Here is a 56,392-nt window from a genome sequence, read left to right as displayed (position 1 = left end):
GCCGTGGCTGATCCGTGTCCTGAAACTGCCCGGCCGTGACGCGCAGGCGCAGACGCTCGCCGAGGCGCAGGCGCAGAACGCCGCCTCCCAGGCCGCGGAGGCCCGGGTGGAGGAACTCATGCGGGACGAGCGCAATGGCCTGCCACAGCCCCTCCAGGACCGTCTGCGCACCGTTCTGGAGCGGCGGCGCAACTCCGTGTGGGAGCGTCTTGGCCAGCCCAACCCGGTGACGGGGGAGTCCGCGGACGACACCTACCGCCGGCTGGCGCGCGAGGCGATCGCCGCGGAGCGCGAGGTGTTCGTGAAGATGCGGGACGAGCGGCGCATCGACGACGAGATGATGCGGACGCTGCTGCGCAAGCTGGACCTGGAGGAGGCGGCCGCCCACCGGGAGATCGAGGACTGAGGCGCCTACTGGGGCCTCAGCCCTGGAGGGCGTCGCGCGTGCCGGTGATCACCGCGGTGAGGCGGGTGCCGGGCCGGAAGGCGCCCTCTTCGGAGAGGACGGTCAGGGCGTACAGGAGCTTGGCGACGTAGAGGTGTTCCACGGAGAGGCCGGTTTCGGGGCCGTGGCGGTCCTCGAAGTCCTCGGCGAAGGCGATGAGCTCGGGCGGGGTGCGGGCGTAGCCGCCCCAGTGGAAGCGCTCGTCCAGGGCCCAGTTGGCGGTCGGTTCGCCGAACGTTCCTCGTTGCAGGGCCGCTATGTCGTCGCCCAGAAAGCCGCCTTTGAGGACCGGTATGCCGAGGGCCTGCCGGTCCGGACCGAGTCCGGCGGCCAGCCCCGCGAGGGTGCCGCCGGTGCCGCACGCCACGGCCGCCACGTCGGTGTGCCCGCGCAGCTCCTCGCCGAGCGCCGTGCAGCCCCGCACGGCAAGGGTGTTGCTGCCGCCCTCGGGGACCACGTACGCGGCCGGGGCGTCCGTCGCACGAAGGATCGCCGTCAGGGTCTCCGGTTCGGTCTTCCGCCGGTACGTCGCCCGGTCGACGAAGTGCAGGCGCATGCCGTCGGACACGCAGCGCCGCAGAGACGGGTTCAGGGGGCGGTCCGCGAGTTCGTCGCCGCGGACGACGCCGATCGTGGCGAAGCCCAGGAGGCGGCCCGCCGCGGCGGTGGCGCGCAGATGGTTGGAGTAGGCGCCGCCGAAGGTGAGGAGAGTGTCGTGGCCCGCGTCGGCGGCGGCCCGCAGATTCAGGACGAGCTTGCGGTACTTGTTGCCCGGCAGGTCCCGGTGGATCAGATCGTCCCGCTTGAGCAGCAGCTCGACGCCGCGGCGCGCGAAGCGCTCGTCCTCGATGCGCTGCAGCGGGGACGGCAGCCGGGGGCGCAGACCGTCGGGCGGGGTGGGACACACCCCGCCATTGTCTCCCCTGGCACGGGGTCCGACAGGGGGAGCCCTTCGCCGTGGGCTCCCCGGGCGTTGCTCGGCGCCTGTGGCGCCTACTTGAGGCGTTCCTCGATGCGGGCGCGCATCGAGTCCATCGTGAAGCCGCGCGGGTCGACCTTGCCCGGCTGCCACTCCAGGTGGCCGATCACCGAGCGTTCCGTCCAGCCGTGCACACGGCAGACCGCCGCCGAGACTCTCTCGATGGCGTCCAGCTGAGCCTCGGGCCACGGGTCCTCGCCGTCGCCGAGGTTCTCGCACTCGAAGCCGTAGAAGTGGCGGTTGCCGTCGGTGTTCGACTCATTGTCCGGAGGCAGGCGCTTCTCGGCGATGACCGCGCGGAGCACGTCGTCGTCGCCGAGCCCCGCGTGGTTGGCGCGGCCGTACCCGACGAGGTGGACACAGCCGTCCTTGGTGATGACGCCGTGGCAGAGCGGCCCGGGGAGCGAGGCGAAGCCGTCGCGGCAGATCTCCACCGTGCGCTCGCTGCCCGATGTCACGGTGTGGTGGATCACCACTCCGTGCACGGGCCCCCAGGGGCCCTTGTGGTTTCGGTTGTGGTGCTTCCAGTCGCCGACCTCGACGACGGTCACGCCTTCGTCCCGCAGGGCCTCGAGGAACGTGCCCGCGGACATGGGTGGGGCCATGACCGCCTCCTTTGCAAGGCGCGACGGCCGCCGGTCGCGGACCGCCTCGTACGCCCTGCTTGTACCGGAACTCCGGTGCCCGGACCAGTTGTTCGGAACTGAACCGTGTCCTGTTCGGGCACCGTGCGAGCCGATCCGGTCAGTTGCCGTGCAGGAAGGCGTCGCCGTGTGTCGCGATGTGGGACTCCACGGCCTGCAGCGCCTGCTGGGTGGCCTGGGAGGAGCCGGTGCCCCGGCGCTCCGCGTAGTACGCGGCGCCGAGCTTCTTCAGGAGGGCGTCGCCGGCCCGCTTCTCCTGCACCTCGTCGATCTTCTGCTTGCCCTGCGTGAGGCCCCGCTGGGCCTGCTCTCTGGCGCGATCCAGGAAGCCTGCCATTGCTGTCTCCTGCCGATGGGTGCGAAAGGTCCGGGAGCCGCGCGGGTGCGCGTTTTCCCGTGTGGGGGTCCAACGGTGACGCGGATCTTGGAGTTCCCCGTGTGACTCCGAGCCCATCAGGCTGCCCGGCGCGACACCTCCCGAGTTGCCCCGAACGGGTGGAAACGCCCCTCCTGCCCCGCTGGAGCGTGATCCATTCCCGCTCTTTTGTGTAATGGCGCGGCCACGATCCGTGCTGGAAGGGTGGGGCGGGCAGATCCACCGAAGGCAAACAGATCCACCGAAGGCAAGTAGATCCACCGCAGGCAGCAGAGCACCGCAGGTATTCGGGAGGGCAAAGCCAATGTCGGTAGGCGAAGAGATCCGTACTGAGTCGGAGAAGCCGCAGCAGAGTCTCGGCACATCCGCCGCGCGGAATCTGGCCACCACCACCAAATCCGCCCCGCAGATGCAGGAGATCAGCTCCCGCTGGCTGCTGCGGATGCTGCCCTGGGTCCAGGTGCAGGGTGGTACGTACAGGGTGAACCGAAGGCTGAGCTACTCGGTCGGTGACGGCCGGGTGACCTTCGTGAAGACCGGCGACCGGGTGCAGGTCATCCCGGCGGAGCTCGGCGAGCTGCCGGTGCTGCGCGACTTCGACGACCAGGAGGTGCTCGCGGAGCTTGCGCAGCGCTGCCAGCAGCGGGAGTTCGCCGCGGGCGAGGTCCTGACGTCCTTCGGCAGCCCGTCGGACGAGGTGTTCCTGCTCGCGCACGGCCGCGTCGAGAAGGTCGGCACGGGTCCCTACGGGGACGACACGGTGCTCGAGACACTCGCCGACGGCTCCTACTTCGGCGAACAGGCGCTCATCGACCCCGAGACCATCTGGGAGTACACGGCGCGTGCGGTGACCGCGTGCACGGTCCTCGCGCTGCCCCGCCAGGACCTCGAGCAGGTCGCCGAGCGCAGCGAGTCACTCCGAAACCACCTCCAGCGCCTCCGGTCCATCCCGGCACAGCGCACCAACAGGTTCGGCGAGGCGCCCATCGACCTGTCGGCGGGCCACGTCGGCGAGGCCGTGCTGCCGGGCACCTTCGTGGACTACGAATCGGCCCCGCGTGAGTACGAGCTGAGCGTCGCCCAGACCGTGCTGCGCATCCACACGCGCGTGGCCGACCTCTACAACCAGCCGATGAACCAGACCGAACAGCAGTTGCGGCTGACCGTCGAGGCGCTCAAGGAGCGCCAGGAGCACGAACTCATCAACAACCGCGAGTTCGGCCTCCTGAACAACTGCGAGTACGACCAGCGGATCCAGCCGCACGACGGCGTCCCCAGCCCGGACGACCTGGACGAGCTGCTCAGCCGCAGGCGCGGTTCCAAGCTCTTCCTCGCGCACCCGCGCGCGATTTCCGCGTTCGGCCGCGAGCTCAACAAGCGCGGACTCGTCCCCGAGACCATCGACATGGGCGGGAACAGGATCCCGACCTGGCGCGGGGTGCCGATCTTCCCGTGCAACAAGATCCCGGTGACCGAGGCGAGCACGACGTCCATCATCTGCATGCGTACGGGCGAGGAGGAGCAGGGCGTCGTCGGCCTGCGCCAGACCGGCATCCCGGACGAGATCGAGCCGAGCCTGTCCGTACGGTTCATGGGCATCAGCGAGCAGGCGATCATCTCGTACCTGGTGTCGACCTACTACTCCGCGGCCGTGCTCGTTCCCGATGCGCTCGGCGTCCTGGAGAACGTCGAGATCGGCCGCTGGAGGTGACTCCGCGGCCGTGTCCACGGGCGCGGCACGGGGTACACCCCCTCCGTACGCGCCCACAGGCCGAGGAACCGCCACCGTCCGCATCCTTCGCGGGGTGAGTCCATGACGGACACGACGACGGACACGGCAGGCACGGTGGACGTGAGGGGGCGCATCCCGGAGCAGGGCGACGGGTGCGAGGCCGCGGACATCCTGGCGGCGGTGCGGACGCACGTGGACCCGGAGCTGCGCAGGGCGATCGACACGCTGCCCGGCTCGCTGCGCGGGGTCGCGCTCTACCACTTCGGGTGGGAGCACGCGGACGGCACACCGGCCCGCGGGAACGCGGGCAAGGCCATCAGGCCCGCGCTCGTGCTCACCGCGGTGCGGGCGCTCGGTGGGGACCCCGCGCCGGCCGTGCGGGCGGCGGCCGCCGTGGAGCTGGTCCACAACTTCACGCTCCTGCACGACGACGTGATGGACCGCGACACCACGCGCAGGCACCGGCCCACCGCCTGGACCGTGTTCGGCGACGCCGACGCGATCCTCGCCGGTGACGCCATGCAGGCACTGGCGCAACGGCTGCTCGCCGAGGACCCCCACCCGGGGGCCCCGGCGGCCGCCGCCCGCCTCGCCACCTGTGTCATGGAGCTCTGCGCGGGCCAGCACGCGGACTGCGCGCTGGAGCGCCGCAGCCCGGACGAGGTCACGTTGGACGAGTGCCTCGCCATGGCCGAGGCCAAGACGGGGGCGCTGCTCGGCTGCGCGTGCGCGCTCGGGGCGGTGTACGCGGGGGCGGGGCCGGAGGAGGTCGAGGCGCTCGACGGGTTCGGCCGGGAGGCGGGCCTCGCCTTCCAGCTGATCGACGACGTCATCGGGATCTGGGGGGATCCCGGGCGCACCGGCAAGCCCGCGGGCGCCGACCTCGCGGTCCGCAAGAAGTCGCTGCCGGTCGTCGCGGCGCTAGCCTCGGGCACGCCGGCCGCGGCCGAACTGGCCGAGCTGTACGGGGGGCGGCCGGGCGGGACGGAGGCCGATCCGGGGGACGCGGCGCGTGTGGCCCGGGCCGTGGAGAGCGCGGGGGGCCGCGACTGGGCGCAGGTGCACGCGGCCGACCGGATGTCCCGCGCGATGGGGCAGCTCGCCAGGGCGGTTCCGGACCCGGCAGCGGCGGACGGCCTGCTGACGCTCGCGGAGTTCGTGACGCGGCGTACGTACTGAAAGGCGTACGTACTGAAAGGGGTGTGACCGAAGAGGAGGCCGCAGGGCCCTTCCGCGCGTACGGGGGTGATCACTTACGCTGCGACCGGCGGCCCGCGCCGCGGAGTCGGTGCGGGGGCGGGGGCGCCGCCGGTAGCGGGCGAGTCGTAAGGGGCGGGCTGTGGGTGTGGCGATCCGGAGGGCCGGGGAGGGCGACCGTGAGGAGGTGGTCCGGCTGCTCGACGCGGCGTTCATGCGGGACCCGGTGAGCAGTTGGGTCTTTCCCGGCGAGGAGCACCGCCTGCGCACGCACGCCGCGCTGATGAGTGCCTTCTTCGACCTCGCGCTGAGTGAGGGGTACGTCGACGTCACCGAGGACGGCGCCGCCGCGGCCCTGTGGTGGTCCGTGCCCGCGAGCGAAGGCGGCGAGGGTGATGAGAGTGATGGGGGCGATGGGGGTGATGGGGGGAACGAGGAGGACGGGCCGGCGTTGCTGCGTCAGGCGGTCGACCCCGGCAACGAACGCGTCGAGATGATCGGCCGGCTGACCGACGCGATCCACCCGACCGACCGTGCGCACGAATACCTGCACCTCATAGCCGTGCATCCCGACCGGCAGGGCGAGGGGCTCGGCACGGCACTCGTCACCGCCGTGCTGGAGCGGTGCGACCGCGAGGGCCTGCACGCCTACCTGGAGGCGAGCAACGTGCGCAGCCGCGACCTGTACGCCCGCCTCGGGTTCGACTTCATGGGGACGGCGCTCGATCTGCCGGACGGCCCGCGGATGTGGCCGATGTGGCGCGAGCCGCGCGCGGCCAGGCAGCCCGTCGCCTCCTGAAACGCTGACCGCGGGCGACCTTGTGCACGGGCGCCCTTCGCACGGGCGGCCGTGAGCGTGCGGTCGCAGGACTGCCCTGCGGGGCCGAACCGGAATACCCTGGGGACATGGGCAGCGAAGGGCCACGGCCCGGCCCCGCCCCGCAGGAAGAGCCGGTGTGCGAGACCTGCGGAGGGCCGGTGGGTACGGCGATCCGGCGGCGCAAGGTGCTCGGGGTGTTCGTCCCCGTATGGGGCCCCGGGCCGTGCCGCAACGCGCAGTGCGAGGCGTGCGTCGTCGAGACGGACGAGGACGCGGACCGGTCGGGCGGCCGGAAGGCGGGCCGCGGAAGCGGACGGGTGAGCGCCAGACGTTCCCGGTCGCGGCACGTCAGAAGGCCCTCCGCGCCGGGTGACAGCGAGAGCCGGTGACGCACCCGGCCTGCCGGTCGCGTGATCGGCTGTGCCGGTAGTGTCCCCGACGGACCGGTGGTGATGCCGTCCGCCCGGGGAGGGGCACGATGAAGGTGCGGTGGGGCGTACTCGCCCTGGCTGGTGTGTTGTTGGCGGGCTGCGGTGCCGGCTCCGGAGCGGGGTCGGGCGACGACGCGCTGTCCGGATACGGACGGGAACCAGGCGTCCCACGCGTGAAGACTGAGGGCGACATGCCAGAACTCCCGCTTGCGCACTACGAGTTCAGCGCAAAGGACGACAAGCGTCTCGGGCAGGCGCGCCAAAGGTTGCAGCGGCAGTGCATGCGCACCCTGGGGTTCCGCGACTTCCCGCTCGACCCCGGCCCGTGGCGCGGGGTGCGCATGGCGTCCACCTTCACCTCGACGCTGACCTACGTGTCCCCGTACGGCCTGCTCGACCTCGATCGGGCCCGTCGCTGGGGGTACGGCATCGACCCCGACCAAGCCAAGGCTCTGGAGGCGGAGCTGCGGCCGAAGGGGCGGGAGCTGACCCGGCGGGAGTACGAGGCGCTGTACGGGCCCGATACGGGGGCCGGCGCGGGCGGCTCCTCGGTGGTGAACGGCCGCAAGGTCCCGAAGGACGGCTGTGCCGGGGAGGCGAGGCGGCGGACGGCGGAGGGCGTCGCCGATGAGGGGCGCCTCTGGAGCTACGTCCCCGAGCGCGCCGCGAAGATCGACAAGGCCGTCGCCGAGGACGAGCGGGTGCGCGGGGCCTTCGGTGACTGGTCGCGCTGCGTCGAGGACAAGGGCTTCAAGCGGTACAAGAACCCGGCGCGGGCTTTCAGTGACAAGGCATGGCAGAAGGGGCGTGAGGGCGGAAACACCTCACGTACGAAGGAGGAGTTGGGAACCGCCGTCGCCGATGTCGAGTGCAACCGGGAGCTGAACACCGCCGGCGTGTGGTGGGCCGTCACCAACGAGAAGCAGCGCGAGGACCTGCGCCGCAACAAGTCCTCGTACGAGGCCGTGCGCAAGGACCAGGGCCGGGTGCGGGCCGTGGTCCGCGAGACGCTCGGGAGGTCCGGCACGGCGTGATGGACACACGAGATGACGAACCCCGGCCGCGCGTTCGACGCCGTACTGAGTGACCTCGACGGCGTGAGCTGGAGCGCACGTTCGGGCTGCCGCCGGGCAGCACGGCGGAGATCGCCTTCCGGCCCGGGGTGGATATGCCGCTGATGCGTGGCGAGATCACCAAGGAGCAGTGGATCGGGGCGATCGCCGACTGCCTCGCCGACCGGGTGCCGTGGGAGCGCGGGCACGGGCTCGGCACGACGCCGGCCGAGGCGAAGTTCTGGGCCGAGGCGACCGTGGTGGGACTGCCGCGGCAGCTCCGCGCGGCCGGGCTGCCCGTCCTGCTCGTCACGAACGCGACACCGTGGCTCGCCGACGACCTCGCCCTGCTCGGCCTCACCGGGCCCGCCGGGTTCCTCGACGACGTGGTGAGCAGCGCCGACCTCGGCATCGCCAAGCCGGACCGCCGCATCGACGAGACGGCGGCACAGCGGGCCGGGGTCGCCCCCGGCCGCTGCCTGTTCGTGGGCGACCGCGCGGAGAACGTGGACGCCGCGGTCGCGCTCGGGATGACCGGCCTGCTGTACGGCGAACCAGCCGATCCGCGGGCGGCGTTGGCCCAGCTCGTCTGACCCTTCACGCCTCCGCCGGGGCCGGTCTTCACGCCTCCGCCGGGGCCGGTCTGCACGCCTGCGCAGGGCCCCGGCGTCACGTCCCCTCGGTCACGCCCCTCCGTGTGCCGCGAAGTCGTCGAGCACAGCGTCCAGGTGCCGCAGCGCCGCCGTGACCCGTTCCGGCACGTCGAAGAACGGGTCGTCGGGCACCGGAAGCGACCCGGCGAGCGCCAGGCCGCGGGCCCTGGCCCACGTCGCGTCGTCCAGGCCGACCGCGGTGCGGAAGGTGTCCCGCGCCTCGGCGGGCAGGAACATCCAGGTCGGGATGAGATCGCAGGCGGGGTCGCCCACGGCCAGCGTGCCGAAGTCGATGACGGCGCTGAGATGACCGTCCACGGCGAGGAGGTTGCCGGTCGCCAGGTCCCCGTGCAGCCACACGGGGTCCCGGTCCCACGCGGGCGCCGCGAGTGCCGCTTCCCAGACCGCCGTCACGGCGTCCGTGTCGACGATGCCGTCCAGCTTCGCGATCTTGGCGCGGACGAGCGAGTCGGCGGCCAGCGAGTCGCATTCGGTGCCCATGCGCTCGCCCCTGAAGGCGTTGCTCAGGTCCGGGGCGGGCCCGCCGGTCGCGTCGATCCGCTGCAACGCGCCGACGAACACGGCCAGTTCACGGGCCGTGCGCACCGGGTCGGCGAGTCCGTCGGTGGTCGCGGCCTCGCCGTCCAGCCAGCGGTAGACCGACCAGGGGAAGGGGTAGCCCTGCCCGGGCCGCCCAGCGGCGATCGGAGTCGAGATGGTGAGCGGCAGCTGCGGGGCGAGCCACGGCAGCCATCTCTGCTCGCGTTCGACCTGCCCGATCCACCGGGGATACCGCGGCAGCCGTACGGACATGTCGTCGCCGAGCCGGAACGTCGCGTTGTCCATGCCGGGCAGCGGCACCGACGCGACGGGCAGCTCCGCCCACTGCGGGAACTGCTCGGCGAGCAGTCGGCGGACGAGGTCGGCATCTGTCTGCACGTACAACTCCTCTGATCATTACTGTTCTTCTCGGTTGTCACGTATGGGTGGGGTCGGTGCGTCATCGCTGTGACGGACCACGACGGGAGAAAGTGACGGATGGACGAGAACGGATCGGCGCAGGCCGCGCTCGCGGCCAGGTTCGAGGAGCACAGGCCCCGTCTGAACGCGGTCGCGTACCGGATGCTCGGCTCGCTGAGCGAGTCCGAGGACGCGGTGCAGGAGGCGTGGTTCCGGCTGAGCCGTACGGGGACGGAGACGGGGACGAGCGCGAGCGCGGGCGCGGGGGAGGGCGCCGGGGCGGACCCCGGTGAGGTGCGGAACCTGGGCGGCTGGCTGACCACCGTCGTCGGCCGCATCTGCCTGGACCTGCTGCGTTCGCGGCAGTCCCGGCGCGAGGACTCCCTGGACGCGTCCCTGCAGACCTTCGGCGAGACGCACGTCCCCGACCCGGTCGTGACGCGCGTCGACGCGGTCGACCCCGAGCAGGAGGTGCTGCTCGCCGACTCGGTGGGCCTCGCGCTCCTCGTCGTACTGGAGACGCTGGCGCCCGCCGAGCGGCTGGCGTTCGTGCTGCACGACATGTTCGCCGTGCCCTTCGACGAGATCGCGCCCGTCGTGGAGCGGTCGGCCGCCGCCACCCGGCAGTTGGCGAGCCGGGCGCGGCGCCGCGTGCAGGGCTCGGCGCCGGCCGCGGAGACCGACGCCGCCAAGCAGCGCGAGGTCGTCGAGGCATGGATGGCCGCCACGCGCGCCGGTGACTTCGACGCGCTCCTCGAACTCCTCGATCCGGACGTCGTGTTGCGCGCCGACAGCGGCGAACTGGCCTCCGGCCTCTCGAAGGTGGTGCGCGGCGCCTCCGCGGTCGCCGGACAGGCGGCGATGTTCGCGCGGGCCGCCGCGCACCAGCACATGGTGCTCGTCAACGGTCTGCCCGGCCTGGTCGCGCTCCCCGGCGGCGAGCCGGCCTCGCTCGGCTCGTTCACGGTCGTGGACGGCAGGATCGTGGAGATCAACATCATCGCGGACCGTGAGCGGCTGCGGCACCTGCACATTCCGGGGGTGGACGCCTGATGCCCGCGGACAGCTCGCGAGGGCCTCACCGTGCGGCCTCCCTGGCGCCGCCGCTCGTCCGGCGCACCACCCGCAGCAGGTAGTCCTTGCGGTGGAGCGGATCGTGGTCTGTCCGCGCGCGGGTCGGGACGCTGCCGCCGCGCACCGGCTCGTAGTGGTCGAAGGCGGACTCCAACTCGCCCTCGCCGCGCGTGAGTCCGGGCAGCATCTGTTCCAGGGCGTGCACCTGCTGCGCGGGGATGTCTCCTTCCAGGTGGTACGACGCTCCGTTCGTCGTCGGTGTGTGGGGCACGGCCCGCAGCCGGGTGAGGGCGGGCAGTACCGCTCCGAACGTGTCGGCGGGCACGTCGAGCCGGAAGCGGTGCATCGGCTCGTGCACCACCGTGCCCGCCCGGCGCAGCGCGTCCATCAGGACCAGCGGTGTCAGGTTCCGGAAGTCCCCCGCGGTGCTCGACATGCTCTTGTCGAACGTGCCGTGGGCGTGGCTCTGCCGGGGCCAGTAGCCGCAGTGCGTCATCGTGACCGTGCAGTCGGGGACGCGCCAGCCGTGGACGCCCTGGTGGAGCGTCTCCCTGACGGTCTCCTCGACGGCCCTGAAGAACGCGTACGGCATCGAGCCGAGCTCGACCCCGAGGCGGAACTCCACCCCGGCGCCGACCGGCGCGGGCTCCACCCGCAGCCCGACCGTGGCGAGGAACGGATTGGGCTCCTTGTCGATGATCTCGAACGCGGAGCCGGTGCCCGCGAGCCGCTCCACACAGATCGTCGTGGTCTCCCGGAAGGAGACGTCGAGCCCGAAGTCCGCGGCGAGCGTCGCCTGGATGACCTCCTTCTGCACCTCGCCGTAGAGCGAGACGGACACCTCCTGACGGATGTCGTCCTGCCGCAGGTCGATCAGCGGATCCTGCTCGGCGAGCCGGGTGAGCGCCAGGTGCAGGGCGCCGCGGTCGGCGGGGCGCAGCGGGGTGACGACCGTCTCCAGGGTGGGCGGGGCGAAGAAGTGGCCGGTGTGCTCGGTCCCCGGACGCGGTACGCCGATGACGTCCCCGATCCGTACGTCCGCGAGTCCCCAGAGCTTGCCGATCTGTCCCGCGCGGACCTCCTGGCGCCGCACGTCCGTCCCCTGTTCGAAGACGCTGACAGCGGTGACCTTGGCCTCGGTGCCGGTGCCGGTGCCGGTGTCCATGCGGTCGCGGGTGCGGACGGTACCGGAGAACATGCGTACGTACGCGATCTTCTCCCCGGCCGTGCCGCGTTCGACCTTGAACACGCTGCCGGACACCTGGCCTTCGGGATCTCCGGCCGACGCGGGCAGGAACTCCCTGATGCCGTCCGTCAGTTCACGGACGCCCACGCCCGTCGCCGCCGACCCGAAGAACACCGGGTGCACGAGCGCGCGCCGGGTCTGCCGGGCCAGTTCGGTGCGGAGACGGTCGTACGAGAGAGACGCCGCGTCGTCGACGTACGCGGAGAGGAGCGCGTCGTCGTGCCCGGCGAGCAGCTCGGTCAGACGGGCGGTGAAGCCGCGGGACTCGGCGTCGCCGGCATGGAACGCGGCGAAGCGGGCCTCGCGCGTGCCGAGTCCGCAGACCGTGCCCATCGGGACGATGTCCGGCGTCAGCCGGTCGGCGATGTGCTTCAGGACGCCTTCCTGGCGGGCGCCCCTGCGGTCCGTCTTGTTCACGAAGATCAGCGTGGGGATGCGCAGCCGGCGCAGCGTGCGCATCAGGACGCGGGTCTGCGCCTGGACGCCCTCCACGGCGGAGATCACGAGCACGGCGCCGTCGAGCACGCTCAGGACCCGCTCCACCTCGGCGATGAAGTCCGGGTGGCCGGGGGTGTCGATCAGGTTGACGGTCGTGCCGTCGACGGCGAAGGAGACGACCGCGGACTTGATGGTGATGCCGCGCTGCCGTTCCAGGGCGAGGGAGTCGGTCTGTGTGTTTCCGTCGTCGACGCGGCCGACCTCGTCGATGACACCGGCGGCGTGCAGGAGCCGCTCGGTCAGGCTGGTCTTACCGGCGTCGATGTGGGCCAGGACGCCCAGGTTCAGAATGTGCGGGGCAGATGAATGCACGTACCGTCATGTCCTTTGGGGAAGTGGCAGTTCCTTTCGCGTGGGACATGCACGAACGCCGCATTTCCTTCTCCTTCGCAGACTCCGCCGGGCTCTCGCCGACTCCCGCCAGTGCAGCAGGCGGCGATCGCGCGCGGCAAGTGATTTAGGCCGGTGGCGTGCCGGGGGAGAGCGTCGCGACGCGGTGCCTTCCGGCCAGCCACAGCACGAGCGCCGCGTACCCGCAGAGCATCGCCACATCGACGCCGACCTGCGTCCAGACCATGTCCGCGGCCGTCTCGTCGGAGGCGAGAGCACCGGCGATCGCGGCCGAGACACCCATCGCCAGCAGGTTGTTGAGCACGTGCAGGCCGATCGCCGCCTCCAGTCCGCCCGTACGGACCGTCAGGACGCCCGCGACCACTCCGAACACCACGAGGTCCGCGAACCCCCACGGCGTGCCCCACCCGTGGGCCGCTGCGAACAGGAACGCCTGCGGCACGACGGCCACCCACGGCGAACGGCACCAGGAGCCGACCGCCTGGGTGAGCCAGCCCCGGAACGCGTACTCCTCGGCCGAGGCCTGGAACGGCACGAGCACGCACACCATCGCGAGGCCGAGCAGGAAGTCCGGCAGCCCGGCCCACTCCACACGCTCCGAACCGTCCGCGCCGCCGCCCGACCCGTCGGGCAGCAGCAGCATGACCCCGAGCGACGCGGTGACCAACGGCAGCCCGACGACCAGGCACCGCCCCAGCCAGCGCCACCGCAGCCGCCCGGCCACCGACGACAGGGTGCCCGCCGGACGCCGCTGCGCCCAGCGTGCCGCGAGGAACACCACGGGGGTGAGCAGGGCGAGCGACAGCAGGGCTTGTCCCGTCTCCCCGATGCCGCCCCAGACGTGGAACCCCTCATCGTCGACGGGCCGGTTCAGGACCGCTCCCGCCGTCTCCGCGACGAGCAGGACCCCCAGCATCGCGACGATCGAGCCGACAAGCACCAGGCCGGTTCCGGCCAGGGGACGCCACCAGCGGTGCACGCCGGAGGAGAGCGCGAGGCGGTGGTAGGGGAGGGGCGGCGAGGGGGCGGGCGCGGGCGGCCCGTACGGGGTGCGGGGCCGGTGTCCGGCGTACGCGGGGTGGTCCGGCCAGGGCGTCGTCGTCATGCCCACCAGCATTCCCGCCGCCGCGGGCCCGGACGTCGGCCGCCCGCACGATCCCGCTCTCCAACCAGGGATAGACACGGCCGCGCGGAAACGGTCCCGCCGACCGGCGTCGCCGGGCCGCGCGCACCCCTCCGTATCATCGTGTCCGATATGGACCGGATACGTAACTGGCTGCTGCCCGTCCTGCTGGCGATCCAGCAGCTGGCCTACTGGCCGGGCCGCACACTGCGCGAGGACGCTCCGGTCGGCGCGGCACAGCTCGTGGCGGCGCTCGCCGCCGCGGTCGTGATCACCGCGGCGCTCGGGGTGCGCCGCCACCGCCCGGTCGCCTCCGCGGTCGCCGTCGAGGCCGCCCTCGTCGCCTGCCTGTTCCTGCCGGAGGACGCGACGCTCCTGCACGCGCTGAGCCTGCTCGTCGCCCTCTACTCGGTCGCGGTGCGCTGCCCGGGACGGACGACAGCCGTCGTCGGCACCGCCCTTGCCGTCTGCGAGGCGGGCCGCTCGGCGCTGCTGCTCGACTCGGTCTCCGAGGCGGCCGGCGAGAGCGCCGTCAACGGTGTGCTGTTCCTGACCGTCGCGGGTCTCGGCCGCAGCCGGCGCCGCTGGCTCGCCGGACGCCGGGCCGCCGCGCGGGACCTGGCGCGGGCCGAGTCCGAACGCGCCCGCGCCGCCCTCACCGAACGCGAACGCCTCGCGCGCGAACTGCACGACGTCAGCGCCCACCACCTCACCTCGGTCGTCGTCACCGCCGACGCCGCGCTGCGGCTCGGCGACCGCAAGCCCGAACTGGCGGCGCAGGCGCTGCAGTTCGCGGCGGACTCCGGTCGCGAGACCCTGGCGGCGCTGCACCGCCTGGTGGCGATGATGCGGACCTCCGCGGCGGACGAGGAGAGCGCCCTGGAGGAACGCGTCGGCGAACTGGCCGCCGGATTCGCCCGTCTGGGCCTGCGCCCCGCCGTGGACGTGGCACCGGATCTGGCCGCGCTGACGGGGCCGGTGGCCGACGCGGCGTTCGGCATCGTCCGCGAGGCCCTCACGAACGCGCTGCGGTACGCCCCCGGGGCGGCGGTACGCGTCAGGCTCCGGGCCGACGACCCCGACGGCACCGTGGACCTCACCGTCGAGGACGACGGGGCGGGAGCCGGGGACGGCCAAGGCGCGGCGGCCCGGCAGCGGCTCGGGTCGGGGCGCGGGACGGCGGGCATGCGGGAGCGGGCGACGGCACTCGACGGCACGCTGGAGGCCGGGCCGCGCCCGGACGGCCCCGGCTGGTCGGTGCGGGCCCGGCTGCCCCGCACCACGGGAACCCTGCGCCGCCGTGCCGCGCGCCACCGTGCCCTGCGGGGCCTGGACCTCTCCGATGTGGCGATCGCCCTCGCCGTCGCCACGTTGTCGCCCTTCGTGGTCCTCGTCGAGGAACCCGCCGCGGTCGCCCCGGCCTGCGTTCCCGCCGTCGCGCACGCGCTCCCGCTGCTGTGGCGGCGCCGGGCGCCCTGGGCGGTGCTGTGCGCGGTCCTCGCCACAGCCTGGCTCGCGCCGCTCGGCCTCGCGTCCGGGCTGCTGTCACCGGCCGTGGCCCTGTGCGTGGTGATGGCGGGCGGTGTCGCCGAGTGCGTGGCGGTGTACGCGGTGGGGGCTTTCGGGGGCAGGCCGCGGGTCACGTGGCCCGTGACGGTGGCGGCGGCCGCCGGACTGGCGCTGGCCTCGATCGCCCTGGCGGCGGCCGACGGCATCGCGGACATCGAGAAGGACGGCGGCTTCGGCCTCCTGCTCTTCCTGTGCGCCGTGCTCGGGACGGCGTTCCTGGTGCCGATGGTGCCCCTCTGGGGCCTCGGCGCGGTCGTGTGGACGCGGCGCGAACGCGTCACCGCTTGGGAGGACCACGCCCTCACGGCGACGGTGTGGTCGGCGGTCGCCGAGGCCCACGAGGAGCGCCGCCGCATCGCCGCGGAACTGCGCGGCCAAGTCCTGCGGCACGCCGACGCGGTGGTCGCGCGGGCCGAGGCAGGGGACCTGGACGGCGTCGCGGACGAGGCGCGGGCGGGCCTGTCGGCGATGCGCGACCTGCTGGCCGCGCTGCGAGAGGTGACGGCCCCCGCCGACGTACACGAGCAGCGGCCGCTCCCGGAGCCGGCACCGGCGCAGTCCTGACCTCCGACCCTGACCCCGACCCTGCCTTGACTCCCGAACCCTGACCCCGACGCCCTTGAGGAGGCACCCCATCACCACCGAGTCCGTACGTACGCCCACCCGGGTGATGGTCGTCGACGATCAGGCCGTCGTCCGGGCCGGGTTCGCGGCGATCGTCGACGCGGAGCCGGATCTGCGCGTGGTGGCCGAGGCACAGGACGGGGCGCAGGCGGTGCGGCTGGCGGCCGAACTCGTCCCGGACGTCGTCCTGATGGACATCCGCATGCCGGGCATGGACGGCCTGACGGCGACCCGGCTGCTCACGGCGGCGTCCGGCACCGACGCCCCCGCCCCGCGCGTACTCGTCCTGACCACGTTCGACCAGGACGCCTACGTCCACGACGCCCTGCGCGCCGGCGCCTCCGGCTTCCTCCTCAAGGACGCACAGCCCGAGGAACTCCTCGCCGGCATCCGTGTGGTGGCCTCCGGAGAGGCGATGCTCGCCCCGACCGTCACGCGCCGCCTGATCGACGCCTTCGCCGGTACGGCCCCCGCCACCCCCGCCCCGGACCCCGGGCTCCTGGAGACCCTCACGCCCCGCGAGCGCGAGGTCCTGGCCCTGGTGGCCGCGGGACACACGAACGCGGAGATCGCCGAAGCGCTCGGCGTGACGACCGGCACGGTGAAGTCGCACGTCAACGCCCTGCTCGGCAAGCTGGGCCTGCGCGACCGGGTCCAGGCGACGATCCTCGCGTACGACCTGGGTCTGGCCAGGCCCAGGACCGCGCCCCGGCCCTGAACGCCGACAGCACCCGGCTCCGCGCGGATGCCGGGTGCTGTCGTGAAGCGCGCGATGAGGCGCGGAAGAGCCGACGCGGTGCGTCAGGCCTTCTTGGTCTCCCAGAAGATCTTGTCGATCTGGGCGATGTAGTCCAGCGCCTTCTGGCCCGTGGCCGGGTCCGTCGAGCCCTTCGCGGCCGAGAGGGCCTTGAGGGTGTCGTTGACCAGCTGGTGCAGCTCCGGGTACTTCTCGAAGTGCGGGGGCTTGAAGTAGTCGCTCCAGAGCACCGAGACGTGGTGCTTCGCGAGCTCGGCGCGCTGCTCCTTGATGACCACGGCGCGCGCCTGGAAGTGCGCGTCGTCGTTGGCGGCCATCTTCTCCTGGACGGCCTTGACCGACTCCGCCTCGATACGGGCCTGGGCCGGGTCGTACACGCCGCAGGGCAGGTCGCAGTGGGCGCTGACCTTCACCTTGGGGGCAAACAGGCGGGAAAGCATGTTGCTGTCCTCCTCGTGATCGTCTTCTCAGGTGGGACATTACTCCGTGGAAGACGTGTTTTCGCGAGTGCCCCCTAGGGCTTAGGACAAAAGTCCAGGGTCAGACTGGGACTGGTGGAGGATAGGACCGGGGAGGTGCCGGTGATGCCGGAGCTGTCGCAGGAGACCGAGCGCGGGAGGGCTCTCGTGCCGTGGGGTGCCGCTGAGGTGACGGGCCCTTCGATGGTGCCGACGCTGCACCACGGGGACCGGCTGCTCGTGCAGTGGGGGGCACGGGTGCGTCCGGGTGACGTGGTGATCCTGTGCCACCCCTTCCAGCAGGACCTGTTGGTGGTCAAGCGGGCCAAGGAGCGGCGCGGCGGCGGCTGGTGGGTGCTCGGGGACAACGCGTTCGCGGGCGGGGACAGCACGGACTACGGCGTCGTCCCCGAGGAGCTCGTCCTCGGGAGGGTGAGGTTTCGCTACCGGCCGCCGGCGCCGGGCCGCCGTTCGCCGTTCGCGCTGGTGCGCTGGGCGCTGGGCGCGGTGCGGCCGGTCCCGGCGGAACGCTCCGTCTCCAGACGCTTCCGGGCGCGGTAGGCGGCGACGTTGGCGCGGGTCGCGCAGCGGTCGGAGCAGTAGCGCCGGGAGCGGTTCGTCGACGTGTCGAGGTAGGCGTTGCGGCACGGTGCCGCCTCGCACAGGCCGAGGCGGTCCACGCCGTGCTCGGTGAGGTGGAAGGCGAGGCCCATCGCGGCGATCGCGGCGTACCCCGCCGTCGCGTTGGAGGGGTGGTCCGCCAGGTGCATGTGCCACAGCGGGCGGCCGTCGTCGTCCCGGTGGTCGTGGCCCGAGATCTGCGGGCTGACGGGGAACTCCAGGAGCAGTGAGTTCAGCAGGTCGACCGCCAGGGTCTCGTCGCCGCCGTCCGCCGCCTCGAAGACCGCCCGGAGCCTGCCCCGCACGGACCGGAAGCGCGTGACGTCGGAATCCGTCGCGCGGCGCGCCATCTGCGTGCTCGTGCCGAACAGCTCCCTGATCGCCTCGACGGACGTCAGCGTGTCCTTGTTGCGGCCCGGCTCCTCGCTGTTGACCAGGCGTACGGCGTAGTCCGAGTAATAGGCCAGTTCCACTTGTAGTCCTTACGGGGGCGGGCTATGGTCACTCTCGTCGGCCGGTAATGGCCGATTGCGGTACCAGGGTATTACGTGTCTTACGTAGTGGAGGGGTTCTGATGACGGAGACGGGGACCGGACCCGAGGCCGGCGCCGCGCTCGGCACCGACTGGCGCGCCTGGCAGGACAGCTGGGACCGGCAGCAGCAGTGGTACCTGCCCGACCGCGAGGAGCGATTCCGGATCATGCTCGACATGGTCGAGGCCGTGGTCGGCACCGCGCCGCGCGTCCTCGACCTGGCGTGCGGTACGGGAAGTATTACGGACCGGCTGCTCCAGAGGTTCCCGGACGCGACGAGCGTCGGCGTCGACCTCGACCCCGCGCTGCTCACCATCGCCGAGGGCACCTTCGCCGGTGACGAGCGGGTCACCTTCGTCACCGCCGACCTGAAGGACCCCGACTGGACGGCCGCGCTGCCGCACGACTCGTACGACGCCGTGCTCACCGCCACCGCGCTGCACTGGCTCTACAGCGAACCGCTCGCCACGCTCTACGGCCAGGTCGCCGGGCTCGTCCGCGAGGGCGGCGTCTTCATGAACGCCGACCACATGCCCGACCCCGCGACGCCGCGCCTGAACGCCGCCGAGAGCGCGTACCGCCACCGGCAGATGGACCGCGCCAAGGCCGAGGGCGTCCTGGACTGGAAGGAGTGGTGGCAGCTGGCCGCGCAGGACCCGGTCCTGGCCGCCCCCACCGCCAAGCGGTTCGAGATCTACGGCGAGCACGCGGACGGTGACATGCCCTCCGCGGAGTGGCATGCCCGCACTCTTCGCGAGGCGGGGTTCGCGGAGGCGCGTTCCGTCTGGGCCTCGCCCTCCGACGCGGTGGTCCTTGGCCTGAAGTAGCCGTCAACGGAAGGGGCGGTACGGATCACTGATCCGTACCGCCCCTTCCGCGCGTTCTCACGTGCGAGTCCGCTGTGGTTGCTCGCGCAGTTCCCCGCGCCCCTTACGGGGCGCGGTTACAACACCTTCGACAGGAACGACTGCGTGCGCTCCTGCTGCGGGTTCGTCAGGACGTCGCGCGGGTTGCCCGACTCGACCACCACGCCCTCGTCCATGAAGACGAGGCTGTCGCCGACCTCGCGGGCGAAGCCCATCTCGTGCGTGACGACGACCATCGTCATGCCGGTCTCGGCGAGGTCGCGCATCACGTCGAGCACGTCGCCGACCAGCTCGGGGTCGAGCGCCGACGTCGGCTCGTCGAACAGCATCAGCTTCGGTTCCATCGCGAGCGCGCGGGCGATCGCCACGCGCTGCTGCTGGCCGCCGGAGAGCTGCGACGGGTAGTTGCCCGCCTTGTCGGCGAGGCCGACACGCTCCAGGAGCCGGCCCGCGCGCTCCCGCGCCTCGGCCTTCGCGATGCCCTTGACCTGGACCGGCGCCTCCATGACGTTCTCCAGCGCCGTCATGTGCGGGAAGAGGTTGAAGCGCTGGAAGACCATGCCGATGTCCCGGCGCTTCAGGGCGACCTCGCTGTCCTTCAGCTCGTACAGCTTGTCTCCCTTCTGGCGATAGCCGACCAGCTCCCCGTCGACGTACAGCCGACCGGCGTTGATCTTCTCCAGGTGGTTGATGCAGCGCAGGAACGTCGACTTGCCGGAACCGGACGGACCGATGAGGCAGAAGACCTCACCCGACTTGACCTCCAGGTCGATGCCCTTGAGGACCTCTACGTTGCCGAAGGACTTGTGGACGCCTTCGGACTTCACCATGGCGGTCATGGATTCACCTCACCCCCGGCGAGCGCAGGGACAGCATGTTGGCCTTGATCTTCTGGAAGGGGGTGGCGGGCAGCGAGCGCGACGAACCGCGCGCGTAGTAACGCTCCAGGTAGAACTGTCCGACGCTGAGGATCGACGTCATGATCAGGTACCAGCAGGCGGCCAGCAGCAGTGTCTCCACCGTCGCGCCGGACGACGTGCCGATGTCCTGCGCGTACTTGAGGAGTTCGTAGTACTGGACGGCGGCGACCAGCGACGTCGTCTTCAGCATGTTGATGAACTCGTTGCCCGTCGGCGGCACGACGACGCGCATCGCCTGCGGCAGCACCACGCGGCGCAGCGTCTTGCCGTGGCTCATGCCGAGGGCGTGCGACGCCTCGGTCTGGCCCTCGTCGACCGAGAGCAGACCGGCGCGGCAGATCTCCGCCATGTACGCGGCCTCGTTGAGGCCGAGGCCGAGCAGCGCCGTCAGGAACGGCGTCATGAAGTCCGACCACTCGTCCTTGTAGACCGGGCCGAGGTTGATGTAGTCGAAGACGAAGCCGAGGTTGAACCAGACGAAGAGCTGGACCAGGACCGGCGTGCCGCGGAAGAACCAGATGTAGAACCAGGCGATCGACGAGGTCACCGGGTTCTTCGACAGGCGCATGACCGAGAGCAGCACACCGCCGACGACGCCGATGAGCATCGAGAGGAAGGTGAGGATCAGCGTCTCGCGGACACCCTTGAGGATGCGCTCGTCGAAGAAGTTGTCGGGGATCGCGTCCCACTTGATGTCGCCCTGCGAGAAGGCGTAGACGATCGAGGCGAGCACGCCGATCGCCAGGACCGCGGAGACGTAGCGGCCGAAGTGCCGGACCGGGATGGCCCTGATGGCCTCCGCCGGGCGGGCCGCGGGAACGTCGTCCGCCGGGCCCTTCTTGGAAATGTCGGGGGTCACGTGAGTGGCCTTTCAGCGACTGGGAGGGAAGGGGAGGGGGTCACTTGCCGCCGTTGATCACGGCTTCCTCGACCGCGCCGTCCTCGACGCCCCACTTCTTGATGATCTTTTCGTAGTCGCCGTTCTTGATGATCGCTTCGAGGGCCGCCTGGATCGCGTCGCGCAGCTCCGGGTTCTTCTTGGAGACGGCGATGCCGTACGGAGCCGCCTCGACCTGCTCGCCGACCAGCTCGAAGTGCTTGCCGCCGCCCGAGGTCTTCACCGCGTACGCGGCCACGGGGAAGTCGGACGAACCCGCGTCGGCGCCGCCGGAGCGCAGTCGGGTCTGGGCCTGCTGGTCGTTGTCGAACTGCTCGATCGTGATCTTCTTGCCGCCCTTGCACTTCTTCGACTCGGCCTTGGCCAGGTCGTGCGAGACGGTGCCGCGCTGGACGACGATCTTCTTGCCGCAGAGGTCCGCCCAGGTCTTGATCCCCTGGTCGTCGCCCTTCTTGGTGTAGATCGAGACGCCCGCCGTGAAGTAGTCGACGAAGTCGACGCCGTCGCCGATCTTCTTGCCGGTCTCCTCGTCGATGCCCTCCTGGCGGTTCTTGGTGTCGGTCATCGCCGACATGGCCACCTGGTAGCGCTTGGAGCGCAGACCGCCGAGGAGGGTGTCGAAGGTGCCGTTCTCGAACTCGAACTTCACGCCGAGCTGCTTGCCCAGCGCCTCGCCCAGATCCGGGTCGATGCCGACGGTGTTGCCGGACTTGTCCTTGAACTCGACCGGGGGGTAGGCGATGTCGGACCCGACCTTGATGACGCCCTTGTCGCGGATGTCCTTGGGCAGCTTGTCGGCGAGCGGGGCATTGCTGACCGAGTCGCTCTCCTTGTCGTTGGTCTGGTCGCCGCAGCCGGAAAGCAGCAGCGAACCGACGACCGCGATCGTGCCGACCACCGCAATCCGGGACTTCGCGGACTTCGCTGCGGTCTTACGACAAATGGAGCTTGCGGTCATGGTGGGTCCTCCGGCGGATGAGGGAGTTGCCGATGGGTCGGGCACACACCTTCGGGTGTCGCGACCTCGTGTGATGACGGCATCTTGCCATTCGGACCGTCCGATTCTGGGTGCCGGAGATGTCAAAATCGGATAACGGGAGAGCCTCGAAAGCCAACATCCCGGTACGGCAAGGGCGTATCGGGGTGGGAGCGAATCGCCGTTAACCGATCGATATCCGTTGAATCTCGGAATGTGGACTCTCCGACTCCCTGGGCGCCCTATGGTGCGCACTATTCGGAGAATTCGGACATGGGGTGTTTGTGAGTGCCGGGTGATCCCTTTTTCCCAGTGCCACTCGTCCCCGCCTCGAGGGACGTCTGCGGAGCATGCTGCAACCAATGTCACTCGCCCGCCCCCACTGCCTTCGGGTACAAAGGTTGGCTACACCCCTCATCCGGGGCCCAGGGCGCGTGTGCGGCGCGCCCGCGTGTCCGTACCTCCCTCCGCCGACAGGCGGGGAACGGACGCGGTGCCCGCCCACTTCTCAACCGGGAGTGGACACCCTCAACTGATGAATAAGACTTAAGGGGTCAGACAAGTGGCAGCGGAGATCGTCAATCCTCGCAGCGACAGCAGTACGGATCACGAGGGCTCTGCGGGTGCAGCTGAGCCCTTCGATCCGGCGTTTGCGCTGCACCGCGGCGGCAAGATGGCCGTGCAGGCCACCGTGCCGGTCCGCGACAAGGACGACCTGTCCCTGGCGTACACGCCCGGCGTCGCGAAAGTGTGCAGCGCGATCGCCGAGCAGCCGGAGCTCGTCCACGACTACACGTGGAAATCGAATGTCGTCGCCGTGGTGACCGACGGGACCGCCGTGCTCGGTCTCGGGGACATCGGCGCCGAAGCCTCCCTCCCCGTGATGGAGGGCAAGGCCATCCTCTTCAAGCAGTTCGGCGGCGTGGACGCGGTGCCGCTCGCGCTCGCGACCACGGATGCCGACGAGATCGTCGAGACGGTGGTGCGGCTCGCCCCCTCCTTCGGCGGCGTCAACCTGGAGGACATCTCGGCACCGCGGTGCTTCGAGATCGAGCGCAAGCTCCAGGAGCGGCTCGACATCCCCGTCTTCCATGACGACCAGCACGGCACGGCCGTCGTGACGCTGGCCGCGCTGCGCAACGCCGCCAAGCTGACCGGGCGCACGCTCGGTGACCTGCGCGCCGTGATCTCCGGCGCCGGTGCGGCCGGTGTCGCCATCGCCAAGTTCCTGCTGGAGGCGGGGCTCGGCGACGTGGCGGTCGCCGACCGCAAGGGCATCGTGAGCCGGGACCGGGACGACCTCACCCCGGTCAAGCGGGAGCTCGCCGAGCTCACGAACAAGGCCGGGATCAGCGGCTCGCTGGAGGCGGCCCTCGACGGCGCCGACGTGTTCATCGGCGTCTCCGGCGGCACCGTCCCGGAGCCGGCCGTCGCCTCCATGGCGCCGAACGCGTTCGTGTTCGCCATGGCCAACCCGAACCCCGAGGTGCACCCGGACGTCGCGCACAAGTACGCGGCCGTCGTGGCGACCGGGCGTTCGGACTACCCGAACCAGATCAACAACGTGCTCGCCTTCCCGGGCATCTTCGCGGGCGCGCTCCAGGTGCGGGCCTCCCGCATCACCGAGGGCATGAAGATCGCCGCGGCCGACGCCCTCGCGGACGTCGTCGGCGACGAGCTCTCCGCGGACTACGTGATCCCCTCGCCGTTCGACGAGCGGGTCGCCCCGGCCGTGACGGCCGCGGTCGCCGCCGCCGCCCGGGCGGAGGGCGTGGCCCGCAGCTGACGCCTCCCCTGCGCCGTCGCACTTTTCCGCGCCCCCTGCCGTGCACGTCGTGCGGCAGGGGGCGCGGTGCGTGGCTCTCAGGGGTGTGCGAGGGGCGGCGCGCGGCAGCGGCGCGTGTCACAGGCGTACGTGGTTCCGCTGGGCCGCCCGGCCTGCCTATCGTCGCCTCATGTTCGCTGCCTACGCTGCTCGTATCGACCGTGACCAGCCCCTCGACGGCCTCGAGTTGGGGGAGCGGCCGGCCCCCGAGGCCCGCCCCGGCTGGTCGACCGTGAACGTCAGGGCCGCCTCCCTCAACCACCACGACCTCTGGTCGCTGCGCGGGGTGGGGCTGGCCGAGGACAAGCTGCCGATGATCCTCGGCTGTGACGCCGCCGGGATCGACGAGGACGGCAACGAGGTCGTCCTGCACTCCGTCATCGGACAGACGGGGCACGGCGTCGGGCCCCGCGAGGGCCGCTCCATCCTCACGGAGAAGTACCAGGGGACCTTCGCCGAGCGCGTGGCCGTCCCCACCTGGAACGTGCTGCCCAAGCCGAAGGAGCTCTCCTTCGCGGAGGCCGCCTGCCTGCCGACCGCGTGGCTGACCGCCTACCGCATGCTGTTCACCAACGCCGGTGTACGCCCCGGGGACTCGGTCCTCGTGCAGGGTGCGGGCGGCGGTGTCGCCACGGCCGCGATCGTGCTCGGCAAGGCGGCCGGCCTGCGGGTCTTCGCGACGAGCCGGGACGAGTCCAAGCGGAAACGGGCGCTGGAGCTCGGCGCCGTGGAGGCGGTCGAGGCGGGGGCGCGGCTCCCGGAGCGGGTCGACGCCGTCATCGAGACGGTGGGCGCGGCGACCTGGTCCCACTCGGTCAAGTCGCTGAAGCCGGGCGGCACGCTGGTCATCTCCGGTGCGACCAGCGGCGACCGGCCCTCGCACGCCGAGCTCACCCGCATCTTCTTCCTGGAGCTGAAGGTCGTCGGCTCGACCATGGGCACCAAGGACGAGCTGGAGGACCTGCTGGCCTTCTGCGCGGCCACGGGGGTGCGGCCTGTGGTCGACGAGGTGCTGCCCCTGGACCGGGCCCGCGAGGGCTTCGAGCGTCTGGAGTCCGGCGACCTGTTCGGAAAGATCGTGCTGGAGGTCTGACGACGCCCGCAGGTCTGTCCGCCGCCCCCCCGGCACACATTCACATCTCCGCGCACCTTCACGCGTCAACTTTGGTTGACGTGCCCTCCCTGTCAACGTAAGTTGACATGCATGACCGAAGCAACGGATCTCGCCGAGCGCGCGGGCGATCGCGACCCACGGATCGGGCTGCGGGCCGTCTCCGCGCTGCGGAGGCTGGTGGAGCAGTTGGAGGCCGTGCAGGTGCGCAGTGCGCGCCTGCACGGCTGGTCGTGGCAGGAGATCGCAGCCGAGCTCGGTGTGAGCAGGCAGGCCGTGCACAAGAAGTACGGGAGGCAGTGATGTTCGAGCGGTTCACCGAGGACGCCCGCGCCGTGGTCCTGGGCGCGGTCGAGCAGGCGGAACGGGCGGGCGCAGCGTCGGTCGACGACGGGCACATGCTGCTCGCCCTGCTTGCCCCGCTCGACGGAGGCGCTGGGGGTAACGGCAGTCGCGCCTCGTTCGCGCTGACGGCCCTGGGCGTCGCCGACCGGCGCGCGTCCGTCGAACGGGCCCTGGCCGAAGCGCGGCGCATGGGCGGCCTCTCGAAGGCCGACACCGAAGCGCTCGCCGGACTCGGCATCGACCTGGAGGAGATCGTCGCCCGGGTCGAGGAGGCGCACGGGGCCGGGGTGCTGGCCGGTGCGCACGCGGGTGGCCGGGGGCCGGGCGGACGGAGCGCGGCCGGGTGGGGCCGGAAGGCCTGGCTCGGGCGGCTGCCCTTCACGCGGGACGCCAAGCAGGTCCTCGTCAAGTCCCTGCGGATCGCGAGCGCGCGCCGCGACCGGGCCATCGGGGCGCACCACATCCTCATGGCGCTCACGGTCCGCCCCGGGGTCGTCTCCGAGGTCCTCACGGACCACGGGGTGACGTACACGGAACTGGAACGGGTCCTCTTCGCCGGGGCCGGGACTGGGGCCGGGCCCGAGGCCGGGAGTGGGGGCGGGAGCGGGGGCGGGAGCGGGGCCGGGGCCTCCTGAAGCCCCGGCGTTCTCCGTCCCTGACGCCGGCTCTCAGGGGGCGGGTGTGCGCAGGGACGCGCCGATGTGGGCCGCCGCCTGTGACAAGTGGCGGCGGGCCTCGCGGAGTTGGGTCTCCGTCACGCCGTGGTCGCGGGCCGCGTCGCGGATGTCGTCGCGGAAGCGGTCCAGGAGCCGGTCGAGGTCCCTGCCCGGGTCACCGGTGAGGTCCTCCCGGGCCCAGTCCGGGGTGTACTCCACGGGGACGTCCATGCGGGCGGCGCTGAACTTGGGGCCGGTGTCGGTGCCGGTCTTGGTGCCGGTCTCGGTCTCGGCGTCGGTCCTGGTGCCGGCGTCGGTCCTGGTGTCGGCCGCGGTGCCGGACTCCGGTCCGGTGCCGAAGTTCTTGGCGAAGTCCTTGCCGAAGTCCTTGCCGAAGTCCTTGCCGAACCCGCCGAACTCCTTGGCCAGTTCGGTCAGGCCCTCGCGCACGCCCGTCGGCCAGTCGCCCCGCACGAAGTGGTCCTGGACCTGCTCCTGCACCCGCCTGGCGATCCGCTGGACCTCCTCCTGGGCGTCCTTGGCCTGGCGGCGGGCCCGCTGGGCCTCCTCGCGGGCCCGGCGGCTCTCGTCCTTCGCGCGCCGCGCCTGCTCCTTCCACTCCTGCCTGGCGCGCTTGAACTCCTCCTTCGCCTGGCGCCAGCTCTCCTTGTCGCCCCACGTGCCGTCGAAGAAGTCGTTCGGATCGGGGAACGGCCTGCCGGTGTCCGGGCCGCCCGAGGCGCGCGCCTCCTTGGCCGCGGCCCGCATCTCGCGCCGCAGCTCACCGGCGGCACCCTGCACGCCGTCGCGGATCTCGGCGGCCAGCTCGGCGACCGACTCGCGGATCTCCAGCTCCAGATCGGCCAGCTCGCCGCTGCGGCCCGCCAGTTCGGCGCGACCCGCGTCCGTGATGGCGTAGACCTTCCGGCCGCCTTCGGTGGTGTGGGTGACCAGGCCCTCCGCCTCCAGCTTCGCGAGGCGGGGGTAGACCGTGCCTGCCGAAGGTGCGTACAACCCCTGGAAGCGTTCCTCTAGGAGGCGGATCACCTCATAGCCGTGGCGCGGGGCCTCGTCGAGCAGCTTGAGCAGGTACAGGCGGAGGCGGCCGTGGGCGAACACGGGGGGCATTTCAGAGCACCTTCTTGTCGGTCGGGCCGTCGGTGGGGCGAGCGGTGGGGCCGCCGGTCGGGCCGTCGGTCGGTCGGGTGGCCGGTTCGTCGGCGGGGCCGTCGGCCGAGGCGATGTCCAGGGGGACCTCGTCGTATGGATCTTCCTGCATCGGCTCTCCCGTCGGCTCTCCGATCGGCTCCGCTGTCGGCTTTCCCGTCGGTTCTCCCGTGGGCCCTGCCGTCGGGTCTTCCCCCAGCTGTGGCCTGCGCAGGAGTGCGATGGATCCGGACACCGTCGTCGCCTTGAGGCGCCCCCGGCCGGTGCCCAGCCGTCCCGTGATCCGCTTGGCGCCCCACTGCCCCCCGACCCGCAGATCCTCGAAGGCGTTCGACACCGCTCCGCTCGCCGTGTCCACCTCGACCTCCGCGTCCGCCGGGTGCGGCAGACGGATCGCTATCTCGCCCGAGACGCTCGTCAGCGCCACGTCGGTCGGGCTGCCCGCCGGGTCGAGGTCCACGATCATCGAACCGCTCACCGAGTCGGCCCGGACCGAGGGGCCCGCGGCTTCGACGACCGTGAGGCTGCCGGACACGGAGTTGAAGCGGAGGGCGCCGGTGACGCCCTGGGCCTCCACGCTCCCGGAAACCGTGTCCGCGCGGACCTGGCCCGCGATACCGAGCAGCGTCGTGTCGCCGGTGACGCCCTTCACCTCCGAGCGGCCCTCGATGCCGGAGACGACGGCACCCGCGCCGACCACGCCCACCTCCACGCTGGTCGCGGTGGGCACGGCCAGGGACACCACCGCGCTGCGGCGCCAGCCCTTGCGGTCGAGCCACTTGAGGAAGCCCTTCCAGGGCAGGTCGTCATAGGCGACGGTGAGGACGCCGTCCTCCTGGGTCACCCTCAGGGGCGGGCCCTCGATCTCGGAGACCTCCAGGCGGGCGGAACCTTCGTCCGTGCCCACCACGTTCACCGCTCCGTTGACCACGCGGACGTGGAGTGCTGTCACGGGGGCGTCGAACGTGAGCTTTCGGGGCTCGGTGACGGACCACTCCGACATGAGCTGACCTCCTTGGCGGGCCGGACGCGACGCGCCATATCGCGTCTCTGCCATTCACGATATATCGCGGCTCCCCGAAGTCAAGACACCCGGGGAGTGAACCGTTCGTCCTGGCTGTCGCGCGGCGGGCTTTATGCGCCGAATGCTGCGATCTGTCCTAGCGTGGGATCATGTCGTCCCACGTCTCTTCGCCCGATTCCGCCCGGTCCGCCAGGGCCGCGGGCGCGCTGCTGCTCTGCCGGGCCGAGCCCGACGCCGTCGAGACCGTCGCCCAGCTGCTCCGCGAGCGGATGCTGCTCGCCGAGGCCGGACGCGGCTGGAGCGTGCTGGTGCCCGAGGGCAAGCCGTGGCAGCACGGCGACGAACCGGTCGACCGGGTCCTGACCGGGTGGGCCACCGCGCTCGCCGTCGGCTCGGGCTGGCCCGTGCTCGCCCTGTGGTGGGACGACGACCGCTCCGGCTACACCCTCGCGGCGGGCTTCCGGCGGACCGTCGGGTACGAGTGGCTGGCCAACGGGACGCCCCTCGGGGAGGACGAGGCCATGCGGACGTTCGCCGGGCGCCTCGGCCTCGATCCCGTACTGGACATGCAGTCCCTGGAGGCGCTGGCCCGGCCCGACACGGAGGCCGACGCGCGCGCCAGGATGCTCGGGCTCCTCGCCGTCCTCACCCGCACGGGGCTCACTCTGCCGCCGGGTCTCGGTCCCGGGGAGCCGGCCGACAGGCTGCGCGAGGTGGCGCGCGCCCAGCAGGGCGTGCGGCAGGTCGAGTGGTCCGGGTGGCGGGACGCGGTGCGGGCGGAGTTCGGCGCGGTCGAGAAGGGGCCGCTCGGCCCCTGGGTGCGCGGGCCCAGGGCGCGGGCGCTGGCGGCGGCGCAGGTCGCGGCCGGGCTGCCGCTGGCGGTGTGGGCGGTGCGGCGGCGCAGCGGGGGCTGGACCGCGGCAGCAGCGTTGCTCGTGGCGCAGGGTGCGGTGGGGCTCGCGTACGACCGGATGCGGGCGCGGGACTGACACGCCCGCGCGCACGCCATCCGCTGACCCGCCGGGTCGGGCTCTGTGGAGGTTCGGGGGTGCCCGTGCCGTCGGCGTCCGCGTCGCTGGCGCGGGGTGGGGCGGGGGTTCGGATGCGGGTGGGGCGCGGGGCTGAGCGTCCGCGCGGTATGCCCTCCGCCGGTTCGCCGGGTCGGGCTCAGTGGCGGTTGGGGGTTGCCCGTGCCGTCGGCGTCCGTGCCGCTGGTGCGGGGTGCGGTGGGGCGGGGGTTCGGATGCGGGCGGGGTGGGCGCGGGACCGAGGCGTCCGCGCGGCACGCCCTCCGTCGACCCGCTGGGTCGGGCTCTGTGGAGGTTCGGGGGTGCCCGTGCCGTCGGCGTCCGCGTCGCTGGCGCAGGGTGCGGTGGGGCTTCGGATACGAGGGTGGGGCGGGCCCCCCGATGCGGGCGGGGCCCGTGACTGGGCGTCCGCGCGGCACGCCATCCGCCGACCCGTCGGAGCGCTGTCCTCCTCCGCCGACCCGCCGGAGCGCGGTCCCCCTTCGCCGACCCACCGGGCCAGCCCCGCCGCAGCTCAGGAACACCCCCGTCGTCGGCGTCCGCGGTGCCTACTCGTCCTCGTCCTCGTCGTCCAGTCGGGCCAGCCACGTCGCCAGGCGCTCGACCGGCACCTCGAAGTCGGGGTTGAGGTCCACGAAGGTGCGGAGCTGCTCGGCGAGCCACTCGAAAGTGACCTCTTCCTCGCCGCGCCGCTTCTCCAGCTCCTCGATGCCACGGTCGGTGAAGTACAACTCATGCTCCTGGTGCGTGACGGCCTTCTACGAAGGACGGCTGTTTCCGCTTCATGGTAGGCCGTGTGCGAACCGCTCCCACCTGGCCGGTCCTGGCCGGTTTCATGCGCCGTTCAGGGGGTGCCTGCAACCATGCGGGGCACCGGCCTCGTCGCAGAGCAAGCAGCGGAGGCGAAGGGTGAGTCGCGCGGAGAGCGGGGGACAGTGGCGGGACACGTCCAGCGGATCGAACTGCCCGGCGGGAAGATCGTGCACGCGCGGATCGGCGCGTCCGGCCGGCACGGCGAGGACGACGAGGATGTCGGCGTGCTCGACACCGCCGTCGCCAGGGTCGAGGAGCTCGGCGAGCTGATCCGCAGCGTCGGCGGCTCCGTGCTCGACGCCGCGGCCGCGGCCCGGCCCGACGAGGCCAGCGTCACCTTCGGAGTCGAGCTCAGCGCCAAGCCCGGCAAGGTGATCGCCGTACTCGCCGAGGGCGAGGCCAAGGCATCCGTGCAGGTCACGCTCGTCTGGCAACTGGACCGCCGGGAGAGTGCCGCGCCGGACGACCGCGCGGACCCCCGGCCCGGCCCCGCTCCGCATGCCTGAGCCCGCCCCCCGGCTCGACGCCCTCGCGCAGGCCGCCACCGTCCATCTCATGGCGGCCGACGGCGACGGCGCGTACGGCACGGAGTCGGCCATGTGGGGGAGTGGATTCTTCGTCGCGCCCGGCTGGGTGCTGACCTGCGCCCACGTCCTGCGGCCGTATCTCGCCAGGGACCGCGCGCGGACGTTCGCCGTGCGCGGCACCGACCTCAACGACGGCATCCCCGTCACGGCCCGCCTGACGCACTGGCTCATCGGCGACCACGAGCGGCCCGTCCTGCCGCCCGAGGAGGACCTCGCCCTCGTACGGCTCCTCGACGACACCGTGGAGCACGAGTGCGTATGGCTCGCCGACCGCGCCGTACGCCCCTTCGGGGACGTCGTCGCGTACGGCTACCGCCCCGACGAGAACGAGGGCAGCGCGGGCGCCAAGCCCTGGAGCGCCGACGCCGAGATCAACGTCAGGGACGACGGCGCCGGTCTGCGCTTCAAGCCCGACATCGCCTTCCCGAAGGGTGTGTCCGGCGGCCCGCTGCTCGATCCGCGCACCGGCGCCGTCGTCGGCCTGATCAAGTCGCGCCGCAGGGAGCGCGACGGCGGCATGGCCGTCGCGACGCTCGCGCTGCGCCGGTTCGGCGACGCCTACCGCGAGATGACGGCCGCCCACGACCGCTGGCACGGCACGGCCCCGCGCGTCATCACCGGCGACAACTGGATCGACGAACAGCAGCGGCTGCCCGGGACGGAGCGGCGTCCGGGACCCGACCAGTGGACGCCCAAGGACCGCCGCACCGCGCTCGGCCTCCTCGCCCGGCTGCCCGACCCGGGGGCCGCGCCCTCCGTCGCCAAGATCGTGCGCAAGGTGCGGGGGCGCAGGCCGCCCGGTGCCGTGCCCGCGCTGCTCACCTGGCGCGACGGCCACGGACTGCTGTACGACAGCGCGCTGCCCGAGGACGCGCTGACGTTCCTGCACTACCTGCGGCTCGTCGCCGCGTACGTGCGCAGCCGCGGTGGCGACGCCGAGCGGCTGGAGGACTGGGTCGCCGAGCGGCTCAGGGAGGACGACCGCGTCCATCTGCACGCCCTGGTCACCGACGCCCGGCTCCCCGACGGGCTGCTCCCCGGCCCCGGCGGCCCGGACCGCGCCGCCGTGCCCTACCCGGGCCCGGGTGAAGGCCCCACGGTCACTGTCCTGCTCGACCCGGTGATCAGCGTGACGCCCGCCCGTTTCCACTGGCAGATCTGGGTCGACCACGGTGACCCGCAGGGGGAGTACGACACGGAGATGGCCGCAGAGGACTACTCCGGAGAGGGCTTCCTGCCCGGGGAGCTCGTCCAGGCGCTGCGCGCGCCCCTCAGCAGGACCCTGCACCGGCTGGACGGCGAGGGGCCGCCCGTACCGCTGGAAGTCGCCCTGCCCGCCGAGCACTTCGACACGCAGGTGCACCGCTGGCAGTTCGACGACATCGCGAAGCTGTACGCCACCGAGCGGCTCGGCACCCAGCGCCGCGTCGTCCTGCGCGACCTCGCGCGCCGCGCCGATCCGGACAACCCCGACTGGCACGACCGCTGGCAGTCGGTCGCCGCCGCACGCGAGCTGGCGCCCGCACGCGTCCCCGAACGGGACACCAGGCCGCAGGCCGGACACTTCCAGAAACTGCCGCACACCGTCATCCCCGTGATGTGCAGGCCCGCCGGGCGCGGTGTGGGACGCGACGCCATGAAGCTGGCCCTCGGCAGCGGGCACGGCGTCGTGCTCTGGCACATCGAGGGACACGCCACCCGCGGCTGCCAGGACGCCTGCGACGACCTGCACACGGGCGTCGAGCAGCTGCTCGGCCGGCTCGGCTCGGTCGCCGAACTGCCCGACCGCATCCGGCACATCCGGCAGGACATCAGCAGGGGCAGGGACGACCGGCACTGGGCCGAACCCCTCGCCCTCCTGTACGACGACCCGCGGCGGCCGCTGCCGCCCGAGGACACGATGCCGGCGGACTCGCCGTGAGGGCGGCCCGCGCGGGTACGCGCACGGTGGCGAGGGCGCGATCGTGGGTACGTCTCCACCGACCGTCGACGAGGAGCACGCAGTGAGCGGATGGTTCATCTACGAAGGCGTCGGGGGTCCGGATCCGGACAGGATCAGACGGCTGCCAGGGCCGCCGCCCTGGCGCGCCTTCGACGCCGAACCGGTGCCCTACGACGTCCCGGACATCGACTCCGCGACGCGCCGCCGCCTCGGCGACAGCAACGTGCCCATGTCCGTGCAGAGCGCCGAGACCCTCGAACTCATCAACGCCGCCCTCTACTTGCGGCGCCCCCTCCTCGTCACCGGCGAACCGGGCTCAGGCAAGAGCACCCTCGCGCACTCCCTCGCGTACGAACTGGGGCTCGGCCGTGTCCTGCAATGGGCCATCGTCAGCCGCAGCGAGCTGAAGGACGGCCTCTACACCTACGACGCGATCGGCCGCCTCCAGGACAACCAGCTCGGCCGCGACCACTCCGAGGACATCGGCCGCTATCTGCGGCTCGGCCCGCTCGGCACCGCGCTCATCGCCTCCGACCGGCCGCGCGTCCTGCTCATCGACGAACTCGACAAGAGCGACATCGACCTGCCCAACGACCTCCTGAACGTCCTGGAGGAGGGCGAGTTCGGCATCCCCGAGCTGGAGCGGATCGCCGACCGGCCGGGACAGGAGACCGTGCAGGTCCTCACCGACGACGGCCGCCGCGTGCCGGTCACCCGCGGCCGCGTGCGCTGCCGTGCCTTCCCCGTCACCGTCCTCACCAGCAACCGCGAGCGCGAGTTCCCCGGACCGCTGCTGCGCCGCTGCGTACCGCTCGACCTCGAACCGCCCCGCGACCAGCGGCTCGCCGCGATGGTCCTCGCGCACTTCGGGACGGGGGCGTACGACACGAACATCGACCTCGTCGACCAGTTCACGGACGCCGAGGCGGACGGCGCGCTCCGCCCCACCGACCAGCTCCTGAACGCCATCTTCCTCGCCCAGCACGCCGCACGGCAGCAGCCCGAGCGGCGCGAGGAGATCGCCGGGCTGCTCATGCGTCCCCTGGACCGAGGGCCCCGGTGACCCGGTGACCGCCGCCCCGCACCGCGCCGACGCCGTGAGCGACGCTCTCGCGGCGCTCGTCGCGCGGCTGCGGGACGCCGAACTCGCCCCGACCGTCCAGGAACTGGCCGACTCGCTCTGGCTCGCGGCGCAGGTCGCCGCGCGTGACGAAGGGGGCACGGCGGACAGGGCGCGCCGCCCCGAGGCGGAGCGGGAGCGGCCCGCGCCGTCCCGCGGCACGTCCGACGCGGCCGCACCGCACCGGGCGCCCGCGCCCCCGGCGCCCGCACCCCGCGTGCCGCCCCGCCCCGCGCCCCGCGCGCGCCTCGTCGTACCCGTCGAGGACGGCGGTGCGCAGGAGCGGCAGGGCGGCGTCCCCGTCCAGGTGCCCACCGCCGCGGTGCTGCCCGATCCGCTCGCCCTGCAACGCGCGCTGCGCCCCCTGCAGCGGTACCGGCCGCCCGTCCGCCCCGTCCCGCGCCACCTCGACGAACAGGCCACGGCGGAGCGCGCCGCCGACACCGGCCTCGTGGTCCCCGTGCTGCGGCACGCGCGGCGGCGCGAGGCACGGCTGCTGCTCGTGATGGACCTGTCGACCTCGACGGTCGTGTGGGAGCAGGCACTCCGCGAGCTGCACCACGTGTGCGAGCGCTCCGGAGCCTTCCGCGAGGTACAGGTGCAGTACCTGCACGAGGGCGACGACGGGCGGCCCGGATACGCGGCGACGGCCCGCCCCGGCGCCGCGCTCCAGGACCCCGGACGCCTCAGCGACCCCACGGGCGGCCGGCTGACCCTCGTTCTCAGCGACTGCGCGGGCCCGATGTGGCGCTCCGGGCTGATGCAACGGCTCCTGTACCGGTGGGGCTCGCTCGCGCCGGTCGCCGTGGTGCAGCCACTGCCCCAGCGCATGTGGCGGCGCACGCACCTCCCCGCACGCCGGGGGCACCTGCACCGGTGGGAAGGCCCCGCCGGGCACCTGGAGTTCGAACCCGCGGGCGGCGGCACGGCCGGCCGCCGGCCGAAGACCGTCCCCGTGCCGGTGCTCGCCCTGCGGCGCTCCTCCGTGGAGGGCTGGGCCCGCCTCGTGTCCGGCGCGACCGGCCAGTCCCTGGAGGCGGCGGCGGGCCTGGCCGAGGCCGCGCACGGGCCGTCCTCAGCGCCCGTGCGGGCCCGGCAGGAGGTCGACGGCAGACAACGGGTGCGGGCCTTCCGGCGCACCGCCTCGCCCGCGGCCTGGCAGCTCGCCGTGTACCTGTCGGCGGTGCCGACCATCCTGCCCGTCATGCAGCTCGTGCAGCGCGCCATGCTGGCGGGCACCGGCCCGGAGGTCCTCGCGGAGGTGCTGCTCGGTGGACTCCTGAAACGCGGCGAACGGGACGACGACCCCGAAGTGCTCGCCTACCGGTTCCTGGACGGCGTCGAGGAGGAGCTCATCGGGCACCTCGCGCAGGACGACGCGCGGCTGCTGCAGAAACACTGCTCCGACTACCTGGAACGGCGGTTCGGCCGCAGCGTCCACAACTTCCCCGCCACGGCGGTCGCGCTGCTCGGCGACGCGGGAGAGCCCGCACAGCCCCAGGGCGGCGGCGACGCGGACCACCCCGGCCTGCGGGCGTTCGCCGAGGTCTCCGGAGAGGTGCTGCGGCGGTTCCTGCCGACGTCGCGCGGCGTGGCCGGACGGGACCCCGGGCACGGCGACACGGCGTCGCTGCGGGCGGCGGCGCGGGCGGCCCGCGAGCGGTACGCGCAGGGGCGCCAGGCACGTGAACTCGACCGCGCCGTCGACCTGCTGGAGGCCGCCGCAGCGGCCTCGCCCGGCGGCGCGGGACGCGACGGCATCCTCGCCGAGCTGGGCGAGACGCTGTTCCTGCGGTGGACGGCGCGGCGGAGCGTGGCGGACCTGCGCGAGGGGCTGCGGGCCGCGGCCACGGTCGCCGAACGGCTGCCGCAGACCCGGCTGCTGCTCGGCGCGGTCCTCATGGAGATCGCCGAGGAGGTGGAGCGCGCGGGGACAGCCGCGGCCGCGCTGCCGGACGAGGTGCGGGAACGGGCGGCCCGCCTCAGCGGTGACCCGCCGCGCGGCCCCCGAGGAACGCGCGGCGCGCTCTGGGCCGAGTACCTCCTCCTGAACGACGCGGCCGCCGAACTCCTCCCGCTCCCCGCCCACATCGGCGACGACCCGTCCCACCCGGGCTGGCCGGCCCAGCGCGCCCTGGCAGAGGCCCTGGGCCGCCTGGCGGTGGTGGCGGCACGCCTGGTCGAGGAGGGCGCGCGCGTGGGCGGCGGGGCGGGCAGGGGCGCGTCCCCGGGCTCCGGCACGGCATCCGGCGGTGGGGCAGCCCGGCAGGGCGGCGCGGGGGCGCGGCACAGGGGACAGGGCGGTGGCGCCGGCGGGGTCTTCGGGGGGCGTGTGGTGGAGGGCGGGCCGGGGCGCGGAGGGCTCGCGGACACCTTCGGGGGCGCGTCCGGCGGGGGGCCGCGCGTCGACTTCAGCGGGGGCGTCTTCCTCGGGCCGGCGGCGGGCGGCACGGCAGCGGCCCCCGCCGCGCCGCCCGCCGCCGCGCCGCGCGCGGGCCGCCTCGACCTCGGCGACGCCGCCTTCCACGGCAGCACCCTGGGCGGCCCCCGCCACCGCGCCGAAGGACCCCGGCCGCAGGACGTCTACGTCGACTTCATGCGCCGCGCCGTCGACACCACCGGCGTACTGACCCTCGGCCCCGACCCTGCCGACGGGTTCCTGCTGCGGGGGCGGCTGCGCAAACGGCTCGCCAGGCACTGCACGGGGCGGGGCGAGATCGCGCGGGAGGGCGGCGACCGGGACGCGCCCGACGGCACCGCCATCGCCGCCGACGCCTGCGACGACCTCCAGGAAGCCCTCGCGCGGGGCACGTTCGCCGCCGACGAGCGCAGCCTGGCCTGGCTCGACCTCGCGGAGGCGCTCCAGCTCGCCTGGTGCCACGACGCCGACGAGGGCGGACAGCGGCTCATCCGCACCGCCCTGGACGAGGCCCTCGAAGCGGCTGACGGCGACCACGGGCTGACCCTCGCCTGCCATGTGCGCGGCGCCGACGTGTACTGGGCGCGCCACTTGGCCACCGGCCTGCCCGGCCACCGCCAGCTGGCCGTCGAGGGCTGGGAGAAGGCCCTCCCGCTCACCTCGCGGGACGACCCGAGCCGGGTCGTGCTGAGGTCCCGGCTCGGCACCGCCCTCGCCCAGCGCGGCCTCGCGACGGCGTCCGTGGCGGACACCGACGCCGCCGTACGTCATCTGCGCGAGGCCCTGGACGCGACGCCGTCGCCCGACCCGGGCCGCAACGAGCGCCGGATGCACCTGGCCAACGCGTACATCGCGCGCTTCCAGGTCCAGCAGGTGCTCGCCGACCTCCACGAGGCCGAGTGGCTCCTCGGCGCGGTGGCCCGCAGTGTCACGGACCCCGTGCCCGCCGCGTACTGCTGGCTGCGGCGCGGCGAGGTGGCGGCGCAGATCTTCGCCCGTACCGGTATCCGGCCGCAGCTCCACTGGGCGGCCGAGTACTACCGCAAGGCCGCCGAGACAGCCGTGGCCGCCGGTGAACCGTCGCTCGCCGCCGAGGCGCACCAGTCGTACGCCGAGGCCCTCGAAGAACTCGGCGACCCCGGCCGGGCCCTGACGGAGTACCGCAAGGCCCACCGACTGCTCCCCGAGTACGGCCCGGACCGCGCCACCTACGTACGCGCCGACGAGATCCGCGCCGCCATCGCCCGCCTGGAGTCCTTGCCGGGCGAGGCGTGACCGGGGGTGGTGAGCGCGAACGCCGGTGGGCCCGGCCCCGAGTCCAGAGAACTCGGGGCCGGGCCCACCTTCGTACGACCGCCGGGGCTTACGCCTCGAAGACCTCGCTGAGCAGCTGGTCCTGCTCGGCCTGGTGGCGCTTGGCCGAGCCGACCGCCGGGGACGAGCTGTGCGGACGCGAGATGCGGCGCAGGCGCTCGCCGTGCGGGATGTCCGCGCCGACCGCCAGGTCCAGGTGGTCGATGAGGTTGAGGGCGATGAAGGGCCACGCGCCCTGGTTCGCCGGCTCCTCCTGCGCCCACAAGTACTTCTCGGCGTTCGGGTACTTGGCGATCTCCGCCTGGAGCTCGGCACCCGGCAGCGGGTACAGCCGCTCGATGCGGATGATCGCCGTGTCCGTGGCGCCGCGCTTCTGGCGCTCCGCCTCCAGGTCGTAGTACAGCTTGCCCGCGCAGAAGACGACCTTGCGGACCGCGGCCGGGTCGACCGACGCGTCGCCGATGACCGGGCGGAAGCCGCCCGTCGTGAACTCCTCCGTCTTCGAGGCCGCCGCCTTGAGGCGCAGCATCGACTTCGGGGTGAAGACCACCAGCGGCTTGTGGTGCGGGTTGTGCACCTGCCACCGCAGGAGGTGGAAGTAGTTCGACGGGAGGGTCGGCATCGCGACCGTCATGTTGTTCTGCGCGCACAGCTGGAGGAAGCGCTCGATGCGGGCGGACGAGTGGTCCGGTCCCTGGCCCTCGTAGCCGTGCGGCAGGAGCAGCGTGACGCCCGAGTGCTGGTTCCACTTCTGCTCGGCGGCGGAGATGTACTCGTCCACCACCGTCTGCGCGCCGTTGACGAAGTCACCGAACTGCGCTTCCCACATGACGAGGGACTCGGGGCGGGCCAGCGAGTAGCCGTACTCGAAGCCCATCACCGCGTACTCGGAGAGGAGCGAGTCGTAGACGTTGTAGCGCGCCTGCTCCTCGGAGAGGTACATCAGCGGCGTGTAGTCCTCGCCCGTCGCGCGGTCGATGAGGACCGCGTGGCGCTGGCCGAACGTGCCGCGGCGGGAGTCCTGGCCCGACAGGCGGACCGGGGTGCCCTCCAGGAGCAGCGAGCCGATGGCGAGGGTCTCGCCCATGCCCCAGTCGATCGTGCCCTCTTCGACCATCGTCGCGCGGCGCTGCAGCTGCGGCAGCAGGCGCGGGTGGACGGTGACCCGGTCGGGGATGTTGACCTGCGACTCGGCGATCCGCTTGACGACCTCCTGGGAGATCGCGGTCTCGACGTGCACCGGGAACTCGGCCTGCGGGGCCGGCACATCGGCCTGCGCGGGCTGCGAGACGGCCTCGCGGACCTCGGTGAAGACCTTCTCCAGCTGGCCCTGGAAGTCCTGCAGTGCCTGCTCGGCCTCTTCCAGGGTGATGTCGCCGCGACCGATGAGGGACTCGGTGTAGAGCTTGCGCACCGAGCGCTTCTTGTCGATCAGGTCGTACATCAGCGGCTGCGTGAACGCCGGGTTGTCCGACTCGTTGTGCCCGCGGCGGCGGTAGCAGATGAGGTCGATGACCACATCCTTGTTGAACGCCTGGCGGAACTCGAAGGCGAGGCGCGCGACGCGGACGACGGCCTCGGGGTCGTCGCCGTTCACGTGGAAGATCGGCGCCTCGATCATGCGGGCCACGTCCGTGGCGTACATGGAGGAGCGCGACGACTCCGGGGCGGCGGTGAAGCCGACCTGGTTGTTGATGACGATGTGGACCGTGCCGCCCGTGCGGTAGCCGCGCAGCTGCGACATGTTGAGCGTCTCGGCGACCACACCCTGGCCCGCGAAGGCCGCGTCACCGTGCAGGGCGACGGGCAGGACCGTGAAGTCCGTGCCGCCCTTGTTGATGATGTCCTGCTTGGCGCGGACGATGCCCTCGATGACCGGGTCGACCGTCTCCAGGTGGGACGGGTTGGCGGCCAGCGAGACCTTGATCTGCTCGCCGTCCAGGCCGGTGAAGGTGCCCTCGGCGCCCAGGTGGTACTTCACGTCGCCGGAGCCGTGCATGGACTTGGGGTCCATGTTGCCCTCGAACTCGCGGAAGATCTGGGCGTACGACTTGCCGACGATGTTGGCGAGCACGTTCAGGCGGCCGCGGTGGGCCATGCCGATGACGACCTCGTCCAGGCGCGACTCGGCGGCGCTGTCGAGCACGGCGTCGAGCAGCGGGATGACGGACTCGCCGCCCTCCAGGGAGAAGCGCTTCTGGCCGACGTACTTCGTCTGGAGGAACGTCTCGAAGGCCTCCGCGGAGTTCAGCCGGCGCAGGATGCGCAGCTGCTCCTCGCGCTCGGGCTTGGTGGCGTGGGTCCGCTCGATGCGGTCCTGGAGCCACTTGCGCTGCTTCGGGTCCTGGATGTGCATGAACTCGACGCCGGTGGTGCGGCAGTACGAGTCGCGCAGCACGCCGAGGACGTCGCGCAGCTTCATCATCGACTTGCCGGCGAAGCCGCCGACCGCGAACTCCCGCTCCAGGTCCCACAGGGTGAGGCCGTGCTCGGTGATGTCCAGGTCGGGGTGCTTGCGCTGCTTGTACTCCAGCGGGTCCGTGTCGGCCATGACGTGGCCGCGGACGCGGTAGGAGTGGATCAGCTCGAAGACGCGGGCGGCCTTCGTGACGTCGTCGTCGTGCGAGGCGTCGATGTCCTTGAGCCAGCGGACCGGCTCGTAGGGGATGCGCAGCGCCTTGAAGATCTCGTCGTAGAAGTCCTGCTCGCCGAGGAGGAGGTTCGCGACGATCCGCAGGAACTCACCGGAGGCGGCGCCCTGGATCACCCGGTGGTCGTAGGTCGACGTGAGCGTCATGACCTTCGAGATGCCGAGCTTGTTCAGGGTGTCCTGGGAGGTGCCCTGGAACTCCGCGGGGTAGTCCATCGAGCCGACGCCCATGATGACCGACTGGCCGGGCATCAGGCGCGGGACCGAGTGGACGGTGCCGAGGCCGCCGGGGTTGGTCAGGGAGACCGTCACGCCGGTGAAGTCGTCCATGCCCAGCTTGCCGTCGCGGGCGCGGCGGACGATGTCCTCGTAGGCCTGCCAGAACTCGAAGAAGTTCAGCGTCTCGGCCTTCTTGATGCCCGCGACCACGAGCTGGCGGTCGCCGTTGGGCTTCACCAGGTCGATGGCGAGGCCGAAGTTGATGTGCTCCGGCTTGACCAGGGTGGGCTTGCCGTCCTTCTCCACGAAGGAGTAGTTCATCGACGGCATGGCCTTGATGGCCTGCACCATCGCGTACCCGATGAGGTGCGTGAAGGAGATCTTCCCGCCGCGGGCGCGCTTGAGGTGGTTGTTGATGACGATGCGGTTGTCGAAGAGCAGCTTCACCGGGACCGCGCGGACCGACGTCGCCGTCGGGACCTCGATCGAGGCGTTCATGTTCTTCGCGACCGCGGCGCTCGGGCCGCGCAGCGTCACGTACTCGGGACCGGCCGGAGCCGCGTCAGCAGGGGCCGTCGGCTCCGCCTTGGCGGCGGGCTTCGCGGCCGCGGGCTTGGCGGCAGCCGCGGGCTTGGCGGCGGCCGGCTTCGCGGCGGGAGCCGGAGCGGCAGCCGCGGGCTTCGCGGGAGCGGCCGGTGCCTGCGCCTGGGGAGCGGCGGGCGCGGCCTTGGCCGGAGCGGCCTCGGCCGTCGGTGCGGCGGGAGCGGTGGTCGCGGCCCCCGCGGCCGCGTCACCCGCCGGCTTCGCCGGGGCGGCGGCTACGGAAGCGCCCGCCCCTGGCTTGTAGTCGGCGAAGAAGTCCCACCAGGCTCGGTCGACCGAATTCGGGTCCTGGAGGTACTGCTGATAGATCTCGTCGACGAGCCACTCATTGGGACCGAAGGCAGCAGCAGGGTCCTTGCCCTGCCCGTCTTGGTCGGTCGAGATGCTCGAGCTACTGGGGGACTGTGACGACACGGCGGTAACCGCCCTCTTCCGCTTCACAAGGTGATGGACAGCGGAAATAAAGGCTACGCCTCTGAAGGCGCGAGGTGCAGACCGGGCCCGGCATCCGTCGCGTAAGTCACACTGGAACAGTGGTTTCGGCGCTGTGAATGGCGGGAAACAAGCGAGGTTCCGCAACGCCAGATGGCCGCGCGGGTACGTCTGTGGGACGTCTACGCGCGGCGGCGGCCCTCCGGGTGCCCAGGAACGGCACCCGTGAATCGCTTCGACTCGAACCCTACGTCAACTTCACGCCTCGGGCAGGCCCGGAAGAGTGACCTGGATGCGGCAGCCGCGAGGGGATTCGGCCACCCCGATGTGCCCGCCGTGCAGATCGACCGCCCAGCGCGCGATGGCGAGGCCGAGACCCGTCCCGCCGTCGTTGCCGGAGCCCTTCACGGGGGCGCCCGCGTGGCTGCCCCGGTTGAACCGCTCGAAGACGCGGTGCCACTCCGACTCCGGGATGCCGGGGCCCTCGTCGAGCACCTCCAGGTCCAGGGATTCGGGATCGGGGCCGCGCCTGGCCCGTACCGTCACACGGCCGTGCGGCGGGCTGTGCTTGACCGCGTTGTCGATGAGGTTCGCCACGACCTGGTGGAGCCGCTCCGCGTCCGCGTGGGCCGTCAGTTCCGGGGGCGAGACGTCGAGGTGCAGATGGACGTCCGTACGCGTGTGACTGCCGGAGCCCGAGGCGATGCCCGCGCGCGCGGAGGCGACCATGTTGGCCTCCTTCAGGACGCCCGACAGATACGGCCACACCTCGAAGCGGCGGGCCTTGAGCGGCACGACGCCGTTGTCCAGGCGGGACAGGTCCAGGAGCGTCTCGACGAGCCGCCCCAGGCGCTCCGTCTGCTTCAGGGCCGTGCGCATCGTCTCGGGATCGGCGGCCGAGACGCCGTCGACCACGTTCTCCAGGACGGCCCGCAAACCCGCGATGGGGGTGCGCAGCTCGTGCGAGACGTTGGCCACGAGCTCCTTGCGCTGGGTGTCCTGGGCCTCCAGGTCGTCCGCCATGGCGTTGATCGTGGACGCCACGTCGCCCAGCTCGTCGCGCCGGTCCGCGCCGCGCACCCGGCGCGTGTAGTCGCCGTGCGAGACGGCGCGGGCCACCGCGTTCATCTCGTCCAGCGGGGCGGTGAGGCTGTGCGCCACGAACTGCGTGATCAGGAGCGTGGCGATCACCGAGAAGACGGTGATGAAGCGCAGCTCGGTCTTGGTCTTCATGGCCACGAGGAGCAGCCCCGTGGTGATGAACACCGAGACGACCACGAGGGCGCCGAGCTTGGTCTTGATGGAGAACGGCCGCAGCTCTCCGAAGGGCCCGCTCACGGCAGGACCGGCCTCACGGCGACGGGGTCTCGAGGGCGTAGCCCACGCCGTGCACCGTGCGGATCCGCTCGGCCCCGATCTTCCGGCGCAGCGCCTTGATGTGGCTGTCCACGGTGCGGGTGCCGGACGCGTCGGCCCAGTCCCACACCTCGGCGAGCAGCTGCTCGCGCGAGAGGACGGCGCGCGGGGTGTTGGCCAGGCAGACCAGCAGGTCGAACTCCGTGGGCGTCAGATGGACGTCCTCGCTGCGCACCCGCACACGCCGCTGGGCGTGGTCGATCTCCAGCTCGCCGAGGCGCAGGATGCCGCTGCGCGGCGTCGTCGCGGCCAGCGCGGCCCGCTCGACCCGGCGCAGCAGGACGTGCACGCGGGCCGCGAGCTCCCGCATGGAGAACGGCTTGGTCATGTAGTCGTCCGCGCCGACCCCGAGCCCGACCAGCATGTCCGTCTCGTCGTCACGCGCGGTGAGCATGAGGACCGGCACGGGCCGCTGGGCCTGCACCCGGCGGCACACCTCCAGGCCGTCGAAGCCCGGCAGCATGATGTCGAGAATCAGCAGGTCGGGCTGCCATGCCTGGGCGGTGTCGACCGCCGAAGGGCCGTCGCCGGCCGTTTGCACGACAAAACCCTCGGCACGCAGCCGGGCGGCGATGGCGTCGACGATCGTCGGGTCGTCCTCGACCACCAGCACCCGGCGCTGGGCGCCCGGCGTCGCCGCCGTGGCGCCGTTCTGGGAGGTGTGTGTCTGCTCCATCGCCCGCCCCTGACACTGATCGCTTGTGTTCGGTCAGCAGAGTACGGGGCGCGAAGGCACCTCGGCTACGCAGCCCGGACGCCGAGGTGGACCACGTCCGGGACGCCTCGGGCAACGGGGATCTCTTTGGTCCGTACCCTCTGGAATCCGGCATTCCGTAGAGCGTCGTCGAAAGCGGACGAGGGCTGGGCGGACCAGACGGCGAGCACTCCGCCGGGGTTCAGACGTGCTTTGCACGCCGTCAGACCACCAGGCGAGTAAAGGGAGTTGTTGCCCTCAGTCACCGTCCAGCCGGGGCCGTTGTCGATGTCGAGACAGAGCGCGTCGTACGTCCGCGTGGCTCCGGAGACGTACGTGACGAGGTCCGTGTGAAGAATCTGCGCACGTGGGTCGGCGAGCGCGGCTCCGGACAGTTCGGCGAGCGGTCCTTCGCGGTGCCAGCCGATGATGGCCTCCTCGCGTTCGACGACGTCGATGCGTCCCCAGCGGGGGTCGGCGGCGGCCCGCGCGAGGGAGAAACCGACGCCCAGGCCGCCGATCAGGACGGACGGGGACGGGCGGTCGTCGAGGGCGTCGAGGGCCGCGTCGACGAGCAGCCGCTCGGAGCGGCCGTCGGACGTGTCCATCAGGAAGCAGCCGTTGGCGATGATCTGCAGCAGCTCACCGTGGCGCCGCAGGACGACCTCGCCGTGAGGACCCTCGCGCCGGTCGAGCACGACGGGGGCGGTGGTGTGGGTGTGCATGGCGCACAGCGTATTTCCGGGGTGGGCGTCCGCAGGCGGTTCTCCGGCCTTCCGGACACGGACGCGCGACGCAGGACCAGCCCCGCGGGTTGCCGTGTGAGACGCACCTCACGTGGCGCCCGTCATAGACAACGCTCGAAAAGAGGGCAAAGGGTGGGGTGGGACGGAAGGAGCGCCTCACCCGTGAACCAGAGCGTGCGGCCCGCCGGGGCCGCGTCCGACGCGAAGACGCCGGGCACCCTGAACGGCATACCGCGGCAGTCGACGCGTCAGCCCCCGGCGGGGGAGGACCGCGGTCCGAGAGCGGGACATCCCGCCGGTACGGCCACCCGGCGCTTGCGCCCCTGGCAGCTCCTGCCCACCCCCACCGGCACGCCCTTCACCTTCGGGTACGCCCTCGTGCTCGCGGCCACCTCGCTGCTCGCCCGGTACGCCGACCCGGACCTCGTGGCATCGCTCCTCCACGGGTCGAGCACCGACGTGGCGCACCTCGCGCAGAGTCCCGTCCTCGTCCTGGTCGCGAGCGCCCTGTGGATCGCGGGCGGCATCACGTCCCCGTACGCGATCGTGTTCCTGCTGGTGCTCACCGCGCTGGAGCGCCGCATCGGCGGGCTGCGCACCGCCGGTGTCTTCCTCCTAGGCCACGTCGTCGCGACGCTCGCGACCGAGGTCCCGGTCGGCTTCTCGGTCCTCGCCGGCCATCTGCCGGACACGTCGCTGCACCGGCTCGACTACGGCATCAGCTTCGGCGTGGCGGCCAGCGTCGGCGCGCTCGCGGGGCTGCTCACGCCGTGGCTGCGCTGGCCCGTCCTCGTGGGCTTCGGCGGGATGCTGGTCGACGATCTGATCGCGTTCACCGACCCGATGACCAACTGGGGCCACCTGCTCGCGCTGCTGGTCGGTGTCGCCACCTGGCCGTTGCTCAGGCACCGTCCTGGCGCGGACCGCGGCGCATCGCCCACAGGGTCGGGCCCCCGCCCGGCAGCTGGACCTCGCCGAGCACCGTGAAGCCGAAGTGCTCGTAGAAGGGCAGGTTGTCCGCCTTGGAGGACTCCAGGTAGACGGGCAGCCCGGCCTCGTCGGCCTGCGCGAGGCCCGAGCGCAGGAGGGCGGCTCCGTGGCCCTGGCCCTGGGCGGCGGGGTCGGCGCCGAGCACCGCCAGGTACCAGTGCGGTTCCTGGGGGCCGTGTCCGGCGGCCGCCGCCGTGGCCTCGCGGAACAGCGGGGCCCGGTCGCCCAGTATCTCCGCGAGCTCCTCGACGGTCTCCGCGTCGGGCACGGCCTTGTCCTGCGCGCCGGCAGGCACCCAGAAGGCGGCCGCCGCCGCGGTCTGCTCGCAGACGCCGTGGCGGCCGTACTGCCGGGTGAAGATCGTGGCGAAGTAGCGGCCGAGGCCCGCCTCGCGCGTGGCCTCGTCCGGGAAGAACCAGCGCATCATCGGGTCGTCGTGGAAGGCGAGGGCCAGGGTGCGGCCGATCGTCGTGGCGTCGTCGGCCGTCGAGGGCCGCGGGGCGGGGCGTGCCGTCTTCGGTGCATTTGTCATCGACATGCGGGCCATTCTGCACTTGATGATCTTCGCCGCCCGGGCCAGGGCCCCCGTCGCACACGAGCGACGCCGTGACTCGCGCCGGGGGTCCGGGCCGCTCCTTGTCCTAGAGAGCCGCCTCCGCCTCCACGATCGACGGGAACGCGTCGGTCGCGAGGACGCGCGTCAGCCGCAGCCCCGCCCCCACGAGCAGCGCGGCGAACTCGTCCTCCGTCCGCTCCTGGCCGTTCACGATCGCCGCCATCGCCACGTCGAGGGTCTTGCCCAGGTGCGGTTCGTTGCCGGTGGGCAGGAGGCAGTCGACGATGAGGAGGCGCGCGTCCGGGGCCATCGCGGCCCGGCAGTTGCGCAGGATCCGCACGCAGTCGTCGTCCGGCCAGTTGTGCAGGACGTGCTTGACCACGTAGATGTCGCCGCCCTCGGGGACCGCCTCCAGGAAGTCCCCGGACTCGGCCCGCCACCTGCCGCGTAATTCGTCGTCGTCGCCGAGCAGGTGGGTGCTCACGGCGGGCACCTGGTCGTAGAGGACGCCCGTCAGGCCCGGCCGCCCGCGCAGGACCGCGCGCAGCAGGCCCCCGCGGCCGCCGCCGACGTCCACCACGGTGCCCTTCTCCGGGAAGGGGTACGTCCCGGCGACCACCGCGTCGATCGGCCCCGACATCGCCGACATGCCGCTGTCGAACAGCTCCCGCAGCGCCGGGTCGTCGGCCAGGTAGGCGAAGAACGGCTTCCCGAAGATCCGCTCGAAGGACGGCCCCTCCTTGCGCACCGTCTCCTCCAGGCCCGCCGAGGTCCGCTGGAACACCGGGTCGGTGAGCATCACGACCGCCGAGTGCAGGGAGTCCGGCACGTCCGTGCGGAGCGCGTCGCCGACCTCGGTGAGGTGGAACGCGCCCGCCGCGTCCTCGCGGAACACGCCGCGTGTGGCGAGATAGCGCAGCACGCGGCGGAGGTGTCCGGCGTGGGTGTCGGTCAGTTCGGCCAGTTCCTCGGCGGTGCGCGGGCCCGCCGCCAGATGGTCGGCCGCCCGGCAGCGCGCCACGGTGCGCAGCGCGGCCGAGAAGAGATGCCCCAGTGAGTGCTCCACGAGCTGGGCGGTCACGTCCTGCACGCCACCGTCACCGTTTCCGGGTGTGTCCACCATGGGTCTCCTCCGTGGTAGTCGGAGCGCCCACGGTCCCAAGGGGACGGCCGGGAGGGAACGACACGCGCGGGAGGCCCCGCAAGGACCGGCCGGTCGTGACCGCCCGCTCCGGGACGGCCGGAAACGGACCGGTCAGCGGAAAGCCGTGTCCGAGCCGATCCCCTCGACCGCGTCCAACTCCTCGATACGTGACCGGAAATGGGCCCTGATCCAGCCGAACGCCTCGTCCCCCAGCGGCAGCCGCAGCGGCGGCTCGTCGAGCCCGACGGCCCTGATGATCGCCTCGGCGCCCCGGTCCGGATCGCCGCTCTGCGAGCCGTGCGAGGCCTCGAGCGCCTTGCGGGCCGGGGCGATGATCTCGGCGTACTCCTCCATCGGCGTGCCCCAGCGAAGCGAGCGCCCGCCGAAGTCGGTGCGGAACGGGCCGGGTTCCACGATCGTGACGCGGATGCCGAGATGGGCGACCTCGGCGGCGAGGGCGGCGGAGATCCCTTCGAGGGCGTACTTCGTCCCGACGTACGCCGTGCCGCCGGGCCCCGGCACCACGCCGTTCACGGACGACATCTGGACGATGTGGCCGCGGCGACGGCGCCGCATGAGGGGCAGGACGGCGCGGGTGACCGTCATGACGCCGAAGACGTTGGTCTCGAAGTTGTCGCGGAGCTGGTCCTCGCCGAGCTCCTCGAAGGCGCCGAGCAATCCGTACGCGGCGTTGTTCACCAGGACGTCGATCCGCCCGAAGGCCTCCTCGGCGGCGGCGACGGCGGCCCGCACCGACTCGGCGTCGGTCACGTCCAGGCGCAGGCCCATGACCCGGTCCGGCGCGAGCGCCACGAGGTCCTCCACCGCCGAGACGTCCCGGGCGGTGGCCACGACCCGGTCGCCGTGCGCGACCGCGGCCCGGACGAGCGCCCGCCCGAGCCCCGAGCTGGTCCCCGTGATGAACCAGACCTTGTCCGTGGCGTCCATTGCCGCTCCCCACCTGCGATGTCGTCCTCTGTGGCGCGGTGAACCCTAGGTCCGGGGGAGGGGTGTGCCGCAACGCGTTTGTTCGGTGAAGTTTGTTGTTGCATCGTCACCTGCCGCTGGACTTGTCGATGAACGAATCGATTGGACTCACGCCCTGATTCTGCGCAAGTGCTTCTTGCATCTTCGGTCTGGCGGGGAGAGGGGCGCGGGCTTGACTGCCGAGGACGGCTTGGGTGACCCACCATGTCGATGCGGTCGTTGGAGAAGTGGTGTTGAGCAGAGGCGTACCGGGGCTATACCGCTGCGCGCGCTGGTCTGTTTGTCCACAGGCCCGGAAGGGGCTCCGTGCGATCGATAAGGTGCGTCACACTGCTAAGCGGGCCCAGCCGGGAGGAATAGTGCAGCATGCTGGAGGATCGATGGCCGAGGGAGCGAGGTCGGCGACTCCCGCCGAGGTGTTCCGCCACATGGAGACTTCCTATTCCCCCCTGTCGGCGGGACGCCCGCGCAGCATCCATGAGGGCTTCTCCGTCCTCGACTTTGAGCTGCGTTCTCTGGCGCTGCTGGCGGCGGCGACTGTGCGGGCAGCGGGACGGACTCCCGCGCTGGTCGGGCGCTCCCCGGGTCTCGGCGAGTGGACCGCCTATCTACGGCGTGTCGGACAGCAGCTGGACGAATGTCCGACAGTGCCGGCCGACCGTGTGGGCCGGGCCGTCACCAGGGTTCTGGATCTCTACGATCAGGGCTTTCCAGGAGCGCCCAGGGAACTGCGCGATCTCAAGCGGCTACGCGACCACATCAGCCACGGGGGGCCGCTGCCCGCCGGGGAAACCGAGTTGGCAACGCTGGACCAACTGGTTCAGTCCATCGCCGACGCGATTACGGAGTCCCTCGACGAGGCCGAGCTGTCGATTGAGGAGGGCGAGTCGGGGGACCAACGGCCGTCCTTCGTCTGGGACGGGGACAGGGTGTCGCTGTGGCCGTTCTTATTCATGAAGCCGAGAGGTGTCTGGCACCTCTTCTCCAAGTTCACCCGTGCCCAGCCCAGCTTCCTCTGCTTCGGCGGTGGATCGGTGAGCAGTTCTCCCTCAGACGAGGCGATCCGCGCGGCACTTCAGCCCCTTTTGAAGGCGCAGAAGGCGGACAACGGCACGCTGGTGTACTTCATCAAGGATGTCGAGCAGGATCTTCGTGGCTTCGCCGATGACGACTCTGAGCCCGTCTACGCTGACCACGAACACGGCTTTGAGTACTACTGGGACAAGGCGACCGGTGAGGGCACGGGAACCCAGCCTCGGCGTGACTACTTCCGCCTGGGCCCCGACAATGCCCGGCAGTGGCGCGCGGAGTCCGGTTGGGTCCCGTACTCGGACTATCTGCGTTCACTCGCCAACTGGCAGGTAGTTGCGACGCGTCTGCGGCAGAAGCTGGAGCAGATGGAGAGCAAGGTGCTGGCCGAGGAGCGCGACACTCTGGGTTGGGTGTCCCAGGAGCGCGGCACGACACGGATGAGCAAGGTCGTTGTCTCCGACATCGACGGCAGCCAGACAGAGCCCGCCTGCACCTTCGCCGAACTCATCGACGGCATCGACCAGGACCTCCAGGCCAACCGCGGCCAGACGCAAGTGGTCTTCATCAACGGTGAGGCGGGCATTGGCAAGACACGGGCGATGCTCGACGCAGCGAAGACCCGTGCCCAGGAGGTCGAGCGGGCGATGCAGGCGGGCGAACCGTCGAACCAGGCATTGTTCCTGTACGTCCGTTCCACCGGCCAGGTACTCGACAGCCTCCGCACCGTTGTGGACAGCGCTGTCGCATCGACCCGCAACCTCACAGACAGAGGTGTGAAGGCCCTGTGTCGGAACGGGCTGATGACCTTGCTCATCGACGGATTTGACGAGCTGCTCGGCGGGGTGGGGTATAGCGACGCGATAGGGTCGCTACGTCCCTGGCTCGATGAACTCGGTGGTCGGGGCGTAGTGGTGGTGTCCGCGCGTTCCTCCTACTACATGGGGCAGTACCGCTCCAGTGTTGAGCGCGCCAATGAGCAGGGACTGCCCTTTGTGCGGCACAGAGTCGCAGCCGTGCAGCGGTGGTCCCCGGAGGACATCGAGGCGTTCCTCGACGACTACGGAGTGCCGCGCGAAAGCCTGGGACAACTGTCTGAGCATGACCGTCAGTTGTTGGGGCTCCCGTTCTTTGCTCATGCGTTCGCGGAGATGACCCTCAACCCGAACGATGGCGAGATCAAGAGCAACACACTTGCCGATCGACTGCTCGACAAGTACGTGGCGCGCGAGGAAGGAAAACTGACGGGGCAGGGGGACACCGCCCTCATGAACCGCGTCGAACTGCGGCGCATGTTTGAGTACGTCGCAGAGTTCATGGCGAGCCACGAAGAGCGCGAGGCGGACATTCATGAGCTTCAGGACGCAGCCGAGTACGCCATGGACAGTGAGCTGTCCAGCCGGCGTCACCTCAAGCAACGGCTGCCTGTGCTCTGCGGACTCGCCGCAGCCTCGGACGATGCGTCAGTCTCCCGTTTCCGTTTTCAGCACGAGTTGTTCTTCGACCAGTTCCTAGCGGGCGCCGCAAGCCGCTACCTCTTGGACGGACACCTTTCTCTGTTCCAAGCGATGCTCAAGCAGTCCCCCTGGCGGTCGGCCACCGTCACGGGAGTTGTCGCCGCGGCTGGAGCGGAACGTGTCGTCCAAGCCATCACGAACTTTGCGCCACAACTTCAGAACGCGGAGAAAGAGCAGATCGAGTCCACTGTCGCGGCCACCAACCTGGGCGCCCTGTGGGCGGCTCTCATCAAAGAAACAGGCCGTATTCCTGGTACGGACGTACTCAATGCCGTGTTCGCGGACGGGATCGACCTCTCACAGGTGCAGGGAGTGAATACGCGCATCATTGGATGCGAGGTCGACGGGCTTGTTCTGCCTGCGGCGGGAGGGTGGTCCCTGACGCTGAGGAACACCGTAGTCAAGAAGATCAGGGTGAGCGGTGCGCCCTTTGATCTGGCCGGACTGCGAGGCGTGCGTCACTCCGACCTGGTGGAACTGCTGCTTCCGAACGAACTCCTCTACCGCAAGGAGCACATCCTCGAAGCGCTGCAACGCTACGGAGCCGATGTCGTCGACGCCGAGGATAAGCGTGACGGCCTGCCGCCCACCGAGGTTCTTGCCGCGCGCCACTATCTGACGACGATGGCACGGCGTGTAGAGAAGTCCGTAATTCTCCGCAGCGACCACCAGCCGGAGGACAATAGGCTCAAATGGGCCCAGGAATACGGTCCGGATATCTGGAAGAGGTTCGTCAGCGAGCTCGTAGCCTCGGGGCTCGCTGGGAACGAGAACTTCTCGGCGAGCGGGGAGCGTAAAATCCGGCTCCGGCTGAAGTGCAGTCCCGCTGCGATCCTCGCTAACGACGGAACGCGCGTCGGAACTCAGGAATTCTGGAGTCGACTTGAAGGGGTTCCCCATTAGGCGCAAAAGTCTCGTCGGTGTCGTTGGCGAACGGGTCGACGTCCCAATGGTCATATGCTTCTGCTGGTCGTATCGGAGTCCGGGCATCGTGGCCCGCCGTACTTGCAACGGCTGCTGGCTCTCATCAGTTGGTGCTGTGAGGTAGTTGTTTGGGGATCTCCGCCGAGCCGTCAGTGACGCGCTTGTGGTGGCTGACTTCAGTGCCTGACGGGAGCATGTAGGCCCGGAACGGGGACCATGCGCGCCGGAAAACGGTGGCGAGGTGGCGGTGTGCGATGAGTGCCTCGCCAGCCCGGTGGGATGGGTTGAAGGCGCGAGCATGCCGTTGCTGTGAGACTTGGGTGGCGACACGCAGGGTTGGCTTACGCAGGTGATGCTTCTTGCTGTCGTGGACGTGGATGGGGGAAAGCGGAGGGCGCCTGGAAGTCACGTCAGCCCAATGGTTGATGGGATCGCTGTAGTTGATGGGGTCGTTGTAGCGGCTTTGGCGGAAGTCGTACTTACGGAAGTTGTGGTCAGGGTGCCGTAGCCGTTGGGCGATTTCGGTGTCGAAGCGGTCGCGATCCCAGGTCGTTTTCTGCGCTTGTTGTCTCCAATAGGGTGATGCGAAGAGAGTGGCCAGTGAGATGGCTTCGGGATAGACCGCTGCGCAGAGACGTGCCACGGAGAAGCCCGATTCAACTGTGTCGGGTGGGATGAGGACCCGGGCCCGGCGGACCCAGTCGTGCCATGCTTCGCCGTTCTCGTTCTCCGGGAGGGACCAGAGTTGGCCGCAGATGAGTATGGCGGTGAGGACGGCGTCGTAGGTGACGGCCCAGCCGTGACGTTGAAGGATGCGCAGATGTCGGCGCTGTGCTTGAACGACTTCGGGGAGGGCGTCGAGGCGCGTGGTGTGTCCGTCGGCGTCGGATGGGCAGAGCCATAGCCGGTGTTGGGTGCAGACGTAGCGGTGGTGCGGCATGATCCTGATGACCTCGCCGCCGGGGTGTTTGGCGTTGCAGTGAGGGCAGCCGGGTTGTGGCTGGTGACGGAACATGGCCCAGTCCGGCTGAGGGGAGCGTAGTTCCGGCAGAGCACCGGCGAGGGCGTGGACGGTCCGGCCGGTGATGGCTGCGAGGCGTTCGGGGACGACGACGCGACGGATGCCTCCTGAGGCTTCGCGTTCGGTGACGCATCGCCAGAGGGCATTGATGTCGAGGCCGTGGAGTCGGGCCAGACGGGCGATATAGGAGGCGGCGATTTCGTGCTGGGCGGGCGGCACGGGATCAGGAAGCCGGCGCATGAGCATCAGGCCACCCGTCTCCGTCGGGAGGAGGATTTGGCTGGTGCGGTGAGTTTTTCGGACTGCTCGGCGGCGAAGTCAACGGGGACGAGGGCGAGCAGCTCCTCGGTGATGCGTTCGCTCTCGTCCTCGATGGCCAGAACGGCGGCGCCGCGGATGAGCTGGGAGAGGGTGCCGATCATTCCGCCAGTACGATGGAAGATGTACTCGCTCAGGGCGGTGAGCGTGCCGGGCGTGTGGTGGTGCAGGCGGAGCATAGATTCCAGGGTGCCCACCAGGTCCCGCCAGGCGTCTTTCTCCCCGTCGTCGGCGTGGGAGAACGGGGCAGCGGGGATGACGACGAAGCGTCCGGCGATTTGACCTCCACGGGTGCCGGCGAACAGGCCCCGCGACTCGATGTCGATACCCGCGTAGGCGAAGGTGGCGGGCAGGCGTTCGGCGAAGTACTTCAGCTGGTCGGATGCTTCGGCGCCCGACCGGGTGCCCAGATTGAGATTGTGCAGCTCGTCGACGAGCACGAGGTCGACATGGACGTGGGCGGCGGTCGCGCAGACCGCGTCGACGATGTCGGTCACGTTGGCCCGGGCGGGGAAGGTCAGGCCGAAGAAGCGGGCGAACTCCATCGCGAGCATTTTCGGCGTGGCCGCGGGCGGGACCGTGGCGTAGAGGACCGGGAGCCGGTTGCCGTCACGCGGATACCGTTTGCGTATGGCGAGCTCGTGGGCCCGTCCCAACTGGGTCAGGGCGGTGGTCTTGCCCGTGCCCGAAGCGCCGGACAGGATCACGCCCCGGCGGGCGGAGACCTGGTTGCGGTTGAGCTGGACCAGCAGCCGCGTGGTGGCGATGACGTTGCGGATCGTCGGGGTGTTCACCAGCGGGAGGTCGGCGTGATACTCCCGGCGCCGGTCGTCCTCCCGCATCCGCTCCCGTCCGCTCAGCGCCGCCCGCTCGGCGGCTGGCAGCAGCTGGGGCGGTACGGGATCGTGCCCGACGAAGTGGCGCCAGCCTTCCTTGGTGGTGAGCGGGCTATCCGGCGGCAGCTCCTCGGGCGTGCCCGTGTCGGGCCTCGGGGACGGGGCGGACTTTCTCATAGCCACCTTTCGGCTTCCGCGTGGGCGTCGAAGACACCGAAGGACACCACCGACGCGGGCGACTGGGCCTCGGCGGCGGTGTCGGTTTCGGGCTCGGCGGCGGGCGCGGGGAGGGCCGATGCCGCCCGTGTGCGGCCCACCACGCGGTTCGTGCGCTTGTCCGGGCCCAGCTCGGCGCGGGTCAGCAGGCCGTCCAGCACGCGGGCGATCACGGCTTCGTTGGTGTCGTCCAGCCCGGCATGGGCGGCCAGTCGACGGGCGTGGCTCCAGGTGAAGTCCGCGAACGGCGCGTTGACCAGCGGCAGCTGGACCCAGGGGACGGTGATCCAGCCGTGCTGCGTGCGTACGAACACCTGGGACAGGTCGTATGGGTCGTAGTGCACCTCCCACAGCCCGCGCTTGGCGGCGTGCCCGGAGTGCTGACGGCGCCAGGGGCCCAGGTCCGCGCTGTCGTAGGTGCGGTAGCCGATCCGGATGCCGTAGTCGTTGACCGTCCGCCAGGCCACCGGCAGCAGTTCCAGATAGTCCTCGCCCTGCAACACCAGCGGCAGATAGCCGCTGGCCGCCACCAGCGAGGTGTACTTGTCGTTCGGTGACATCGCCTTCTTGGGCCGGTAGGGATCGCGCAGACTGTCGTGCGCCCGCGTCTGCCACCCGGCGAGCAACCATTCGTCCAGTAGGTCCTGGAGCTCGGGGATCGTCCAGGCCGCCTGTTCCTCCACCCGCTCGCCCCGCCGGGAGACGTTGGCGCCGGTGTAGGCGGCGAGATGCTGGCAGAACAGCGTGTTGATCGCGGAAAATGTGGCCTCCACGATCGCTTTGTCCGTCGGCGTGCGAGGTCGTGATCTCTGAACCGAGACGCCCAGCCGTTCGCAGGCCCGGATGAATGTGTCCGAAATGAACACCTTCCCGCCGTCGATGACGACGGTGTCCGGCACGATCACCGGCCTCGCCGCGGCCTGCTCCATCCGCGAGTCCACATCCAGCAGCCGCCGGTGCGGCATCCGCGAGGCCGCCATCCGTAGCGATTGCGACCAGCCCGGCCGCATCGGCTCTGGCACCAGCATCCGCGCCAGCAGCAGCGAGGCGTCCACGGCCTTCGTGCCCACCGGCCGCAGCACCGCCGCGCAGATCGAGCGGGTCGCGACATCGACCGCGATCGTCAGATCGGCGCGGGCCGTCAGCCCGGAATCCAGCACCACCATCACATCCAGCGGGGTGGAGTCGATCTGCACCTGTTCCCCGGGTCGGTCAGCGAACGTCGGCGTGAACACTCCCCGCGGCCGGTTCGCCGTCTGCCGCCGTGTGACCGCCGAGCCGAAGGTGTGCCGACCTGTGGAGAGCGCGTCGACGAGCTTGTAGAAGGTGTTCTTACTCGGCAGCGGCACCACCCCCACTCCATGGGTGGCCTCCACCATCTTGATCACCCGGCGGATCAGCCGGGAGCGGGTCCCGGTCGAGGAGTGGGTCTCCGCGTCCAGGGCCTCCCGGACCGCCGCCACTAGCCGGGCATCCGCACGCCCGGTCGCCTCCACCATGCGCACGGTCCGCTGGTCGACCAGCCCCCACACCCCTTGCTGGGCATAGCGCGACCGCCGACCCTGCACGGTGCGAAGACTCACCCCCAGTTCCGTGGCTTTCGCTGCCGCCCGCTCCACCAGAGAGGAGACGGTCGGGTCGTACTCGGGCCGCGACAGTGTGCCCGGCTCGGCGCCGGGCGGCAGCCCCGTCTCGACCTCCACGATGTGCCGTTCCCACTCCTTCGCCGTGGCCAGCACCGGCTCCGGCAGCGTCTTGAGAAGCCCGAACGGCTCCAGCGCGGGCAATGGCTCCGTGCCGGTCACCGAGAAGCCGGGCGAGGCCATCAGATACGAAACCAGGACCACCGATTCGGCCCCGCCGGACGAGCGCAGCCGTACCGACGTCCCGGCCAGGGCCACCACCTGGTAGTCGCCGTCGTCATAGACGATCCAGTCGCCGGGACGCAACACGGCAGCCTGTTTGCGGGCCATCACCGCATCCCCGCTGACACCATCGCCGCAGCGTGCAGCGGCGCCGACACGTCCACCACCAGCTCCTGCGACCACAGCAGGTGGAACAGCACCGGCAGCACCGCGATCGGATCCCCCGCCAGCCCGGCGCCATCCATCAGCGGGTGCGGCTTGGCGAACACCTCCCGAAGCCCGGACGCGACCGGCCCCACCAGATGCCGGGAATGCCGATAGCCCGCCAGCCACCGCACGTTCCTCACCACGATCTCGTCCGGCGCCCCCACCAGCCGGAACTCCCACCCCACCTGGTCGCAGGCCGACTGCGTCGCCTCGAACTTCGCCCAGTCCCGGGGCCCCCGCCGGTCCGCCGGACGGCAGTCGACCACGATTGCCGAGCCATCCTCCCGCCGCGCGAAGTAGTCCGGCGCGTGCGAGATGCTCTTGCCGCTGTCAGACGCCCAGAACAGCCAGAACGGCTGCGAGGACACCCTCACCACCGAGGGGTCGAAGTCCAGCAGCATCACGTGATCGCGTTCCAGCCAGGACTCATATCCGATGTGCCCGCCCGCCGTCGACGACCACCACAGCCCCGGCAGATGCCGCTGTCCCTTGTACGACTTGAACTCGCGGACCGGCATGGCGTCCTCGAACCGGACCGCCCACACATCTGCCAGCGGGCGGCGGAACTCCGACCCGCCCGGGTCGATGTAGCCGACCTCGAACCCCTCCACCGGAGGCCCTGTCACACCACCGGGCACCACGCCAAACGCATGAGTCATGACCAGCTAACCCCGCCCACTGATGCAAGGTCACGCTGACCAATGCAAGATCACGTGCAGCCTGGAGCTGACTTATGCAAAGTCCACCGCTACAGGACAGCGTTTTCGTGATCGCTCACAGCGAACACACCCTGGGGAACAATCAGTAGCTCATGAGCATTGAGCCGATACAGCTCAACTTGAATGCCGAAGGGGAGATCATGGCTACT

Annotated in this window: 49 protein-coding genes (2 of these 49 only partly in view); 24 read left to right on the top strand and 25 right to left on the bottom strand. The window is 71.4% G+C overall.

The window, feature by feature from the left end; all coding sequences use genetic code 11:
* Nucleotides 1-406, top strand: the 3' end of a protein-coding gene (locus tag AB0N81_RS16545) for a Na+/H+ antiporter (protein WP_365358709.1). It extends 1,193 nt beyond the left edge of the window; only the last 406 of its 1,599 coding nucleotides appear in the window; its start codon lies beyond the left edge, outside the window; the stop codon is at nucleotides 404-406.
* Between the two features lie 16 nt (nucleotides 407-422).
* Here the strand turns inward: AB0N81_RS16545 and AB0N81_RS16540 are convergent, their stop codons facing one another.
* From AB0N81_RS16540 to AB0N81_RS16530, 3 genes are all read right to left on the bottom strand, one after another.
* Entirely contained in the window at nucleotides 423-1,352 is a 930-nt protein-coding gene (locus AB0N81_RS16540) for a pyridoxal-phosphate dependent enzyme (RefSeq protein ID WP_365358707.1), read from the bottom strand.
* 86 nt (nucleotides 1,353-1,438) lie between these two features.
* The gene (locus AB0N81_RS16535) at nucleotides 1,439-2,029 is read right to left on the bottom strand and encodes an N-acetylmuramoyl-L-alanine amidase (RefSeq protein ID WP_365358705.1); all 591 of its coding nucleotides are present in this window, start codon (nucleotides 2,027-2,029) and stop codon (nucleotides 1,439-1,441) included.
* 139 nt (nucleotides 2,030-2,168) lie between these two features.
* The gene (locus AB0N81_RS16530) at nucleotides 2,169-2,405 is read right to left on the bottom strand and encodes a hypothetical protein (protein ID WP_365358703.1); all 237 of its coding nucleotides are present in this window, start codon (nucleotides 2,403-2,405) and stop codon (nucleotides 2,169-2,171) included.
* A gap of 343 nt (nucleotides 2,406-2,748) precedes the next feature.
* Between AB0N81_RS16530 and AB0N81_RS16525 the strand changes: the two genes are divergently transcribed.
* The 6 genes from AB0N81_RS16525 to AB0N81_RS16500 all read left to right on the top strand — a co-directional run bounded on the left by AB0N81_RS16525 (nucleotide 2,749) and on the right by AB0N81_RS16500 (nucleotide 8,269).
* Complete coding sequence (locus AB0N81_RS16525) at nucleotides 2,749-4,155, top strand: family 2B encapsulin nanocompartment shell protein (protein ID WP_365358701.1); 1,407 nt, start codon at nucleotides 2,749-2,751, stop codon at nucleotides 4,153-4,155.
* Nucleotides 4,156-4,257: 102 nt separating this feature from the next.
* Nucleotides 4,258-5,355 (top strand): family 2 encapsulin nanocompartment cargo protein polyprenyl transferase, encoded by a 1,098-nt coding sequence (locus AB0N81_RS16520; RefSeq protein ID WP_365358699.1) that lies wholly within the window; start codon nucleotides 4,258-4,260, stop codon nucleotides 5,353-5,355.
* Between the two features lie 160 nt (nucleotides 5,356-5,515).
* Nucleotides 5,516-6,172, top strand: coding sequence for a GNAT family N-acetyltransferase (locus tag AB0N81_RS16515; protein WP_365358697.1), 657 nt, complete (start codon nucleotides 5,516-5,518; stop codon nucleotides 6,170-6,172).
* A gap of 107 nt (nucleotides 6,173-6,279) precedes the next feature.
* Nucleotides 6,280-6,582, top strand: a complete 303-nt coding sequence (locus tag AB0N81_RS16510; RefSeq protein WP_365358695.1) for a hypothetical protein — start codon at nucleotides 6,280-6,282, stop codon at nucleotides 6,580-6,582.
* Nucleotides 6,583-6,815: 233 nt separating this feature from the next.
* Nucleotides 6,816-7,658 (top strand): hypothetical protein, encoded by an 843-nt coding sequence (locus tag AB0N81_RS16505; protein ID WP_365358693.1) that lies wholly within the window; start codon nucleotides 6,816-6,818, stop codon nucleotides 7,656-7,658.
* 143 nt (nucleotides 7,659-7,801) lie between these two features.
* Nucleotides 7,802-8,269 (top strand): HAD-IA family hydrolase, encoded by a 468-nt coding sequence (locus AB0N81_RS16500; RefSeq protein ID WP_365358691.1) that lies wholly within the window; start codon nucleotides 7,802-7,804, stop codon nucleotides 8,267-8,269.
* Nucleotides 8,270-8,359: 90 nt separating this feature from the next.
* Here AB0N81_RS16500 and AB0N81_RS16495 read toward each other — a convergent pair whose 3' ends face one another.
* On the bottom strand, nucleotides 8,360-9,268 hold the full coding sequence (locus AB0N81_RS16495) for an aminoglycoside phosphotransferase family protein (protein ID WP_365358689.1): 909 nt from the start codon (nucleotides 9,266-9,268) through the stop codon (nucleotides 8,360-8,362).
* Nucleotides 9,269-9,367: 99 nt separating this feature from the next.
* Between AB0N81_RS16495 and AB0N81_RS16490 the strand changes: the two genes are divergently transcribed.
* Nucleotides 9,368-10,342 carry a sigma-70 family RNA polymerase sigma factor gene (locus tag AB0N81_RS16490; RefSeq protein WP_365358687.1) on the top strand — a complete coding sequence of 325 codons (975 nt, stop codon included), beginning with the start codon at nucleotides 9,368-9,370 and terminating at the stop codon, nucleotides 10,340-10,342.
* Nucleotides 10,343-10,367: 25 nt separating this feature from the next.
* Here AB0N81_RS16490 and AB0N81_RS16485 read toward each other — a convergent pair whose 3' ends face one another.
* Together AB0N81_RS16485 and AB0N81_RS16480 are read right to left on the bottom strand one after the other, a co-directional pair.
* Nucleotides 10,368-12,419 carry a translation factor GTPase family protein gene (locus AB0N81_RS16485; protein WP_365358685.1) on the bottom strand — a complete coding sequence of 684 codons (2,052 nt, stop codon included), beginning with the start codon at nucleotides 12,417-12,419 and terminating at the stop codon, nucleotides 10,368-10,370.
* A 145-nt stretch (nucleotides 12,420-12,564) separates the two neighbouring features.
* Nucleotides 12,565-13,563 carry a CPBP family intramembrane glutamic endopeptidase gene (locus AB0N81_RS16480; protein WP_365358683.1) on the bottom strand — a complete coding sequence of 333 codons (999 nt, stop codon included), beginning with the start codon at nucleotides 13,561-13,563 and terminating at the stop codon, nucleotides 12,565-12,567.
* 150 nt (nucleotides 13,564-13,713) lie between these two features.
* Here AB0N81_RS16480 and AB0N81_RS16475 point away from each other — a divergent pair, with 150 nt between their 5' ends.
* Together AB0N81_RS16475 and AB0N81_RS16470 are read left to right on the top strand one after the other, a co-directional pair.
* Nucleotides 13,714-15,714: a histidine kinase gene (locus AB0N81_RS16475; RefSeq protein ID WP_365358681.1), complete on the top strand. Its 2,001-nt coding sequence runs from the start codon at nucleotides 13,714-13,716 to the stop codon at nucleotides 15,712-15,714.
* A gap of 106 nt (nucleotides 15,715-15,820) precedes the next feature.
* A complete protein-coding gene (locus AB0N81_RS16470; RefSeq protein ID WP_365358974.1) occupies nucleotides 15,821-16,492 on the top strand; it encodes a response regulator transcription factor in 672 nt (223 codons plus the stop codon).
* Between the two features lie 83 nt (nucleotides 16,493-16,575).
* Here the strand turns inward: AB0N81_RS16470 and sodN are convergent, their stop codons facing one another.
* Nucleotides 16,576-16,971, bottom strand: coding sequence for a superoxide dismutase, Ni (sodN, locus tag AB0N81_RS16465; protein ID WP_365358679.1), 396 nt, complete (start codon nucleotides 16,969-16,971; stop codon nucleotides 16,576-16,578).
* Nucleotides 16,972-17,115: 144 nt separating this feature from the next.
* Here sodN and sodX point away from each other — a divergent pair, with 144 nt between their 5' ends.
* On the top strand, nucleotides 17,116-17,550 hold the full coding sequence (gene sodX, locus AB0N81_RS16460; protein WP_365358971.1) for a nickel-type superoxide dismutase maturation protease: 435 nt from the start codon (nucleotides 17,116-17,118) through the stop codon (nucleotides 17,548-17,550).
* Here the strand turns inward: sodX and AB0N81_RS16455 are convergent.
* Nucleotides 17,433-18,083, bottom strand: coding sequence for a CGNR zinc finger domain-containing protein (locus tag AB0N81_RS16455; protein ID WP_365358677.1), 651 nt, complete (start codon nucleotides 18,081-18,083; stop codon nucleotides 17,433-17,435). The two genes, sodX and AB0N81_RS16455, sit on opposite strands and share 118 nt — an antisense overlap.
* Before the next feature lie 101 nt (nucleotides 18,084-18,184).
* On the opposite strand from AB0N81_RS16455, the gene AB0N81_RS16450 reads away from it, so the two are divergent.
* Entirely contained in the window at nucleotides 18,185-18,970 is a 786-nt protein-coding gene (locus AB0N81_RS16450) for a methyltransferase domain-containing protein (RefSeq protein WP_365358675.1), read from the top strand.
* Nucleotides 18,971-19,086: 116 nt separating this feature from the next.
* On the opposite strand, the gene AB0N81_RS16445 is transcribed toward AB0N81_RS16450, so the two are convergent.
* Genes AB0N81_RS16445 through AB0N81_RS16435 form a run of 3 tightly spaced genes read right to left on the bottom strand, consistent with a single transcriptional unit; the run spans nucleotide 19,087 to nucleotide 21,785 of the window.
* Nucleotides 19,087-19,848, bottom strand: a complete 762-nt coding sequence (locus AB0N81_RS16445) for an amino acid ABC transporter ATP-binding protein (protein WP_365358673.1) — start codon at nucleotides 19,846-19,848, stop codon at nucleotides 19,087-19,089.
* 4 nt (nucleotides 19,849-19,852) lie between these two features.
* Nucleotides 19,853-20,788: an amino acid ABC transporter permease gene (locus tag AB0N81_RS16440; protein ID WP_365358671.1), complete on the bottom strand. Its 936-nt coding sequence runs from the start codon at nucleotides 20,786-20,788 to the stop codon at nucleotides 19,853-19,855.
* Nucleotides 20,789-20,828: 40 nt separating this feature from the next.
* Entirely contained in the window at nucleotides 20,829-21,785 is a 957-nt protein-coding gene (locus tag AB0N81_RS16435) for an ABC transporter substrate-binding protein (RefSeq protein WP_365358669.1), read from the bottom strand.
* A gap of 580 nt (nucleotides 21,786-22,365) precedes the next feature.
* Here AB0N81_RS16435 and AB0N81_RS16430 point away from each other — a divergent pair.
* The 4 genes from AB0N81_RS16430 (at nucleotide 22,366) to AB0N81_RS16415 (ending at nucleotide 25,719) form a co-directional block, all read left to right on the top strand.
* Nucleotides 22,366-23,589 (top strand): NADP-dependent malic enzyme, encoded by a 1,224-nt coding sequence (locus AB0N81_RS16430; protein WP_365358667.1) that lies wholly within the window; start codon nucleotides 22,366-22,368, stop codon nucleotides 23,587-23,589.
* A 169-nt stretch (nucleotides 23,590-23,758) separates the two neighbouring features.
* Nucleotides 23,759-24,721 (top strand): zinc-binding dehydrogenase, encoded by a 963-nt coding sequence (locus AB0N81_RS16425; protein ID WP_365358665.1) that lies wholly within the window; start codon nucleotides 23,759-23,761, stop codon nucleotides 24,719-24,721.
* 111 nt (nucleotides 24,722-24,832) lie between these two features.
* On the top strand, nucleotides 24,833-25,042 hold the full coding sequence (locus AB0N81_RS16420) for a sigma factor-like helix-turn-helix DNA-binding protein (protein WP_365358663.1): 210 nt from the start codon (nucleotides 24,833-24,835) through the stop codon (nucleotides 25,040-25,042).
* Nucleotides 25,042-25,719, top strand: coding sequence for a Clp protease N-terminal domain-containing protein (locus AB0N81_RS16415; protein WP_365358661.1), 678 nt, complete (start codon nucleotides 25,042-25,044; stop codon nucleotides 25,717-25,719). Before AB0N81_RS16420 ends, AB0N81_RS16415 begins: the two co-directional genes overlap by 1 nt.
* Nucleotides 25,720-25,752: 33 nt before the next feature.
* On the opposite strand, the gene AB0N81_RS16410 is transcribed toward AB0N81_RS16415, so the two are convergent.
* On the bottom strand, nucleotides 25,753-26,868 hold the full coding sequence (locus AB0N81_RS16410) for a helix-turn-helix transcriptional regulator (protein ID WP_365358659.1): 1,116 nt from the start codon (nucleotides 26,866-26,868) through the stop codon (nucleotides 25,753-25,755).
* Nucleotide 26,869: 1 nt separating this feature from the next.
* Nucleotides 26,870-27,910 (bottom strand): PT domain-containing protein, encoded by a 1,041-nt coding sequence (locus tag AB0N81_RS16405; RefSeq protein ID WP_365358657.1) that lies wholly within the window; start codon nucleotides 27,908-27,910, stop codon nucleotides 26,870-26,872.
* Between the two features lie 170 nt (nucleotides 27,911-28,080).
* On the opposite strand from AB0N81_RS16405, the gene AB0N81_RS16400 reads away from it, so the two are divergent.
* Complete coding sequence (locus AB0N81_RS16400; protein ID WP_365358655.1) at nucleotides 28,081-28,920, top strand: hypothetical protein; 840 nt, start codon at nucleotides 28,081-28,083, stop codon at nucleotides 28,918-28,920.
* A 587-nt stretch (nucleotides 28,921-29,507) separates the two neighbouring features.
* Here the strand turns inward: AB0N81_RS16400 and AB0N81_RS16395 are convergent.
* Nucleotides 29,508-29,690: a DUF6104 family protein gene (locus AB0N81_RS16395; protein WP_003961784.1), complete on the bottom strand. Its 183-nt coding sequence runs from the start codon at nucleotides 29,688-29,690 to the stop codon at nucleotides 29,508-29,510.
* A gap of 132 nt (nucleotides 29,691-29,822) precedes the next feature.
* On the opposite strand from AB0N81_RS16395, the gene AB0N81_RS16390 reads away from it, so the two are divergent.
* The 4 genes from AB0N81_RS16390 (at nucleotide 29,823) to AB0N81_RS16375 (ending at nucleotide 37,115) form a co-directional block, all read left to right on the top strand.
* Nucleotides 29,823-30,278, top strand: coding sequence for a CU044_2847 family protein (locus tag AB0N81_RS16390; RefSeq protein ID WP_365358653.1), 456 nt, complete (start codon nucleotides 29,823-29,825; stop codon nucleotides 30,276-30,278).
* Complete coding sequence (locus tag AB0N81_RS16385; protein WP_365358651.1) at nucleotides 30,271-32,280, top strand: trypsin-like peptidase domain-containing protein; 2,010 nt, start codon at nucleotides 30,271-30,273, stop codon at nucleotides 32,278-32,280. The genes AB0N81_RS16390 and AB0N81_RS16385 overlap by 8 nt, the downstream gene beginning before the upstream one ends.
* A gap of 82 nt (nucleotides 32,281-32,362) precedes the next feature.
* Nucleotides 32,363-33,364: a MoxR family ATPase gene (locus AB0N81_RS16380; protein ID WP_365358649.1), complete on the top strand. Its 1,002-nt coding sequence runs from the start codon at nucleotides 32,363-32,365 to the stop codon at nucleotides 33,362-33,364.
* A gap of 4 nt (nucleotides 33,365-33,368) precedes the next feature.
* Entirely contained in the window at nucleotides 33,369-37,115 is a 3,747-nt protein-coding gene (locus tag AB0N81_RS16375; protein WP_365358647.1) for an SAV_2336 N-terminal domain-related protein, read from the top strand.
* 88 nt (nucleotides 37,116-37,203) lie between these two features.
* Here the strand turns inward: AB0N81_RS16375 and AB0N81_RS16370 are convergent, their stop codons facing one another.
* From AB0N81_RS16370 to AB0N81_RS16355, 4 genes are all read right to left on the bottom strand, one after another.
* On the bottom strand, nucleotides 37,204-41,040 hold the full coding sequence (locus tag AB0N81_RS16370; protein ID WP_365358645.1) for a multifunctional oxoglutarate decarboxylase/oxoglutarate dehydrogenase thiamine pyrophosphate-binding subunit/dihydrolipoyllysine-residue succinyltransferase subunit: 3,837 nt from the start codon (nucleotides 41,038-41,040) through the stop codon (nucleotides 37,204-37,206).
* Nucleotides 41,041-41,316: 276 nt separating this feature from the next.
* The gene (locus AB0N81_RS16365; protein ID WP_365358643.1) at nucleotides 41,317-42,396 is read right to left on the bottom strand and encodes a HAMP domain-containing sensor histidine kinase; all 1,080 of its coding nucleotides are present in this window, start codon (nucleotides 42,394-42,396) and stop codon (nucleotides 41,317-41,319) included.
* Nucleotides 42,397-42,409: 13 nt separating this feature from the next.
* Entirely contained in the window at nucleotides 42,410-43,150 is a 741-nt protein-coding gene (locus tag AB0N81_RS16360; protein WP_362990138.1) for a response regulator transcription factor, read from the bottom strand.
* A 65-nt stretch (nucleotides 43,151-43,215) separates the two neighbouring features.
* Nucleotides 43,216-43,893, bottom strand: coding sequence for a spermidine synthase (locus AB0N81_RS16355; protein WP_365358640.1), 678 nt, complete (start codon nucleotides 43,891-43,893; stop codon nucleotides 43,216-43,218).
* Nucleotides 43,894-44,076: 183 nt separating this feature from the next.
* Between AB0N81_RS16355 and AB0N81_RS16350 the strand changes: the two genes are divergently transcribed.
* Entirely contained in the window at nucleotides 44,077-44,901 is an 825-nt protein-coding gene (locus AB0N81_RS16350) for a rhomboid-like protein (protein WP_365358638.1), read from the top strand.
* Here the strand turns inward: AB0N81_RS16350 and AB0N81_RS16345 are convergent.
* From AB0N81_RS16345 to AB0N81_RS16335, 3 genes are all read right to left on the bottom strand, one after another.
* Nucleotides 44,816-45,451, bottom strand: coding sequence for a GNAT family N-acetyltransferase (locus tag AB0N81_RS16345; protein WP_365358636.1), 636 nt, complete (start codon nucleotides 45,449-45,451; stop codon nucleotides 44,816-44,818). The genes AB0N81_RS16350 and AB0N81_RS16345 overlap by 86 nt on opposite strands.
* 94 nt (nucleotides 45,452-45,545) lie before the next feature.
* Nucleotides 45,546-46,583 (bottom strand): methyltransferase, encoded by a 1,038-nt coding sequence (locus AB0N81_RS16340; RefSeq protein ID WP_365358634.1) that lies wholly within the window; start codon nucleotides 46,581-46,583, stop codon nucleotides 45,546-45,548.
* A 132-nt stretch (nucleotides 46,584-46,715) separates the two neighbouring features.
* Nucleotides 46,716-47,552 carry an oxidoreductase gene (locus tag AB0N81_RS16335; protein WP_365358632.1) on the bottom strand — a complete coding sequence of 279 codons (837 nt, stop codon included), beginning with the start codon at nucleotides 47,550-47,552 and terminating at the stop codon, nucleotides 46,716-46,718.
* A gap of 467 nt (nucleotides 47,553-48,019) precedes the next feature.
* Here AB0N81_RS16335 and AB0N81_RS16330 point away from each other — a divergent pair, with 467 nt between their 5' ends.
* On the top strand, nucleotides 48,020-51,040 hold the full coding sequence (locus AB0N81_RS16330) for a hypothetical protein (protein ID WP_365358631.1): 3,021 nt from the start codon (nucleotides 48,020-48,022) through the stop codon (nucleotides 51,038-51,040).
* A gap of 124 nt (nucleotides 51,041-51,164) precedes the next feature.
* Here the strand turns inward: AB0N81_RS16330 and AB0N81_RS16325 are convergent, their stop codons facing one another.
* From AB0N81_RS16325 to AB0N81_RS16310, 4 genes are read right to left on the bottom strand one after another with little or no spacing between them, the layout of a single operon-like run.
* The gene (locus AB0N81_RS16325) at nucleotides 51,165-52,328 is read right to left on the bottom strand and encodes a TniQ family protein (protein WP_365358629.1); all 1,164 of its coding nucleotides are present in this window, start codon (nucleotides 52,326-52,328) and stop codon (nucleotides 51,165-51,167) included.
* A complete protein-coding gene (locus AB0N81_RS16320) occupies nucleotides 52,328-53,413 on the bottom strand; it encodes an ATP-binding protein (RefSeq protein ID WP_365358627.1) in 1,086 nt (361 codons plus the stop codon). The genes AB0N81_RS16325 and AB0N81_RS16320 overlap by 1 nt, the downstream gene beginning before the upstream one ends.
* Nucleotides 53,410-55,425: a Mu transposase C-terminal domain-containing protein gene (locus AB0N81_RS16315; protein ID WP_365358625.1), complete on the bottom strand. Its 2,016-nt coding sequence runs from the start codon at nucleotides 55,423-55,425 to the stop codon at nucleotides 53,410-53,412. The genes AB0N81_RS16320 and AB0N81_RS16315 overlap by 4 nt, the downstream gene beginning before the upstream one ends.
* A complete protein-coding gene (locus AB0N81_RS16310; RefSeq protein WP_365358623.1) occupies nucleotides 55,425-56,135 on the bottom strand; it encodes a TnsA-like heteromeric transposase endonuclease subunit in 711 nt (236 codons plus the stop codon). Before AB0N81_RS16310 ends, AB0N81_RS16315 begins: the two co-directional genes overlap by 1 nt.
* Before the next feature lie 248 nt (nucleotides 56,136-56,383).
* Here AB0N81_RS16310 and lon point away from each other — a divergent pair, with 248 nt between their 5' ends.
* Nucleotides 56,384-56,392 carry the start of an endopeptidase La gene (lon, locus tag AB0N81_RS16305; protein WP_365358621.1) on the top strand. It continues 2,412 nt past the right edge of the window, so only the first 9 of its 2,421 coding nucleotides appear in the window; the start codon lies at nucleotides 56,384-56,386; its stop codon lies beyond the right edge, outside the window.

The organism is Streptomyces sp. NPDC093510, from assembly GCF_040683555.1.
In the GTDB taxonomy this organism is placed as follows: domain Bacteria; phylum Actinomycetota; class Actinomycetes; order Streptomycetales; family Streptomycetaceae; genus Streptomyces.
Note: the sequence above shows the minus strand (reverse complement) of the source record. Positions and strands in the feature narration are given on the sequence as shown.

Bases quoted from the DNA above. Each gene is read 5' to 3' on its own strand.
- sodX (WP_365358971.1), top strand. From the start codon at position 17,116: ATGCCGGAGCTGTCGCAGGAGACCGAGCGCGGGAGGGCTCTCGTGCCG.
- AB0N81_RS16475 (WP_365358681.1), top strand. From the start codon at position 13,714: ATGGACCGGATACGTAACTGGCTGCTGCCCGTCCTGCTGGCGATCCAG.
- AB0N81_RS16405 (WP_365358657.1), bottom strand. From the start codon at position 27,910: ATGTCGGAGTGGTCCGTCACCGAGCCCCGAAAGCTCACGTTCGACGCC.
- AB0N81_RS16525 (WP_365358701.1), top strand. From the start codon at position 2,749: ATGTCGGTAGGCGAAGAGATCCGTACTGAGTCGGAGAAGCCGCAGCAG.
- AB0N81_RS16505 (WP_365358693.1), top strand. From the start codon at position 6,816: ATGCCAGAACTCCCGCTTGCGCACTACGAGTTCAGCGCAAAGGACGAC.
- AB0N81_RS16320 (WP_365358627.1), bottom strand. From the start codon at position 53,413: ATGAGAAAGTCCGCCCCGTCCCCGAGGCCCGACACGGGCACGCCCGAG.
- sodN (WP_365358679.1), bottom strand. From the start codon at position 16,971: ATGCTTTCCCGCCTGTTTGCCCCCAAGGTGAAGGTCAGCGCCCACTGC.
- AB0N81_RS16400 (WP_365358655.1), top strand. From the start codon at position 28,081: ATGTCGTCCCACGTCTCTTCGCCCGATTCCGCCCGGTCCGCCAGGGCC.
- AB0N81_RS16510 (WP_365358695.1), top strand. From the start codon at position 6,280: ATGGGCAGCGAAGGGCCACGGCCCGGCCCCGCCCCGCAGGAAGAGCCG.
- AB0N81_RS16520 (WP_365358699.1), top strand. From the start codon at position 4,258: ATGACGGACACGACGACGGACACGGCAGGCACGGTGGACGTGAGGGGG.
- AB0N81_RS16360 (WP_362990138.1), bottom strand. From the start codon at position 43,150: ATGGAGCAGACACACACCTCCCAGAACGGCGCCACGGCGGCGACGCCG.
- AB0N81_RS16325 (WP_365358629.1), bottom strand. From the start codon at position 52,328: ATGCTCATGCGCCGGCTTCCTGATCCCGTGCCGCCCGCCCAGCACGAA.
- AB0N81_RS16345 (WP_365358636.1), bottom strand. From the start codon at position 45,451: ATGGCCCGCATGTCGATGACAAATGCACCGAAGACGGCACGCCCCGCC.
- AB0N81_RS16535 (WP_365358705.1), bottom strand. From the start codon at position 2,029: ATGGCCCCACCCATGTCCGCGGGCACGTTCCTCGAGGCCCTGCGGGAC.
- AB0N81_RS16415 (WP_365358661.1), top strand. From the start codon at position 25,042: ATGTTCGAGCGGTTCACCGAGGACGCCCGCGCCGTGGTCCTGGGCGCG.
- AB0N81_RS16420 (WP_365358663.1), top strand. From the start codon at position 24,833: ATGACCGAAGCAACGGATCTCGCCGAGCGCGCGGGCGATCGCGACCCA.
- AB0N81_RS16340 (WP_365358634.1), bottom strand. From the start codon at position 46,583: ATGGTGGACACACCCGGAAACGGTGACGGTGGCGTGCAGGACGTGACC.
- AB0N81_RS16470 (WP_365358974.1), top strand. From the start codon at position 15,821: ATGGTCGTCGACGATCAGGCCGTCGTCCGGGCCGGGTTCGCGGCGATC.
- AB0N81_RS16385 (WP_365358651.1), top strand. From the start codon at position 30,271: ATGCCTGAGCCCGCCCCCCGGCTCGACGCCCTCGCGCAGGCCGCCACC.
- AB0N81_RS16315 (WP_365358625.1), bottom strand. From the start codon at position 55,425: ATGGCCCGCAAACAGGCTGCCGTGTTGCGTCCCGGCGACTGGATCGTC.
- AB0N81_RS16435 (WP_365358669.1), bottom strand. From the start codon at position 21,785: ATGACCGCAAGCTCCATTTGTCGTAAGACCGCAGCGAAGTCCGCGAAG.
- AB0N81_RS16425 (WP_365358665.1), top strand. From the start codon at position 23,759: ATGTTCGCTGCCTACGCTGCTCGTATCGACCGTGACCAGCCCCTCGAC.
- AB0N81_RS16530 (WP_365358703.1), bottom strand. From the start codon at position 2,405: ATGGCAGGCTTCCTGGATCGCGCCAGAGAGCAGGCCCAGCGGGGCCTC.
- AB0N81_RS16490 (WP_365358687.1), top strand. From the start codon at position 9,368: ATGGACGAGAACGGATCGGCGCAGGCCGCGCTCGCGGCCAGGTTCGAG.
- AB0N81_RS16445 (WP_365358673.1), bottom strand. From the start codon at position 19,848: ATGACCGCCATGGTGAAGTCCGAAGGCGTCCACAAGTCCTTCGGCAAC.
- AB0N81_RS16500 (WP_365358691.1), top strand. From the start codon at position 7,802: ATGCGTGGCGAGATCACCAAGGAGCAGTGGATCGGGGCGATCGCCGAC.
- AB0N81_RS16450 (WP_365358675.1), top strand. From the start codon at position 18,185: ATGACGGAGACGGGGACCGGACCCGAGGCCGGCGCCGCGCTCGGCACC.
- AB0N81_RS16480 (WP_365358683.1), bottom strand. From the start codon at position 13,563: ATGACGACGACGCCCTGGCCGGACCACCCCGCGTACGCCGGACACCGG.
- AB0N81_RS16410 (WP_365358659.1), bottom strand. From the start codon at position 26,868: ATGCCCCCCGTGTTCGCCCACGGCCGCCTCCGCCTGTACCTGCTCAAG.
- AB0N81_RS16335 (WP_365358632.1), bottom strand. From the start codon at position 47,552: ATGGACGCCACGGACAAGGTCTGGTTCATCACGGGGACCAGCTCGGGG.
- AB0N81_RS16390 (WP_365358653.1), top strand. From the start codon at position 29,823: ATGCGGGGCACCGGCCTCGTCGCAGAGCAAGCAGCGGAGGCGAAGGGT.
- AB0N81_RS16330 (WP_365358631.1), top strand. From the start codon at position 48,020: ATGGAGACTTCCTATTCCCCCCTGTCGGCGGGACGCCCGCGCAGCATC.
- AB0N81_RS16355 (WP_365358640.1), bottom strand. From the start codon at position 43,893: ATGCACACCCACACCACCGCCCCCGTCGTGCTCGACCGGCGCGAGGGT.